General features: G+C 40.5%; 43 protein-coding genes and 2 pseudogenes (1 of these 45 cut by a window edge). 30 read left to right on the forward strand and 15 right to left on the reverse strand.

The window, feature by feature from the left end:
• The 5 genes from C2M30_RS16430 to C2M30_RS16450 all read right to left on the reverse strand — a co-directional run.
• Positions 1–1,087: the 5' portion of a sensor histidine kinase gene (locus tag C2M30_RS16430; protein ID WP_105172467.1), read on the reverse strand. It extends 179 nt beyond the left edge of the window; only the first 1,087 of its 1,266 coding nucleotides appear in the window; it begins with the start codon at positions 1,085–1,087; its stop codon lies beyond the left edge, outside the window.
• Positions 1,087–2,412: a sigma-54-dependent transcriptional regulator gene (locus tag C2M30_RS16435; protein WP_105172468.1), complete on the reverse strand. Its 1,326-nt coding sequence runs from the start codon at positions 2,410–2,412 to the stop codon at positions 1,087–1,089. The genes C2M30_RS16430 and C2M30_RS16435 overlap by 1 nt, the downstream gene beginning before the upstream one ends.
• Before the next feature lie 86 nt (positions 2,413–2,498).
• Positions 2,499–4,931, reverse strand: coding sequence for an ABC transporter permease (locus C2M30_RS16440; RefSeq protein ID WP_105172469.1), 2,433 nt, complete (start codon positions 4,929–4,931; stop codon positions 2,499–2,501).
• Positions 4,928–5,668 (reverse strand): ABC transporter ATP-binding protein, encoded by a 741-nt coding sequence (locus tag C2M30_RS16445; RefSeq protein WP_105172470.1) that lies wholly within the window; start codon positions 5,666–5,668, stop codon positions 4,928–4,930. The genes C2M30_RS16440 and C2M30_RS16445 overlap by 4 nt, the downstream gene beginning before the upstream one ends.
• Positions 5,669–5,678: 10 nt before the next feature.
• Positions 5,679–6,935 carry an efflux RND transporter periplasmic adaptor subunit gene (locus tag C2M30_RS16450; protein WP_105172471.1) on the reverse strand — a complete coding sequence of 419 codons (1,257 nt, stop codon included), beginning with the start codon at positions 6,933–6,935 and terminating at the stop codon, positions 5,679–5,681.
• Positions 6,936–7,317: 382 nt separating this feature from the next.
• Between C2M30_RS16450 and C2M30_RS16455 the strand changes: the two genes are divergently transcribed.
• Positions 7,318–7,815, forward strand: coding sequence for a hypothetical protein (locus C2M30_RS16455; RefSeq protein ID WP_105172472.1), 498 nt, complete (start codon positions 7,318–7,320; stop codon positions 7,813–7,815).
• Positions 7,816–7,919: 104 nt separating this feature from the next.
• Here C2M30_RS16455 and C2M30_RS21520 read toward each other — a convergent pair whose 3' ends face one another.
• On the reverse strand, positions 7,920–8,060 hold the full coding sequence (locus C2M30_RS21520; RefSeq protein WP_234004761.1) for a hypothetical protein: 141 nt from the start codon (positions 8,058–8,060) through the stop codon (positions 7,920–7,922).
• Between the two features lie 57 nt (positions 8,061–8,117).
• On the opposite strand from C2M30_RS21520, the gene C2M30_RS16460 reads away from it, so the two are divergent.
• The 5 genes from C2M30_RS16460 (at position 8,118) to C2M30_RS16480 (ending at position 11,985) form a co-directional block, all read left to right on the forward strand.
• The gene (locus C2M30_RS16460) at positions 8,118–8,582 is read left to right on the forward strand and encodes a hypothetical protein (protein WP_105172473.1); all 465 of its coding nucleotides are present in this window, start codon (positions 8,118–8,120) and stop codon (positions 8,580–8,582) included.
• Positions 8,575–9,042, forward strand: coding sequence for a hypothetical protein (locus C2M30_RS16465; RefSeq protein WP_105172474.1), 468 nt, complete (start codon positions 8,575–8,577; stop codon positions 9,040–9,042). The genes C2M30_RS16460 and C2M30_RS16465 overlap by 8 nt, the downstream gene beginning before the upstream one ends.
• Positions 9,008–9,412 carry a hypothetical protein gene (locus C2M30_RS16470; protein WP_105172475.1) on the forward strand — a complete coding sequence of 135 codons (405 nt, stop codon included), beginning with the start codon at positions 9,008–9,010 and terminating at the stop codon, positions 9,410–9,412. The genes C2M30_RS16465 and C2M30_RS16470 overlap by 35 nt, the downstream gene beginning before the upstream one ends.
• Before the next feature lie 79 nt (positions 9,413–9,491).
• A complete protein-coding gene (locus tag C2M30_RS16475; protein ID WP_105172476.1) occupies positions 9,492–10,232 on the forward strand; it encodes a tetratricopeptide repeat protein in 741 nt (246 codons plus the stop codon).
• Positions 10,233–10,566: 334 nt separating this feature from the next.
• A complete protein-coding gene (locus C2M30_RS16480; protein WP_158683507.1) occupies positions 10,567–11,985 on the forward strand; it encodes an FG-GAP repeat domain-containing protein in 1,419 nt (472 codons plus the stop codon).
• Positions 11,986–12,087: 102 nt separating this feature from the next.
• On the opposite strand, the gene C2M30_RS16485 is transcribed toward C2M30_RS16480, so the two are convergent.
• Positions 12,088–12,504 (reverse strand): hypothetical protein, encoded by a 417-nt coding sequence (locus tag C2M30_RS16485; protein WP_105172990.1) that lies wholly within the window; start codon positions 12,502–12,504, stop codon positions 12,088–12,090.
• Positions 12,505–12,718: 214 nt separating this feature from the next.
• On the opposite strand from C2M30_RS16485, the gene C2M30_RS16490 reads away from it, so the two are divergent.
• The 6 genes from C2M30_RS16490 to C2M30_RS16515 all read left to right on the forward strand — a co-directional run bounded on the left by C2M30_RS16490 (position 12,719) and on the right by C2M30_RS16515 (position 21,134).
• Positions 12,719–12,901 (forward strand): alternative ribosome-rescue factor A, encoded by a 183-nt coding sequence (locus C2M30_RS16490; RefSeq protein WP_010558625.1) that lies wholly within the window; start codon positions 12,719–12,721, stop codon positions 12,899–12,901.
• A gap of 355 nt (positions 12,902–13,256) precedes the next feature.
• On the forward strand, positions 13,257–14,225 hold the full coding sequence (locus tag C2M30_RS16495) for a hypothetical protein (RefSeq protein WP_105172478.1): 969 nt from the start codon (positions 13,257–13,259) through the stop codon (positions 14,223–14,225).
• A gap of 320 nt (positions 14,226–14,545) precedes the next feature.
• On the forward strand, positions 14,546–16,918 hold the full coding sequence (locus tag C2M30_RS16500; RefSeq protein ID WP_105172479.1) for a TonB-dependent receptor domain-containing protein: 2,373 nt from the start codon (positions 14,546–14,548) through the stop codon (positions 16,916–16,918).
• Between the two features lie 150 nt (positions 16,919–17,068).
• Positions 17,069–18,970: a S9 family peptidase gene (locus tag C2M30_RS16505; protein ID WP_105172480.1), complete on the forward strand. Its 1,902-nt coding sequence runs from the start codon at positions 17,069–17,071 to the stop codon at positions 18,968–18,970.
• A gap of 160 nt (positions 18,971–19,130) precedes the next feature.
• Positions 19,131–20,006 carry an AraC family transcriptional regulator gene (locus tag C2M30_RS16510; RefSeq protein ID WP_105172481.1) on the forward strand — a complete coding sequence of 292 codons (876 nt, stop codon included), beginning with the start codon at positions 19,131–19,133 and terminating at the stop codon, positions 20,004–20,006.
• A gap of 96 nt (positions 20,007–20,102) precedes the next feature.
• A complete protein-coding gene (locus C2M30_RS16515; RefSeq protein WP_234004762.1) occupies positions 20,103–21,134 on the forward strand; it encodes an alpha/beta hydrolase family protein in 1,032 nt (343 codons plus the stop codon).
• Positions 21,135–21,434: 300 nt separating this feature from the next.
• Here C2M30_RS16515 and C2M30_RS16520 read toward each other — a convergent pair whose 3' ends face one another.
• Both C2M30_RS16520 and C2M30_RS16525 read right to left on the reverse strand, forming a co-directional pair.
• Positions 21,435–21,656: a hypothetical protein gene (locus C2M30_RS16520; RefSeq protein WP_105172482.1), complete on the reverse strand. Its 222-nt coding sequence runs from the start codon at positions 21,654–21,656 to the stop codon at positions 21,435–21,437.
• 72 nt (positions 21,657–21,728) lie between these two features.
• A complete protein-coding gene (locus C2M30_RS16525) occupies positions 21,729–22,085 on the reverse strand; it encodes a MerR family transcriptional regulator (RefSeq protein WP_105172483.1) in 357 nt (118 codons plus the stop codon).
• 149 nt (positions 22,086–22,234) lie between these two features.
• Between C2M30_RS16525 and C2M30_RS16530 the strand changes: the two genes are divergently transcribed.
• Entirely contained in the window at positions 22,235–23,866 is a 1,632-nt protein-coding gene (locus tag C2M30_RS16530) for a phosphoethanolamine transferase (RefSeq protein WP_234004800.1), read from the forward strand.
• Positions 23,867–23,908: 42 nt separating this feature from the next.
• On the opposite strand, the gene C2M30_RS16535 is transcribed toward C2M30_RS16530, so the two are convergent.
• Positions 23,909–24,967, reverse strand: a complete 1,059-nt coding sequence (locus C2M30_RS16535; RefSeq protein ID WP_105172485.1) for a serine hydrolase domain-containing protein — start codon at positions 24,965–24,967, stop codon at positions 23,909–23,911.
• A gap of 275 nt (positions 24,968–25,242) precedes the next feature.
• Between C2M30_RS16535 and C2M30_RS16540 the strand changes: the two genes are divergently transcribed.
• From C2M30_RS16540 to C2M30_RS16620, 17 genes are all read left to right on the forward strand, one after another.
• The gene (locus C2M30_RS16540; RefSeq protein ID WP_105172486.1) at positions 25,243–25,710 is read left to right on the forward strand and encodes an RNA polymerase sigma factor; all 468 of its coding nucleotides are present in this window, start codon (positions 25,243–25,245) and stop codon (positions 25,708–25,710) included.
• Positions 25,711–25,726: 16 nt separating this feature from the next.
• Positions 25,727–26,713: a FecR family protein gene (locus C2M30_RS16545; RefSeq protein WP_105172487.1), complete on the forward strand. Its 987-nt coding sequence runs from the start codon at positions 25,727–25,729 to the stop codon at positions 26,711–26,713.
• Positions 26,714–26,796: 83 nt separating this feature from the next.
• Positions 26,797–29,514: a TonB-dependent receptor gene (locus C2M30_RS16550; RefSeq protein WP_105172488.1), complete on the forward strand. Its 2,718-nt coding sequence runs from the start codon at positions 26,797–26,799 to the stop codon at positions 29,512–29,514.
• 68 nt (positions 29,515–29,582) lie between these two features.
• Positions 29,583–30,173: a biliverdin-producing heme oxygenase gene (locus C2M30_RS16555; protein ID WP_105172489.1), complete on the forward strand. Its 591-nt coding sequence runs from the start codon at positions 29,583–29,585 to the stop codon at positions 30,171–30,173.
• The gene (locus tag C2M30_RS16560) at positions 30,170–30,562 is read left to right on the forward strand and encodes a YbaN family protein (RefSeq protein ID WP_105172490.1); all 393 of its coding nucleotides are present in this window, start codon (positions 30,170–30,172) and stop codon (positions 30,560–30,562) included. Before C2M30_RS16555 ends, C2M30_RS16560 begins: the two co-directional genes overlap by 4 nt.
• 155 nt (positions 30,563–30,717) lie before the next feature.
• Positions 30,718–31,386, forward strand: coding sequence for a thermostable hemolysin (locus C2M30_RS16565; protein WP_158683509.1), 669 nt, complete (start codon positions 30,718–30,720; stop codon positions 31,384–31,386).
• Positions 31,380–32,801 (forward strand): AMP-binding protein, encoded by a 1,422-nt coding sequence (locus C2M30_RS16570; protein ID WP_105172492.1) that lies wholly within the window; start codon positions 31,380–31,382, stop codon positions 32,799–32,801. Before C2M30_RS16565 ends, C2M30_RS16570 begins: the two co-directional genes overlap by 7 nt.
• A 23-nt stretch (positions 32,802–32,824) precedes the next feature.
• Positions 32,825–33,493 carry a TenA family transcriptional regulator gene (locus C2M30_RS16575; RefSeq protein WP_199775901.1) on the forward strand — a complete coding sequence of 223 codons (669 nt, stop codon included), beginning with the start codon at positions 32,825–32,827 and terminating at the stop codon, positions 33,491–33,493.
• A gap of 28 nt (positions 33,494–33,521) precedes the next feature.
• A complete protein-coding gene (locus C2M30_RS16580; protein ID WP_105172493.1) occupies positions 33,522–34,319 on the forward strand; it encodes an SDR family oxidoreductase in 798 nt (265 codons plus the stop codon).
• 2 nt (positions 34,320–34,321) lie between these two features.
• On the forward strand, positions 34,322–34,981 hold the full coding sequence (locus C2M30_RS16585; RefSeq protein WP_105172494.1) for a tetratricopeptide repeat protein: 660 nt from the start codon (positions 34,322–34,324) through the stop codon (positions 34,979–34,981).
• Positions 34,982–34,984: 3 nt separating this feature from the next.
• Positions 34,985–35,641, forward strand: coding sequence for a response regulator (locus C2M30_RS16590; protein ID WP_105172495.1), 657 nt, complete (start codon positions 34,985–34,987; stop codon positions 35,639–35,641).
• Entirely contained in the window at positions 35,628–36,986 is a 1,359-nt protein-coding gene (locus C2M30_RS16595; protein ID WP_158683511.1) for a sensor histidine kinase, read from the forward strand. The genes C2M30_RS16590 and C2M30_RS16595 overlap by 14 nt, the downstream gene beginning before the upstream one ends.
• Positions 36,983–37,318, forward strand: coding sequence for a cupredoxin domain-containing protein (locus C2M30_RS16600; RefSeq protein ID WP_105172497.1), 336 nt, complete (start codon positions 36,983–36,985; stop codon positions 37,316–37,318). The genes C2M30_RS16595 and C2M30_RS16600 overlap by 4 nt, the downstream gene beginning before the upstream one ends.
• Positions 37,308–38,078 (forward strand): hypothetical protein, encoded by a 771-nt coding sequence (locus C2M30_RS16605; protein WP_105172498.1) that lies wholly within the window; start codon positions 37,308–37,310, stop codon positions 38,076–38,078. Before C2M30_RS16600 ends, C2M30_RS16605 begins: the two co-directional genes overlap by 11 nt.
• Positions 38,071–38,763 carry a hypothetical protein gene (locus C2M30_RS16610; protein WP_105172499.1) on the forward strand — a complete coding sequence of 231 codons (693 nt, stop codon included), beginning with the start codon at positions 38,071–38,073 and terminating at the stop codon, positions 38,761–38,763. Before C2M30_RS16605 ends, C2M30_RS16610 begins: the two co-directional genes overlap by 8 nt.
• A 36-nt stretch (positions 38,764–38,799) precedes the next feature.
• Positions 38,800–39,186 carry a tautomerase family protein gene (locus C2M30_RS16615; protein ID WP_105172500.1) on the forward strand — a complete coding sequence of 129 codons (387 nt, stop codon included), beginning with the start codon at positions 38,800–38,802 and terminating at the stop codon, positions 39,184–39,186.
• Positions 39,187–39,363: 177 nt separating this feature from the next.
• On the forward strand, positions 39,364–40,029 hold the full coding sequence (locus tag C2M30_RS16620; protein WP_105172501.1) for a YoaK family protein: 666 nt from the start codon (positions 39,364–39,366) through the stop codon (positions 40,027–40,029).
• A gap of 48 nt (positions 40,030–40,077) precedes the next feature.
• On the opposite strand, the gene C2M30_RS16625 is transcribed toward C2M30_RS16620, so the two are convergent.
• The 5 genes and pseudogenes from C2M30_RS16625 to C2M30_RS21850 all read right to left on the reverse strand — a co-directional run.
• Positions 40,078–40,392 carry a hypothetical protein gene (locus tag C2M30_RS16625; RefSeq protein WP_105172502.1) on the reverse strand — a complete coding sequence of 105 codons (315 nt, stop codon included), beginning with the start codon at positions 40,390–40,392 and terminating at the stop codon, positions 40,078–40,080.
• Between the two features lie 192 nt (positions 40,393–40,584).
• Positions 40,585–42,291: a GspE/PulE family protein gene (locus C2M30_RS16630; protein ID WP_105172503.1), complete on the reverse strand. Its 1,707-nt coding sequence runs from the start codon at positions 42,289–42,291 to the stop codon at positions 40,585–40,587.
• A 2-nt stretch (positions 42,292–42,293) separates the two neighbouring features.
• Entirely contained in the window at positions 42,294–42,716 is a 423-nt protein-coding gene (locus C2M30_RS16635; protein ID WP_105172504.1) for a hypothetical protein, read from the reverse strand.
• Positions 42,717–43,564: 848 nt separating this feature from the next.
• Positions 43,565–43,703, reverse strand: a pseudogene (locus C2M30_RS21845) (type IV pilin protein); the annotation flags it as partial.
• A gap of 265 nt (positions 43,704–43,968) precedes the next feature.
• Positions 43,969–44,215, reverse strand: a pseudogene (locus C2M30_RS21850) (glucose/galactose MFS transporter); the annotation flags it as partial.

The following is a 44,215-nucleotide window of genomic DNA, read 5'->3' on the forward strand; positions in this document are numbered from 1 at the left end:
CGTTATCTTCAATGGCAATTTGCCAGTTATCGCTTTGATTAATCCGGATAGTCACGCCAGACGAGTTTGCAGTTAAATTTGCCTCATTGGCATTTTTTACCAGGTTGAGTAGCGCTTGCTCTAGCTGTTCAATATCACAGGTTATTTTGCCACTTTGTTCAATGATGATATCAACATCGGGGAAGAGTGCCTCGCAGCGTTTGGCGATTTCATTTGTGCTAACGCTATCAAGTTTTGCACTTGGGATTTGAGACAGTTTGGAGTAGCTCGCAACAAACTCCAACAAGTGTTCGGCGCGTTTTTCAATCACGTTAAGCATGGTGCTTTGCAAGTCTGATTGCGTTAGTTTTGGCAATTCTTGCAGTGATTGCGCCATCGAATAAATTGGCGTAAGTGAGTTGCGTACTTCGTGATTAAGTACTCTTACGAGTTTTTGCCACGCTTCTTTTTCGTTATGTCTTAAAGATTGTTCAATCGAAACAAATACCAATAAACGATAATGACGATTACCGCGCTTGAGTTCATGCGCAACTACCTTGTGGCGTTGATTATTTTGCTCAAGTTGCCATTTGTCAGCATCGACACTTAGCCCTAAACTTGTTAAATCATTACCCAGTAAATTAGTTTTTTGATAGTAGTTAGATGCCGCTTGGTTATGATGATAAACCTGCGATTGGCTATCAATCACGATTATGGGGAGTTCAAGTTCGTTAATAAAGTCAAAAATAAAGCTTTCGTTTTGCGCATATTCATGGCGTTTATTTTGAATGCGCTTGGCAATGGTGTGTAAATCACGCTTAAGCCCAGCTACGCGTCCTGCTGAGTATTTAGCAAGGTGCCAAACCGTAAACTCTTCATTAGCTAAGCCATCAAGCTGCACAGCAACGCTGTCGAGGGTATTAAAAAATCGGCGATACAGTGCCGTAAATACCACAATACTTGGGGCGAGTAGGGCAATAATCAGTGTTGTGCCTTCAAGAAAATCGAGCTTAAAGTGCACAATTAAAAAAATTAACAGCCCTAATAAAATTAAACAAGGTAGCGTAAAAAGTGCAATGACCGTGCGTTCTAACGAGTGCTTTTGCATTAGTTGCTCTCTTTAACGCTAATATTGAATTTTTCGATGCGGCGATAAATGGCAGATTTACTTAACCCTAAAAATTCGCCTGCAGCAATAACGTTGCCATCAAAGTGCTTGAGCGCATTATTGATCATCAGCTTTTCAGCTTGCTCTAGATTCATTAGTGGCACGCTTTCATGTTGTGTGCTGAGCTCGAGTTGCAAATGTGTTGCATCAATACTGTCGCCATCGGTCATGATCACCGCGCGCTCTAATACGTGTGATAACTCGCGCACATTGCCCGGCCAACTGTGCGCTTTAAGTTTTTCTAATGCGGCATTTGTAAGTAGTAAAGGCTCAAACCCATAGTGCTTACAGTGCTTTTCAATAAAATGATTGGCGAGTAAGGCAATTTCATCTTGGCGTTCGCGAAGCGGCGGAATTGTGAGTACTAAAGTATTAAGCCTAAACAATAAATCGCGTCTAAATTCGCCATTGCTAATGGCTTTTTCAAGGTCGGCATTAGTTGCCGAAATAATACGTGCATTGCTGGTTTGGGTTTTTGAGCTGCCGAGTATTTCAAATTCACCAGTCTCTAAAACGCGCAGCATTTTGGCTTGCAATGGCATTGGCAAAGTGCCAATTTCATCTAAAAATAAGGTACTGTCGTTTGCTAGAGAAAAGCGTCCTTCGCGGTTTTCTTTCGCATCGGTAAATGCGCCTTTTTTGTGGCCGAATAATTCACTTTCAAACAAATTATCAGGAATGGCTGCCATATTCACACTTACCATATCGTGCTTTGCCCGTGGGCTGTTATCGTGAATGTACTTTGCAAGTAGGCTTTTACCTGAGCCATTTTCGCCGGTGATCAGCACATTTGCATCAGTTTTTGCGATGCGGCTTGCGGCTTTAACGAGCGCTTTCGATTGTTCGCCTAACGCCAAAAAGCCGCTACTAAGTTGGTTATCGCTGGTATTTTCTGGCGCTAGTTGGTTTTCAATAGATTCGAGTAATTTGGCGTTTTTCCATGGCTTTTCAACAAAGTCGGATGCGCCAAGTTGCATGGCTTTAACTGCTAAGTCTACTTTTGCCCATGCGGTGATGACTATCACGGGAATTGTCAGCTCTTGGCGTTTCAGCTCTTTTAAAAATCCAAGGCCTTCTTCGCCAGAGGTGGTGTCTTTGGTGAAGTTCATATCAAGCAAAATTAAATCGATTTGCTGATTTTTTAAAAGGGCTAAGCCGACACTTGGGTGGTCGGCTTCTGTGCACGTGTAACCATGGCTTTCAAGTACAATGCGCGCCGATAAACGCACATCTATATGATCATCAATAATCAGTATTTTTTTCATAATTTTATTTTTATAGCTTTAAAGCCTTAACCAATTAAGGGCTTTCTTAACTGGCTAAGGACAGAGGTATTAACCCCAAATTTAGGTTAATTATCTCTTAGTGCTGCCATTGGTTTTGCATTTATTAGTTTGCTCATTGGGAATAATGTGGCAAACAGTGCAAATAACACAATGCTAGCTGCGGTTATAGTGAGCCATAGCCAATTGAGAAGCAACCAATTTGCTAACTCAACTTTAAACATTGTGTAACCACCTACCATCACCACCAATGCGGCAATAAAGGCAAATGCTAAAGGCAGTAAGGTGTCTGACAACAATTGCTGATACAAACGCTTGCGTTTTGCACCGAGTGCCATGCGCATACCGTATTCGTAGCGGCGTAGACCTAGGTTATAGCTAAGTACACCGTAAATACCAATACCTGCCAGAACTAGGGTAAAGAGTGCCAACACAATGCTTAAGCTTAATGTAATACGCTCCATATGAACCATTTTGGCGTATTCGTCCTCCAGAAAATCGAACTTCCAAAGGCCAATGCGGCTATCAACCGTACGCGCTGCCTGTAACAGCTGCTCTCGGTTTAAGGTTTTTCCTTGTTCCATTTGAATGATTAAGCCAAATGCATATGGCTGTGCAGCCCACCAAAAGTGTCGCCCTTGGTGTTTGTCGAAGAATTTAGGGTGGTTAAAGTTTTCAGTAATACCAACCACTTCCACAGGGTTATCAGGGTCAAAACTTAAGAACTTTTCGCCAACTAAACTGCCACCAGGTTTGAGCATATCGTTAACTGCTTTGGTGACCAAAAACTCGTGTTTTTCACCGCGAATAGCGGCTTCGCTAAAGGTGCGTCCTTCTATAATTTTAAGACCAGTAATATCAAAGTAATCAGGGCCTACCCAGGCTTGTGGAATAAAGACGGTTTCTTTACCTGACATATCTTTTACTGTGCTCGAGCGTAGTCCGTCGTTTACTGGGCTGTCGCCGTGGCCTACCTTAACAACACCATCGATGTTTGCCACTGCTGCGCGAATTTTTTGTAAGTCATTGTATTTTTGTTCGAGAGTACGTTCTCTATCGTTGATAAAGAGCATGGTGCTATAGCGATTATCTACTTCGCTGCCAAGCGGTCGTAATAGCGTTTCTAACGTTTTGTTTAATGCCATGGTGGCACCGATTACAAGGGCCGTTGCTAAAAACAGTTGCAGCGCAATTAACAACTTTACAGTGCTGCCTTTAATTTGGCTTACGCCGCCTTTGCCTGAGCTTTGAATTTGCGTTCTAAGCTGGCAAAAGTTGATTAATCGGCTGGTGATAAAAGCAAATAACCAAGCAAATACCACACAGCAAATAACGGCAGAAGAGACTACGGTAAGGTCGAGATTAATGGCGCTAACAAGTGGTAAATGACCTTCACTTAAAAACTTAAAGAGTTTGATACCCCACGCCGCAAAAAACAAACCAGAAAGTGCCGATACCACCATCAACAGGCTTGATTCCACTAAAATACTGGTGAAAATAACGCTGCGTTTTGCCCCTAAAACCGCTTGTAGCGCGAGTTGTTTGTGCTTAACTACGGCGCGAGAAATAAACAAGTTACTGACATTTAAGAGTGCAATCAACACGAGGCTTACTACGCCCACTAACATAAAAATTGCTAACGTATCGTTGCCGTTAAGCTCTTTTTCGCGAAAAGGTGTAACGATAGGCACAATGTCGTCTACTTCATCAAATACCGCTTTCCAATCACTTTTAATTTCTAAGATACGTGCATGCAAGTAAGCTTTGGTAGATTCTGGCGTTTCACCCGCTTTGAGCGTACCGATAAGTTTTAGGCTACCAAATAAGTTCCACCACGGGCTTGGGCGATCGTCATTATAAAAGCGTGAATCACCGCTAAAGTGAAACCATAAATCACTTTTACTGCGGTTAAACATAAATGGGTTTGCGTAGTCTTTAGCTACAACCCCAACAATTTTATATTGGCCATGAACGAGTTCGATCGTTTGTCCGATAGCATTTTTGCTGCCATCAAAATAGGTTTGCCAAATAGAATAGCTGATCAGTACTTCGGTACTTTTCTCATCAAGGCGCTTTTGAGGTGATAAATGTTGACCAGCAGCAAGTTGCATATTGGTAATGTCGTAATAGTCGTTGCTGGCAAAGGTCATATTTAACTTAGGTTGACCCGGCAAGTTCATGATTACGTCTTCGCCAATGTTAATTGCGGCGACTTTGTCAAAATTGTCGTGGTTGTTATACCAGTGAATAATCGACTGGAAGCTTTGAAAGCCGGGGCTGTTTTTATCGGAATAAACGTTATCTTGTTCCACCACAACAAGACGCGCTTCGTCATCGACATTAAGCGGTTTAATAAAGTAACTACTAAATAAACTCATTACCACAAAAAAGCAGGCAAGCGTGAGTGATAGAGTGAGTACAATGGCGCTGGTAAACCCTGGCGCTTGCAGTAGCGAACTGCTGGCGTGTTTGATTTGTTTGGTTAGGCGTTGGACACTCATGCATGCGCCTCCAACTGTGTTGTTACATCAACCGCTGACACGCTTTCTTTGCCAGTATTGAGCACTTTGCCATCGAGCAGTTTTACTTGTTTTTTAGCGTAGCCGGCGTAGCGCGGATCATGGGTTACCATGCAAATGGTGGTGCCTTGTTCGTTTAGTTCGGCAAGTAATGCCATTACCGCATCGCCATTTTTTGAATCGAGGTTACCCGTTGGTTCATCCACTAATAAAATACTTGGGCTACCTGCAAGGGCGCGGGCTATAGCAACACGTTGTTGTTGACCACCCGATAACTGATTTGGTTTATGTTTTGCACGATGATCAATCTCCACTTGTTTAAGTGCAGTATTCACGCGGGTATCAATATCAGCTTTACTTAAAGCGGGTTCGCGATACAACAGCGGCAGCGCTACATTGTCGTAAACACTCAGTTCATCAATTAAGTTAAACGATTGGAAAATAAAGCCAATATGCAAATTGCGTAGCTCTGCAAGGGTATCCATATTAAGGCTGCTGGTATCAACACCTTCAATTTTATAGCTGCCGCTGGTGACATCATCAAGCAACCCCATCACGCTTAATAAGGTTGATTTACCGCAGCCTGATGGGCCGCTAATGGCAATGTAATCACCTTTATGAATTTGTAAGTTGATATCGCTCAATGCGTGGGTTTCTACGTCGTCGCTAAAGTATATTTTTGACACATTGGTCAGTTCAATTACCGGTGTATTTTCCATGATTGCTTCCTTAATTATTTGTAATCGTTATTGTTTGCAAGTGTTTAAAATCAGAGCTGTCTGAAATTACAAGGGTGTCACCGGCATTTGCACCTGAATTGATAACAATGTTATCGCCGGCTAGTTTACCAAACTCAACTTGGGTTTTAACCAATTGATTGTCGGCTAGGTTTAAAATGAAAATATGGTTTTGCGTATTGCCACTTACAAAGCTAGGGCGACGCACATAAAGGGCGTGATTAAGCTCGTCGGTGACAATATCACCTTCAATGGTGAGCTGTGGGCGGGCATTGCTTGGTAAGGTGCCGGTAAGTTCAAGCTCTACAGTAATGCGACCATCGCTAACGATTGGGTTAATACGATTAACCACAGCTGAAACTGTACCTGCGAAGGTGTTTACCGTTGCTTTTTGACCGACTTCAATACGGCTTGCTTCGCGCTCTGGCACATTTAAATCAGCAAGCAGTTGATGCTCACTGCCAACTACCGCAAGTGGTGCGCCCATTTGCACTGATTGACCTTGTTCTACATTGACCGCTTGTAACATGCCATTGATGCCAGCAGTGACATTGAGTTTGTCGACATCTTGTTGTGCTGTATTGAAGCTAAGCTCAAATTCGCGCATTAATTCGCGTTCAACTTGTAATCGTTGGTTGTGTAAATCACTCGCTTGGCTGAGCTGCTGTTTGGCAAGAGAAACGCGTTTACTCAGTTGTGATACTGCTAATTGCGAGCGTTTGTAATCTAGGGTTGAAACAATGCCTTGCTCAATCAGTTTTTGCTCAGCTTCGGCGCGCAAATTGGCGTTGGCGAGTTCGCTTTCAAGCAACGTTAGGTTTGCTTCAAGGTTTAGTTTTTCACTTTTTTGGCTGAGCTTTAGTGCTTCAAAATTAGCTTTTTGACGAGCGAGCGTTAAACGAGCACGGTTTAGTTGTTGCTCAAGTGTGGGATTTGAAAGACGCAAAATCACCGTATCTTTTTCAACGCGACTACCCGGTAGATGAAATACTTGTTCTACTTGTGCTTGATAGCGCGCAGTAATAAAGCGGCTGTATTTAGAGCGCAGTTGACCAAACCCCGACACCGTTAACTTAAGTGGTCCACTACTTACGTCTGCAAGCAGTAACTCATTACGGTTTATGCTGGCATCCCCATCGCTAAAGGTGGATGCAAACCCCACGACTAAACTGAGCGATAAAATAATCGCAAGCGGCATCGGCCAACGTTTCTTTTTATTATTACTTGCAAGGCTTTGTTTAATATCCATCTGACTAACTTCATAACTTTTGATAGTTTAGCTATAGCGAACGTTGTGCCATAAATTAAAGTTAATAAAATCAGCTTCTTACTGTTTGTGGTTGAAGTTGATTTTTCCCTTGAACGGGAATGGGAATTAAAAGTGGGAACATTAGGGGGATAGCGAGTGATATGTACAAGTGTTAAGAATGTTAAGTGTATTCGCACAATTTTACTTGCTATTTTAGAGAAGGTATTCAGGGGCAAGGGTAGCTTGTAGGCAAAGGTAAGTGTTACAAAATAACCTGTTTGGAGCGTAAAAAGGTGCGCTAAAAGCGGTTGTAACTGTTAAACAAAAAATAGACTATAGGCTGTGACTATTTTGATAACAATCGACATGCTGAGCAAAATTGATGATAAAACGTAAAAAATTCACGAATCCGTATTTAGGTTTAACAAAAGAAGATTTTGCTTTTCAGCCTGGTACATACCTTGAAAAAGCAATACGCAGAATAGAAAAAGCGGACGAAGAAGGTAAGTCAGTCGCCTTCGCAAGGTTAGATGGTGACTTCTTCTATGACGGAATTTATTACTCGGCTGATGCGATTGTTCCCCATAAACACTGGTTTCGTAATAGCAAAGAGCATAATAAGAAGCTGTGGATCGCAGTTATTTATAATGTGCCTTATGGCGAAAAACTGGATGCTGACTTCGATATTAATTTGGTAGAAGATGATCAATGGGGCGCATTAAAATCCGTATTTGTAAGCGAATTGGACGAAGAACAAAAAAAACATGAAAAACAAGTTCGCATACAGGAACTGGAGATAGCTGAACAGCAAGATAAAGAAGAGCAAGAGATGAAAAATGAAGTACTACAAAGTGTATTGTCTAAAGTAACTGTACATTGAGTTAAAAATGCTTCTGCTCTAATTTATTAAACTGGAAAAATTAAGTTGATTCTAGATGAACGCTCAAGGATTAACTGCTAAGTTAGCCTTTCTTTTATCCACAATCACTCCAAAACAATCGGTGAATAACTAATACCATCAGGGCCGTTGCCTGTGGGTAGTTCAAATAAGGTTTTACCGCTTGGAATATCTATCGCGAGTAGCTTGTTTTTGCTATAAGCCGATAAAAACAGAGGAAATGACAAAGACACTCACTCTAATTTACTGTGACTGCGGCATTTCAGTACTTGTATAACTTTTGCATGTCAAATGATTGTAGTTTTGATAACGTTTCAGAAGCAGAAAATGCTGCTAAACAGATTGAAAATGAGGAGCATCGAATAAATAATATGAATTCTAGAGAATTAAAACTTATGTCCAAAAAATTGGGGTATGATATAGGTGGAATGTCACCGACAGAAATCCAAGCGATAAAGGTATCAATGTTACCCCGCTTTACATCATATCAGGCTCAAGCTATTAAAGCTGCGGGACAGGCGTCTGCAGGCATTTCTGCACCCTCCAAACTAAATATGCTTGCACAGTTTGCAGATTTCATGAAAGCAAGCTTTGGAGCTTTCGCAACATCTACAGTTGCAGTCAAAGAAAACCTAGACCCTCTTATTGAGTTTTCAACTTCTCGAGCTGGGAATGCTCAGAGTGCGACATTCTACTATAGTTGCTCAGGAAGTACATGTAATGTGCGAGGAGCTCTGTGGGATGAATAGGTTATTAGTGTTATTTTTACTATTCCCTATATGTAGTTTGGCACTTCCATGTAAAGATTTTAGTTTACCGCCAGGCTTTATCAGTGATCGTGAAAATGGTGAGTGGTATTACTACAGAAAGCCAAACGGGCAGGAAGATGGTTTTATAAAAGAGGTCGCTCCTCTAACCAAAAACAAGGACGCTATTTTTAAAACCTTCGCTTCAGTCTCTACAAAAAGTTGGGAAATCAACGTTGAAAGATCACATATGATTTTATATTTTCAAGATTTGAAGCCTCTCTCGAAAATAGGACTTACTTACTTTATTTTTCACTCTAGTATTAATGGAATGTTCGCAGCCAATATGAATAGAGAGGATTTGAAGCACCTTTTATCGTCTTGTGAAATAAACCTTGACAGAGAGGTAGATGCTCTATTTGACAAATATGAAACATATTTGTCAACCGCGTCACCTCTTTAAGATAATAAAGAAAAATAGTAAAGACACCCACTATAACTTATTTACTGACGATAAATCTCCTAAAGATTCCTGCAAGAAATATTATAAGGAAGGGCGTATTCAAACTGGCTCACGTTATAAAAGAGGTAATGTTTCTACAGAAAATGGCATAGTAACGAGAACTTTTAATACTCCTGCTACTGGGCCATTGGAAGTTTCAGTTGATTCAAATATTGGTGTAGAAGCAACGCTAGCAACAAGCTTAGATTTAAAGATAGTTGAACCTGGTGCTAAAGTCTTCATGAACAATAACGGCTTTGTTGGCACTAAAGCTAATGTTAGAATTGGCTCTTCAGAATTATATAAACTACGTATGCCCAGTAGTGCATAATATTGAGGTATGGACCACGACGGTTAATGAAATATTCTTTCAAAGCTCTAAATCACCGATTCAACATTAGGAACCATTAATGTATATCAAACATTTTGCATTTGTTTTTTTGTTAGCGTCTTTTTTTTCATTTTCTAAAGAAGACTCACTTCAACTAGAGGATGTAATTGCTGATATGAAATCCAATGAAGTATTGGAATGGGCTGAAATCGATGTGCTAATTAACAAAGGGATTGAAGATGAACAGGCTGAAGCATACTTTATAAAAGGTTATGTTCATTTTTTTGGAATTTACAACAACACTAAAGACCTTAAAACAAGTACATCCTATTTAAAAAAAGCGGTTGCTAAAAATTATCAGGAAGCTCGATTTTACCTCGGGACTGTATTGCTTGAACAAAATGAACCAGCAGCTGTAGATGTGCTTTTGGAGTTATCCAAAGAGGGCGACATAGACGCAATAATTAATCTGTATCAAGCTTACAAAAAGGGATTGTATAAAGATCAGGAGAAATTGAAGGCTTTATTAAAGTTGGCATCTGATGCTGGTGATGATGAAGCCTGCTTATTATATGGGGAAATGTTGCATGATGAAATCTTAGTGAGTAAAGATTTATCTTTAGCAAAGAATACGGTGAACTATTTACTGCGTCGTGAATACAAAGAAACAAGTTTAGGTCATATTTACTATCTTTTAGCAACGTATTATGGTGTCAAACCCTCACCAATCTATAATAGAGAAAGAGCATTACTCTATCTTAGAAAAGCATCTTCCCATGGACATGAGTTTTCAGATAAGGTTTTGGAAAACTGGAAATAAAGGAAAACTAGGGTCAGAGTAAACTTAGGAAAACGGATAACTGTCAGATCAAGTCTGAGCTAGTACAGTTTGAAGTTAGACTAAATAATAAACACATTAATAGCAAAATAACGTCTTCAAGTTTTTCAAAATTGCCTGTTGTATTTAGCTTAGGTAGAAAGAGTAGTTTTATTTCTCAGCTTCAAGCTCAATATCTCTGAAGTAACTCATTCTAAAAACCACTCTTTTATGCTTTTATCCCTTAAATCCGCCTTTTATCATTTAAAAAGGCGTGAAATGTGTAAACGTATTAGATTGCGTTGAATTGATATGAATAAGCATGAAGATGATAAAAATGAAAAAGTTACTTCCTTTAGCCTTTTTAAGTAGTGCTGTATGTGCCAGCGAGCCTTTTAATTTAGGCGAGTTTGCTAATGGTAAACTTAAATTTGGTTCTGCAAATACGGTATTTGTTGCAGGCAATGAAAAAAAGGCGGCGCTGCAAAAAATAAGTTTAACAGATAACCAAGTTACCCAACTGCAATTACCTGAAAACCCCATTATGTATTCAACGGGATATTTGGTAGCAGAGCAAAGCCCTCAGGCGTTTGTGTTAACAGAGCAAGGCATTTATCATGTAACTGATAAGGCGCAAAACTTAATTATTACAGCGTCTTCAGTATTTACTCAAAATTCAGTGGAACAGTTTGAATCATTTTCGTTTACCCTTGACGTGAATAACGATGGCCTTACTGATTTTTATTTACCCGGAATTGAAAGCCAATCACTTTATATTCAGCAAAAAGATGGGCGCTTTTTGCTTACAAGCCTACCATTAAAGGCTGAAACCACCGCAAAGTTTAATAATGGTCATTTAACCATAAGTAACCGGTTGCCTAAAATGCCGATATTGCTTGATCTAAATAATGATTCAATACGTGATCTGGTGTTTTTTGATAAAACTGCAATTACGTTTTTCTCCGTAACAATCGATGGCGTAAGCTCCAGCGTGAAAAGGTTTACTTCGTTTGATGTATTGCACAACGAAAGTAAGCAGCAACTTACTAAATTTGAAGATTTAAATGGTGATGGTTTTGCGGATATTTATACCAAAGAGAGCCTAGCAGATAATGCGCAAGGTGAAGTCGACTTTGATACTAAATTTATCCACCGTATTTATTTTGCAAAACCTGCAAACAATGAGCAATTGTTTACTACAAACCCAGATATTAAATTAACGCTGGAGGGGGCAAGTGCAATATCAAATATCAGTGATTTTAATGGCGATGGCGTTGCCGATTTAGCCTTAACCTCTATTGATATTGGCTTTACCGATATTCTTTCAATGGCGAGTGCCGCGATGAATAACGAAGAGTTTGAACTTGATACTGAAGTGGCGATTTATAAGGGAACTGGCAGCAATCAATTTGCCAAAAAAGCATCTGCGAGCAAAGACTTTGATATTGCTATAAAACTAAATGAATCAAACAGTGAAAGTGGCAAAGGCGTATTTTTAAAAGATTTTAACGGTGATGGCCAAACAGACTTAATGGTTAAAACAGATAACGATGAGTTAAGTATTTATCTTGGCGACAAAAAACGCGTACTGAGTCGCAAAGCGGTTTACATTGAACGCCCGCTACCCAAGTCAATTCAGAATATATACAGCACCGATTTTAACCAAGATGGCAAAGAAGATATCGTGCTAAAAATGAAAGATAAACAAGGCAACTACCGCATAGAAGTGCAAGAAGTTAAATCTGCCAAGTTGTAATGTGTTGTGTAGAAATAAATAAGCGTCCATTTCCAATTGAAATGGGCGCTTTTTCATTATTTTGTTAAGTGTGCTTTGCGAAAATAAATTCGCTTACAAGCATTAACCGCAATTAAATACTAAATGCAGTTGATATGGGTCACCGAGGGCATCACCGGCAATATCGCCACCAATACTAAGAGCTGCGCCCGCATCATCTACATGGCTTCTGCCAAAAATCCACATAGCAGTACCTGCAGCTTCAACGGCATCAGCGATATTGCGTTTAGTTAAATAGTCTTGTTCACTCATATTGCCAATGTAATCAACTTTTTCAGAAACCACATAAGGCTTCGACTTTGATTCGTTACAGTACGATTTTGCTTGCTTAAATGCCTGTTTTGAAACTTCTGTTTTGGTTTCGCCATACAAGTCAACGTAATGGTTGCCGTCACTGCTTGGGCGTACGTTTTGGTGGTGAGCACATGCGGTTAGTAATAGCGCTGCTGCTAGGGTTGTAGTCTTAGTTAAAAATGTCATGTTGAGCCTATAAATAAAGTAACTATAGGTGTAATTATTACGGATGATTATTGCGAAAAATGTAAGTAAGTGTTGGGTATTTGTTGGCAAGTTAAAACACTTTTTAACCGCAATAAAAATATTTAAAAAAAGTAATGTAAACACTTGTGCTTTACATATTTTTCGCTAGTATTGCGGCGAATTAATTGACTTATTTTTAATCAAGAGGACAGCAATGAGTAAAACTAAAAAAATGCATCACGATCATGGCCGTGGTGAGATAAAAGACAACGCAATTAAAGCGTTAGTGACAAGCGTGTTATTTAAAAGCAAAGTTGAAAAGGCGAAAAAAGGTAAGGGTAGCTACCAGCGTAACAACAAGCATAAAGGGCGAGAGTCTTACCTTAAAGCAGCCTAAGCTTTAAGATAAGGCTTTTGCCTTTAGGTACGTAAAATTTATACAGTAAATACTTAATAGGCGGTAACGCCGCTTAAACGTCATCGCGTTGGCGCACATTAGCTAATTCTATCAATGCCTTACAATTTTCTTGGCTTGAGCTTTTTTAAATAGCATCGATATGTTTATTTTATTGGTGCTATTTTAGAAATAACTTCCAGTTCATTGCTCAAACCTAACATTAGATTTTTACTTTGTTAAAACTTGTCTGAAATTGTACTTGCAATACTACACTTGCTCACAAAGCTAAACGCTATCTTACAAGGCAGAATGCTAAGCTTTCCGAAAATTTTTACTCAGATTTACGGATTACTATATGAAGCGTTTTATCCCTTCTGTCATTGCCGCAGCAATTATTTTATCGGGCTGTGGTGGCTCTTCTTCATCAAATTCAGTTGATAACACCTCTTTGGAAGTGCATGCGATTAAGCCCGCAGATGTAGCGAGCTACATTGAAAATTATACCCAGTTAGCAGCGCAGCTAAATGTACAAATTGATGGCCATAACTCAGCTATCGAAATGCTCGACTTTGATATGGATGAAGGGGTTATTTACATTCGCTATGATCTTGGCGTGATTGTGTTGGGATTTGATTTTGAAGGTGAAAAACCAAAGCAAGAAGTTGCAGTGATCACCAATCAAAACACCGAGCAAGCCTTGCTTGGCGAGAATTTACAGCTAAGCGAGCAGAACGAAAACTTCGTTCTAGAAGGTCAGCTTGTTGACAACACATCGGGTAATTTACACACGTTTAATATGACGTTCAACGAAAGCTTAATCTCAGGTGGCAACAGCCAACTTGTGGTAAAGGACACCGCTGCGGAGCTATCGGGTACATTGGGCAGCAAAACCTATATTCAGTTTCGTGATTTAGCGCTTGATCACCCAAGTGTAAATCGCATTATCTTTAAAAGTGTTGATGGTTCTGTGAATGATGATATCAATATGCACACAGGCAGACTAATTCATCAAGCACAATACACAACGGTAATGCCAGCCGATGGCGAAGCGTATTCTGGCGGCGTTGACTTATATGCCGCAGGCATTAAAAAAGAGTATCAAGTAGGGGGCAAATTGGGTGTACATGCCTGGTGTTGTGAAGGTGATAAAGATGCTGGCCAACTTAGCAAGTCACATAGTGCACATGGTGCTCAATTGACTTATTTCCGCGAAATATTAGGGCAGGAACTCGGCCCTGAATTTTACTTTTTTACTATTAACGCAGCACCTGCTGACGATATTTATTTGATGACGCAAGCTGAAATAAACAAATACTTTTTTTAATTTTTAGCGGTTAGCCATGCTTTTTGGTGAAACCGCAATGCGCTAAAGTGTTAAGTATTTGCTTTCATGCTTAACACTTTACTATTGCTGTACACCACACCTACACCTTCCTTTTGTTATCGCGCCTTTCTAATTAAATTGCTTATATTTCAGATTCTTATTATTAGAATTTGAATGCTTCTTTGCCGTGCAAACGATAAGACATAAATCTTCAAAATTAAATCTAAATAAAAATTATTATTGATATCATTAATTTTATCTGTATTATGCACGTCGCCCTTTCTCAATAATGCTTAAATAATCATCAAGAGATGTAACTAATGATCAATTTAATCAAACCAAGCGTAATCGCGCTGGCTGTAGCGGCGCAATTGCCAGCCGTAGCAGATGACATAATCCCAGAAAAAAACATAGAGCACATCGTAGTTACTGCGACCGGTTTTGAACAAAAAGTAGTTGAAGCACCAGCAAGTATTTCAATCATTACTAACGAAGATATTAAAGCGCATTCTTTCACATCGATTCTTGATGCTGTGCAATATTTAGAAGGTATTGATATTGGCACAACCCGTGATAAAACAGGTCAGGGCAGCGTAAGCATGCGTGGTCTTACTGGTGAATATACGCTGTTATTAATTGATGGCAAACGTCAAAACAACCACGGCGATATTTACCCAAATAATTTTGGTGGTAACGCGTTTAACCACGTGCCGCCGGTTGATGCGATTGAGCGTGTTGAAGTGATCCGTGGTCCTGCATCAACGCTGTATGGTGCAGATGCACTTGGTGGTGTAATCAATATCATCACGAAAAAACACACCGAGAATTGGAGCGGTGCGGTGTCATTTAGCCGTTCAATTCAACAAGACGATGATTTTGGCGACGACATTACAACCGATTTTAATATTATCGGCCCATTAATCAAAAATGTACTTACGCTTGGCGTACGCGGCAGCGTTTACGAACAAACTGCATCTTCACCGACCTTTGAGCCTGCAACCGATCCAAACGGTGAAGTGCATGTACGTTCATTAGGGTTTGGTAGCGGCGGCCGCACTGTAGATAACACCAATGAGCAGTTTGGTTTTACGCTAAACTACACGCCGTTTGATGATCATCACATTAGCTTTGATTACGATAATTCAAGCCAAGTGTACGACAACACTCCAAGCTACAATATTGAGTCAGGCGAAATTACCTATCCGTTAGGTACCAAAGATAATATTGAGTCAATTTGGCAAACACGTCGCGGCAAAGTAAACCCGCGTGCAGGCTATGCAGCGGATCAAAAATTTGATCGCCAATGGTGGTCACTTGGTTACGATGGTGACTTAGAGTGGGCATCGGTTAAAGCCTCAGTTTCATATGTTGATACGCAAAATAACGGTCGTACGCTGCCACTTAGTGTTGCTGAACGTTTGAAACTTCAAGAAATGTACGATGGTACCGGCGAATATGCAGGTATGGACGAACAGGCACGTAAAGATTTAGCAGAAGAGACTTTCCTACCGCGTCCTAAACGTCCACTAGAAAGTAGCCAGTTTACCTACGACTTGCGCTTTGATATTCCAATCAGTGGTGCACTTGGCGACCATAACTTTGTGGTGGGTGCTCAGCTAATTGACGGTGAGTTAAAAGACGGCGTTTTCGGTCTAGAAAGCAACGAAGCGGGCAAAGTACAAGAACAAAATATGTACTCGGTTTTTGCTGAAGATAACTGGATGATTTTAGACGACTTTACCTTAACCGGTGGTGCGCGTTACGATAATCACGACGTATTTGGCAGCCAAGTATCACCACGTTTATACGGTGTATATAACCTAAGCTCAACATGGACACTAAAAGGTGGTGTTAGCACGGGTTATAAAACGCCACAAACAACCGATTTATACGACGGTATTACGGGTTTTGGTGGCCAAGGTACAAGCCCATTTGCGGGTAACCCTGAACTTGAACCAGAAACCAGCGTAAACTCTGAAATTGCAGTTTACTGGAATTCAGAAGACGCGGCACACAACTTTAACGTTACCTACTACAACACTAAGTTTGAAGACAAGATTGCCCGCGGTGATACTATTTTAAGCTGTGAGCAAACTAACAATGTGCGCCCATGTGTTAACTTAGGTCAGTACGATCAGCTGGGTTATCAAAGCTACAGCCAAAAAATTAATATTGATGAAGTTGATTTGCAAGGTGTTGAAATTGCAGGCCAATACACGCTTTCAAACACGATTTCGTTAACCGGTAACTACACGTGGACCGACAGTGAACAGCAAAGCGGCCCAGAACAAGGTCAACCGCTAACGAATACAGCTGAGCACATGGCTAACCTTACACTAAACTGGGAAGCAACTGATTTTATGGTTGTATATCTACAAGGTGTATACCGTTCAGATCGCTACCGTGGTTGGGATAATGTTCACGATAAAGCCTTGTATTACAAAGACTATAACCTATTTAACTTAGGTGCGCAGTTTTACGTAAACGAATACGTGCAAATTAACGCACGTGTTAACAACTTATTGGATGAAGACTTTACATCGTATAGCACTAGCTACACAGACCTAAATGGTGACGGCGAGTACGAGTACTTAACCGGTCGTGGTGTGGTGAGTGAAGTTACATTTACCGATGATTACAATGTAAAAGATAAAGGCCGTAACTTCTGGATTGGTGTTACTGCGTTCTTCTAAACATTAGATTTAGCAAGATTAGTCAATATGACTTTACAAGGAGCAGCCTAGGTTGCTCCTTTTTATTTTGTTTTTTAGTCGCATAGCGCTTTTCAAGCCATAGGGTAATTCTGTAGTCTTAGCAGGTCTATTCTTTAAAGGAGTTTCGCGATGTTGCGAACTATTTTATCTGTAAGCTTGGGGGTTGCTCTAAGCGCGGGTGCTTACGCCAATGAGGTAATGACACCTGAAAAACTTTGGCAATTAAAGCGTGTAAGCGCGCTTGGTTTAAACAAAGAAAAAACCCACGTTATTTATAAAGTAACAACACCAAGCGTTGAGAAAAACGATTTCAGCAGCAAGGTGTACCAAGTATCGCTTAAAGGCGGTGAGTCACAGCTGCTAGAGGCCTACCAAGGCGTGGTGATTGATAAAAGTATCTCACCAGATGGCAGCAAAAAGTTGTTCCATGAAAAAGTACAACTAGAAGATATTTTAGCGACCGACCGCCATAAAGAACTTGGCAAAGCAAATGCCTATGTATTTGATGACTTAAACTACCGTCATTGGGATACTTGGAAAGACGGCAACTTTAAGCATGTATTCTATCAAGATTTAAAAACCGAAGAAAAAGTCGACATCATGCAGGGCATGCCATTTGAAAGCCCAACCGCACCATTTGGTGGCACGTCGGATTACACTTGGGGTCCAAAAGGTGAAAACATTTACTACGTGAGCAAAAAGCTAACGGGTACTGAATATGTTCAAAGCACCAATACCGATATTTATCGTTACAACCTAGTAAGCAAAAAAACCACTAATCTGACTGAGAAAAACTTAGGTTATGATAAGTACCCAGCGTTTTCACCAAAAGGCCACTTAGCATGGTTACAAATGGACGAAGCGGGTAACGAAGCCGATAAACAAGACATTATTGTACGTGTTAACGACCGCGACTATAACTTAACAGCGCATTGGGATGGCACCGTAAACAGCTTCAAATGGAGTGTTGATGGTAAAACCATTTATTTTGTAGCACCAGTGGGTGGTACTGTGCAGTTATTCCAAGTGTCGGTAAACACTAAAACCAAAGCACAGCCAAAAATTAAACAGCTTACCAACGGCCAATATGATGTAAACGGCATTGTAGCGGTATTAAAAGATAAGCTTGTTGTTACACGTAACAGCATGAACGCCGCGCGTGAAATTTACCGTTTTGATCTTGGTAGCAAAAAGCTTACAGCACTTACCAAAGAAAACGACGCGTTTTACGCTGAGCTTGATTTACCAAATGTTGAAAAGCGCATGGTAAAAACAACTGACGGTAAAGACATGGTGACTTGGGTAATTTACCCACCTAACTTTGATAAGAGCAAAAAGTACCCAACGCTACTTTATTTACAAGGTGGTCCACAGTCTGCGCTTTCTCAGTTCTACTCATTCCGTTGGAACTTCCAAGTAATGGCGTCACAGGGTTACATTGTGGTAGCACCTAACCGCCGTGGTATGCCAGGTCATGGTGAACAATGGAACAAAGATATTAGCAATGATTGGGGCGGTCAGGTAATGGAAGATTACCTTGCAGCGATTGATGATGTAGCAAAAGAGTCTTACGTAGATAACTCACGTATCGGTGCAATTGGTGCAAGTTACGGTGGTTATTCAGCGTTTTATTTAGCGGGCAACCACGAAGGTCGTTTTAAAACCTTTATTGCACACTGTGGTATTTTCGATTTACGCAGCATGTACGGCACAACCGAAGAGCTGTTTTTCGTAAATAACGAACTCGGCGGCGCATATTGGCAAGACAATGCAGCAACGAAGAAAGCATATGGTCAATTCAACCCAATTAACCACATTGAAAAGTGGGATGCACCTATGTTTGTGATCCACGGTGGTAAAGATTACCGCGTTCCACTTGAGCAAGGCATTGCCGCGTTTCAAGCTGCTAAACTACGTGGTTTAAAGAGCCGCTTTATGCTATTCCCTGAAGAAAATCACTGGGTACTTACGCCGCAAAACGGCATTGTTTGGCAGCGTGAATTCTTCAAGTGGTTAGAAGAAACACTGTAAGTTAATTTGCCTTACTCAATTTTGAGTTAGGTAAACTTACAAAAAAGGCCTTATTGAAGAACATCAATAAGGCCTTTTTTATGCCTTTTAAAATTCACTCGACTCACTGATTAACATTCGCTATCTTGCTAATATAATTATAAAAATATTCTATTAATGTATGGCAAGCAGTCCCACGCAGTTTAATGCCGCGATTATCAGTAAAGTGGCACAATATGTTTATGATCATAGTGATAAAGCAATCAATGTTGAAGCGCTTGCCGATTATGCTGGTTTTTCAAAATATCATTTCAATCGCATGTTTTTTGCCGCAACGGGGTTTCAGCTCGGTGAGTTTATAAAAAGGCAAAAGCTTGAAAAAGCGATGTTTTTATTAAAAAGCGGAAAAGAGAACATATTAGAAGTCGCAATGTGTGTTGGCTATGATTCGCCGTCATCCTTTACCCGTGCGTTTAAAAACAATTTTGCGTGCACCCCAACTGATATTCAAAATGGTAAATCACCGCTAAATGAACGCGCTGGCACTTTACCACCAAAAAAATTAGCTGAAGCGTTTAAACTTGAACCAATATGGCGCGAATTACCAGAAACCACCGTGCTTGGTTTTTACGGTACTGGCTTTAATGAGCAATCGTTTTCAAAGGTGGCAGGGCAGCTGTATAAGCGCTTAAGCGAACTTGCCGCACCGCTTGATTTTAGTGAGCTTCAACCTATTGGTGTAGCAATTGATAACCCTTGGGTAGGCGAGCAAACACAAAGCCAATTTTTTGCAGGACTTTTAAAAGGGTTAGCTCAACAGCAGCAATTAGAGCATTACACGCTGCAAGGTGGGCGCTACGCTTGTTTTAGCCATCAAGGGCCGCACAATACAATGTGGCAAACCATATCTCAGGTATATGCTCATTGGGTGTTGCCTAATCAAATCCGATTGAAAGATCAGCATATTGTGCAGCGCTATTTAAACAACCCAGCAGATACAGATGCTGAAAAACTGATTACTGAGCTTTATTTTGCGGTGGAAAGCGATGCTATTTAAAGTGAGATTACATTTGCAAATCGCACTTTCTGCACAGACACGCGACAACCTCATTGGTTAAAGTAAAATCATCTTAGCTTAATGGAACAACCTTAAATGAAGCCAATCCGATTTTTGTTACTTGTTATCGTGTTAATTTTCACAAATAACGCAATGAGCGCGCAAGGAAATGAAGTAGTCGCCCAAAATACTTTGCAATCGAACGATCTCGATTTTTTTAATAAACAAACTAATCAGCCTGTAAAGGTGAAGCTGTGGTACTTGGCAGGCGATGCTAACTGTGGCGCAACAGTGTGTTTAACGGGTTCGCAAAATAAGCGAAAAGTTGCGTTAATTTCCCACGGTGCATTTGGCTCACCCATTGAAATGAATTGGTTAGGTTATGCCTTAGCATCACAAGGCTGGCTGGTGGTAGGCGTTGCTCACTATGGAGAATCTTGGGTGTACGGTAAAGAAACAATCGACCCAAGTGTACTTGCACGTTTTTGGCAGCGCCCAGAAGAAGTTAGCTTTGCCCTTGAGCAATTAACCAATAAAGGGTTATTTAATCTAAATATCGATACAAATAATGTTTTAATGCTAGGTCACTCCGCCGGAGGCTTTACGGCATTGGCGCTTGCGGGGGCAAAGTTAGAAGCCGGAAAGTCAGAGCGTTACTGCGCTTTAGCTGGGGCTAAAAACGATAAAAGCTGTGCTTATAACAAGCAAAAAGCAACGCCATACACAAACGATAAAATAAACAAAATCAGTGAAGTGCAATCACATATGCTGGATAAGCGCATTAAAGCCGTTATTTCACTTGATCCTGCCCTTGGCCACGCTGTAAATGAAAGCAGTTTAATGGATGTTAAAGTACCGACCTTGGTGATTGGCTCAGTTGAAAATGATTTTTTGCCGTTCAAGCAACATGCACAATATTATGCTGAGCATATTAAAAATGCGGAGCTAGTTGGTATTAAACAAGGCGCAGGGCACTTTATTTACATTAACCAATGCGAACATAACTTTAAGGCGCAAGGTGTGTTGTTATGTAAAGACCGAGAAGGCGTTGACCGTAAAGCGCTTCAACAACAATTGCTTGGCCACGTGTTTTCATTTATTAATCGACATGGCTTAAATGTGTTATAAAGATTAGTGCCCTCCCTAATCCGGACTTAAGTGAGTCGAATTTGAAGCGTATATTTTTCTAAGCCTGATAAGCAGTAGCGCTTTACCAATGCGCTACTTTGCTTAACTCAAATGGAGTTTATGTATCTTGTTTTTTTAACTGGTAATAACCCACATTTTGCACGACCGCAAAAAATAGCTCTGGAATTAAAAAAAGCAAAATAAGCGGGCTTGCGCCAAGGGTCATTGCATAAATATAAAAGATACTGAAAAGTACTCTCGCAAAACCATCATATAAGCCAAGCAATGGACTGGTATGTTTTATTCTAAACAGTGACCATCAATCACAACTGAGCCCAGTAAATGGGCAAACAGTAAATGCTGTATTTGAAAAGCGGGAAATTCTCCTTGAAAGCCAAGTGTTTGGTGCAAACTGGCAAACAAACTGATTACCCAACTGGCAACACCGGGAATGGCAAACGGTGTCGTGATAATTAAATCGTAGTAGGCGCTTCGTGCAACCCATTTATTGTAGTTTTGCATTGTATTTGTGCTCCATATTAAACATCGAGCACAAGTGTACGCTTTGTCCTATAGGGCAAAGTCAACGGTTAATTAACCGCAGCTAGAATTTTCGAGTAGGAGATTAAAGCTTTTTATGTCGTTGAGCTGTTGTTGGCACTTGGCGATTTGTGTTTTTAGCTGCGCTTCACGCTCGCTTAGCGCGGTTAATAATACGTGTTTTGGCAAACCGTAATTAATATTTGCGCCTTGGCATAATTGTTTTATTTGATTAAGTGAAAAACCAAGGGATTGCGCCAAGCGAATTTGCTTTACAGTTTCAATATAGCGTTCGTCATAAACGCGATAACGGCCTTGGCGTTTTGCTTCGGGTAATAACCCTATTGCTTCATAATGACGAATGGTTTTGGTGGTAGTGCCAACCCGTTTGCTAAATTCTCCAATAAACATGCTATCCCTTTTATTACAGCTGCTATCCAAGTATTAAGGCATATTTATACGCTGATTTAAATGAATAAAAAATTAACTTAAGTTTTTCTTAAGCTAGCAGGATTACTCTCAAGCGCGTTGTGTTATTAATGTATTGAGTTGATTAAATGATGCGTAGTGCGTTTTTCTTTGAACAGCGATTAAATTCGCATTTTTCATTTGGCAAACTAAATGGACTCTTTGCCAGCAAAAGTTTTGTTAGATTTGCGGTAGTGCTGTGGTTAACCTTTGCTTGTAATAATGTATTTTTTCAGCAGCTTGGCTCATCTGTGTTGATACCTTCGGTATTTTTATTAATGTTAGTTAACAGCTTAATAGTTTTACTTTTAAGCCCTGGGTACTTGTTTAAACCAATGTTAACTATATTGATTTTCGCAAGTGTCAGCGCTAATTACTTTTCGCACCATTTTGGCACTATGATTGATGCCCACATGCTTCAAAATATGTTTGAAACCAATGTATCTGAAGCGAACGATCTGATTACTTGGCCGTTTGTTCGTCACTTGCTGCTATTTGCTATTTTGCCAAGTCTGCTTGTGTTACTTAATAAGCCTCGTTTACAGCCCATTTTCAAGCGAACACTTCAATACAGCGCGGCATTAACCAGTATTATGATACTGCTTGGCGGATTTGCACTTTTGCAGTATCAATCTTTGTCGGGATATTTTCGCATGCATAAAGAGTTAAGGTATTACGCGACACCATTAAATGTGGTGTCTGCGACAAAACGCTTTGTAAAAGACCGACTTCCTAAAGGCGATGAATCGTTTGTTACTATTGCAAGTGATGTCGAATTTAATGCGTTTTCTAAAAAACCGACAGTATTTATTGTGGTACTAGGTGAAACGGTGCGAGCCGATCATTTAGCGTTAAATGGTTATAGCCGTAATACCAATCCAAAGTTAAGCGCCTTGCCTATTGTTAATTTTAGTCAGATGACAAGTTGCGGAACTGCAACGGCCCACTCAGTGCCATGTATGTTTTCTTGGATGAATAAACAAAATTATGACGAATTTGCGGCAAAACACAGTGAAAACGTGGTCGACATTGTTGCTCGTGCTGGCTTTGATGTGATGTGGCGCGAAAATGACGGCGGCTGCAAAGATGTATGTAATCGGGTCAAGACATTCGATGTAACTAGAAGCGAGCAATGTGAGGATGGCTGCCCTGACAAATTACTTTTTTCATCGCTTAACGAACTTGGTGTTAAGCCACAAAACACTCTTATTGTGCTGCATCAACAAGGCAGCCATGGACCTGCGTATTTTCGCCGAAGTGAAAAAGCAAATAAGCAGTTTTTACCTGAGTGCAAAGACGAGACATTTGCAAACTGCACACCTCAAGAAATCATTAATGCCTACGACAATAGTTTGCTTGAAACAGATTCATTATTAGCCGATTTGATTAACAAATTAAGTTCTCTTAACAATGTTAATGCAGGGCTGTTATATGTTTCGGATCACGGTGAATCACTAGGTGAAAATGGTGTATTTTTGCATGGTTTACCTTATGCGTTTGCGCCAAAAGCACAAACTGAGGTGCCGATGCTGGTTTGGCTTTCTGACTCTTATCAGCAAGAGGCAAAATTTGATTTTAACTGCCTTTCAAATGAGGCTACCAAACCCTCGTCTCATGATGCGTTGTTTGGTAGTTTACTTGGTTTACTTTCTATAAATATACAAACAGAAAAGCCACTGATTGATTTAGTATCAAAGTGTCGTAGCCAACATGTGATGGGGTAAATTGGGATGTTGCGCCGCATCTTTAAAATGCGGCGCAAAAGCTTAGTCTTTATCCACTAAACTCATAATATTATTAGCTAAGTTTCCTGATGGGAACTCTTCTTCATTGGCAAGCACGGCAACAAAGTAACTACTGTCTTCTGAGCGCAAAATATAGCTTACAAAGCCATCAATACCGCCACCATGTTGATAGAACTTTTCATTGTGACGGTTAGTACTTACATTCCAGCCAAGGGCATAACCATTTAACCCTACAGTGTACATTTTTTGCGTTGATTCTTCTGAAATGAGTGCGCGGTTGGTAACACCTTGATGCCATTTATATAAATCTTCCACTGTTGATACTAATGCGCCTGCGGCATAAGGCACCGTCATTGAAATACCGCCAACAGGCTTATTGTTGCTGTAGCCTTGTGCAAATTTATCGTAGCCAATTTTGTCTTTGCCATAACTACTATTAGTCATACCAAGCTTTTGAAAAATCTCTTGTTCAATAAACGCTGCATACGACAGACCACTCACTTGTTCAATTATATAACCTGCAATCACGTAGTTTGAGTTAGAGTATTTAAACTTGCTACCCGGTGTAAATTCGAGCGGTGTATCTTTAAATTTTTCAATTAATTGAAGCGGGGTTAGCGAGGTATTTTTGTAAGATGAAAAGTTTCCCATCTCGGTATAGTTTTTAATGCCGCTGGTCATATTGAGCAGATGTGTCAGTGTAATCTTCTCACCATCTGGATAGTCATTTAGGTACATGGCAACAGTATCAGTCAGCGCTAGCTGGCCACGTTCTTCTAATATCAACATTGCCATTGCGGTAAATTGTTTTGTAACTGAGCCAATACGAAAAACTGTATCGAAACTGTTTTCAATTTTGTTTGAGCGCTCGGCGTAATCGTAGCCGCGGCTCAGCAAAATTTGTCCATCTTTTGCTACTAACACTGCGCCAGAAAAGTCTTGGCTTGCAACGTATTCAGCGATAGTTTGCCCATCGCTAGGTTTCGAAACTTCGATTTCTTTATCGCTTGAACAGGCAACAAGGGTAAGCGACACAACAGTAAATATTAGAGTTTTAAAAAGCGGTTTGGTGGTTAACATCCTAGTTTACTCAATTTGTAATAATTGCATTTAGCGTAACAGTGATTTTTACTCAGAGCTTTGAGGGATTTGTTTGAAAATGTTGGTAAGAATTAACAATTAGACATTATTTGTAGTGAAATGAACGTTACATCGGTTTAATAATACAAAGGCTTTGAATTGAGCTTAGTTTTTAAGCGAACGATCATTATAAGTTGCAAATCGAACTAAGAATCGTTTTCAATTGCGCTGTTGCGTGCTAGCATACGCACCTTTTAAATTCTGTCGAGCATATTGTGGAACGGTATTATTCAGAGGTTTTGGGCTATATTGCGCGTTCTGTTGGCTGTAAAGATAAAGCGCAAAACATAGTGCAAGAAGCGTATACCCGTCTATTAAGTCATAATCAAAACTATCCTCAACAAGATAAAACACATGCGCGCGCGTTATTTTTTAGAGCCGCGAAAAACATTGTGATAGACCAATATCGCAACAGTAAAAGTGTTGCGCAGCCAGATGAGGTTGAGCTTGTCGCCCCCGCTAATTTTGAGCCTGAAACTGTGGTAACAGCGCAGCAACAGCTTGCAGTACTACAGCGCTGCATCGATGCTTTACCGCTTAAAACAAAACAAGCTTTTGTTTTATATAAATTTAAAAACTTAACGCAGCCACAAATTGCTGAGCAGATGGAAATTTCTGTAAGCATGGTGGAAAAACACCTAGCAACTGCCATGTTAGCGTGTCGTGATGCACTAAAAAAATAATAAGAGAAACTGCAGAATGAACCGTCAAACACTCGCAATACAAGCGCAAGCTAACAAATACATTGAACTCGAAAAATTGGGTTTTAATGCAGACCAGCGTGCAGAATTTAAAGATTGGCTTAATGCATGTGAAGCGCATCAAACCGTTTATCAAGAAAGCAAACACGTTGATGCGCTGCTAGCGCAATTTAACGAAAGTGAGCTTACGACTGAAAGCACAGTACCAACACTGTTAAAGCCACAAAGCGAAAATACACGTACTACTGAAAGCACCGTTTGGCTCAAAAACTACCGTGCCATTGCCGCGTGTTGTGCGCTTTTTATGATAAGCGTACTGAGTTATCACTTTGTGGCAAATATGTTTTCGCAGCAACCCTTTGTTGCCGAATATCAATCAACACGCGGTGAATTGCTCGAATACACCTTGCCTGATAATTCACATATCACCTTAGATGCAAAAACACAGTTGTCGCTGGCGTTTAATGACAAGCAGAGACTTTCACAGCTAACCTCTGGGCGGGTGCTATTCGATGTTGAAAGTGATAAAGCACGGCCGTTTGTTGTTAATGCGGGCAATACTAAAGTAACCGTACTCGGTACGCGTTTCTCGGTCGATAAAAAAGCAAATCAGGTTCATGTTGCGGTGGCACAAGGCAAAGTGGCAGTGCAAATGGGGGAACATAATGTGGTGCTTAGTCAGGGCGAAGTTGCACTCATTAATGACAACACCATAAAGCGTGACACTATGGCACATGCCAATGTTGGGGCGTGGCAACAAGGACGTTTGGTGTTTAATAATGAGCCTTTGGTAAATGCCTTACACACATTTAAGCGTTATCACAATCGCGACGTTATTTTTACTGATGCACACGCTGAGCAGTTACGTTTATCTGGCATTTTTTCAGCATCTGAGCTGGACGGCTTTGTTAATATGCTGCCACACGCCTTAGCAGTTGAGGCTAAAATTATTAATAATCAAATAGTTATTAGCTCTAAAAAATAAATGCAAAAAAACAGTATTTTTTATTGAGGGATTCTCATTCTCATTCGTTTTAATAACTAAGAAAATTAAATACGGATGACACAATGAGTACTTACTCGCCAATCAAAACTAAACTGACGCCGCTTGCATTTGCACTTGGGATTAGCATTTCGTTGCCAACCATGGCAAGTAGCAGCGCGTCAGTTTACCAATTTAACCTTGCTGAGCAGCCACTTGTTTACACCCTTACCACTTTGGCTGAAAAAGCGAATATGAATTTGATTGCCGACGCTAAGTTGCTTAAGGGATTAACAGCGCCAGCGCTTGCTGGCGAACTGAGCTTGCTTAACGCACTTGAAATTACTTTGGCACAAAGCCAGTTAAGCGCACATATTGTGAATAACAATATTGTGATTAAAACAACTGCTGATACTTTACAACCTAAAAGCGATCTAAAAAGTCAAAAAGCAAAGGCCGAACCAAGCAAAGCCAATATGGAAGTGATCACGGTAACGGGCAATAAGCTGCAAATGCACCGCAGTGAAATTGAGCGCTCAAGTGGTCTGTCTAACTCAGATATTTTCTCAACTTTCTCAGGCATTGAAGCGAATAACATTCGTAACGAAGCGGGCGCGTTAGATATTGGTATTCGCGGTGTTCACGGCGAAGGGCGCGTACCAATTTTTATTGATGGCAGCTTGCAATCAACCCATACCAACCGTGGTTATATGGGCTCAGCTGATCGCAGTTATATCGATTCAGATTTAATCAGCACTATAGATATTGAAAAAGGATCGTCAAGTAAAGCATCACCATATAGCTCAGGTGCCATTGGCGGTACAGTGAATATTCGCACTTTAGGTGTGCATGATATTTTAAAAAGTGGCGAAACATTTGGCGCGTTAGTTAAGTTAAAAACTCACAACAACAATAAAACGCCTAAAGTGCCAGAGAGCTTTGGCTTGCAAAACTATTACGAAGTAACCAATGGCATTGATACGCTCGATTTTAACGGCGGTGGTGTATCACTTTCCGGTGCATTTAAAGGCGATAAATTACAAGCCGTCGTAGCTTATAGCAAAAAGGAAGTTGGCAACTACTTTGCGGGTAAAAACGGCTTTGAAGAATTTGTAGAAGTAAAAGAATACATTCGCTGGGTGCCATCAAAAGAAGACCCGACAAAATATGTTGATGAGCCTTATGATTTCTTTATTCCGCCTCCGGTTAATAAAAATGGTGAAGTGGTTAATACCAGCTTTGAAAGCGACTCTTATTTAGCAAAGTTTACGTATGATTTTACCAAAGAGCACTCACTGGAAGTTAATACGCGTTTGCATCAGCAAGTGGCAGGCGAAATGCTTGCATCGTATTGGTATAAGCAGCGCGCAGGCGATACCAAATTCTGGAAAGAAGTTGACGAACATGGTCAAGAGCAGTGGATGTCTGAAGAAATCCCTGAGGGTGTTGAAACCATGCCACAATGGCAACCAGGTACAGCCAAAGTAAATAGTGCCAGTGCTTTGTACCATTATTTACCGAGCGATAATACGTATTTGGATGTCACGGTAAACGTATGGCGCACCAGTGCGAATCTTCAGCAGTACAACGCACTTGGCAGTAATTTAGGGCAAAATGCAGGGCAGTATTTTCACCGTTACAACAATACCCGGATTGGTGCAAGCGTACTTAACGCCTCATACATTACAGTTGCTAACAAGCCAATTGTGCTCACTTATGGTTTGTCGTGGCAAGAAGAGAAGTTGGCGCCCCATAAAGATTGGTTAGATAACTTCAAAAAAGACTGGCTACCGGAAGATCATAAGTACAAGGCAACATCGCGCCACGGCAAGCAAGTTAAGCGCGCGCTATTTACCAATGCGCAAATCGACTTAGCACCTGTTGAGCTTACTTTAAATATTAACCATCACGATTCAATTAATGATGATTATCAAACGGGCGAAACCCTAACGTTCGATGCAAAAACCGATACAACGCTGCAGGCGCGGGTCAATGTGTTTAGTAACACAAGCGTAAAAGCTAAATACAGTAATGCGTACCGTATGCCAAATCTTTATGAGTCAACGGTATCAAACGAGGTGTTTTCCTACTCGCCAGATTACCCAATTAAAGCTGAAAACACCCAATCTTATGATCTTGGTATCGAAAGCGAATTTAGCGATGTGCTGTTTAAAGGCGATCAGTTAGTGCTTTCAGCCGAGTATTTTTACACTAACATCAAAGACATGTTAGCAACGGGCTTTTTACCGAGCAAAAAACCAGATGCGCAGTCGTGGGATCAAACTTTTTCATTCACCAACTACGACTCATTTGAATTACCGGGTACCGAGCTTGGCTTTAACTACCAAAGTGATTGGCTTTACGGCAAGTTTAGCTACACCAAATACGCCAATGTTGAAATGTGCTCAAGCCTAATTGCTAACGCAGAAGGGGTTGATAAATGCAACGATACTGGGTTTTCGGGCAGTTTAACACCGCTCAGAATTCCTGCCGATAAAAACTATATTGCGAATGTCGGCACCAGCTTGTTAGACGATACTCTTGATTTAGGGTTTACCTATAAAAAGCATTCTGACAAACACCATCCAGGAGGCTTTTTAGCAGGGTCTGCGGTAAATACATTGGAATATATTCCATCAGGTTACCAGCTCGATTTCTACCTAAGCTATGCAATTAGCGACAGCATAAAAAGCAATTTATCCGTTACCAACTTAACGGATCAATACAAGGTATCAACGGGTTCAATTGTGGCTATGCCAGAACCTGGGCAAACCATCACCATTAGCTTAGAAGCAAAGTTATAAACACCTTTTATGCCCAATAGCGCATTGCTGCGCTATTGGATACTTATATTTACTTTTTCGGAGCAGTTATGACCACCGTCACTTCGTCATTTTCGCGTGCACAAAATTTAAAAGCCGCCACCGCAGATGTGCATGATAATGTTGATAAAAGCATTATGGCACACGACCCGTTTGCCAATAATCAAAGCTATTTAGCGTTTTTATCTTTGCAGTATTATTTCTTAAAAGATGTAAGCGCATTGTACGAGCATAGGGAGCTTAGCGAGCTTATTAGCGATTTACCTTCTCGCCGTCGTTTAACCATGCTAGAGCAAGACTTTGCTGATTTGGCAGCTGAGCTGCCACGCGCATTTTTAGCACCTGAAATCAGTGATTCAACTGACTTTGCCACAGCATTAGGCTGGTTATATGTAGTGGAAGGCTCAAAAGTGGGCGCTGCTATGCTGGGTAAACAAGCACAGGCAAAATTACCCGTGAGTGCTGACAATGGTGCGCGTTATTTAGCGGGGCCAGGTGCAGGGCGTGGCAGTGCATGGCGCGAACTGGTAAATGTAATTGATACGATTGAGCTCAATGACGCGCAAGAAAGTGCGCTAATTAATGGCGCACGCCAAGCTTTTAGCCGCTTTCAAACTTTTCAGGCGCACGTTTACTCATGACTTTAAAAGCCGCTTTAGTGACGTATAAAAATAGCCTGTTATTTGTATTGGGATACGTGTTTGTCGCCCTTGGTGTGATTGGCATGGCACTGCCTGTTATGCCAACAACGGTATTTTTTATTCTCGCTTTGGCGTGCTTTACCAGAGCCTCTCCTAAGCTTGCACACAAGCTGCTGCACCATCCGCGTTTTGGTCATACGCTGCAATTATGGCAGCAATATCGTGTTATCCCGTTCAAAGCGAAAATTATGGCATTGCTTGGTATGGCAGTTAGCTTTTGTGTTTTGTTGATACTTTCGCCTGCAACTTGGGTCGCCTGTGTGGTGGGCAGCATCAAGTTGTTGGTGGGCTCGTATATTTTAGCTAAACCATCAAAAGTATTGCTTTAACTAAGCAGTACTTTTGCACTTTTTATAAACGCAAAATTACAAATAAAAATTTAATATCAGTAGGTTAATTTAATTTTTCACGAAAATTCATTTCTTAAGTTTGATTTAAGGTTTGTCTCATAAAGTTACTCTATCGCAAGATGGAGAGCAGTTTTATGTTAAAGCCTAAAGATAATTTCCTCAGTTTTACAGCGTCGTTATTACCTCGCTTTGAGTTAGCGCCACTGGCGCAAGCGTCGCATATTGCACGTTTTATTGAACAAGGCTATGCAGACCGTTACCAAGCAGAAATTAGTGTCACCATGCCACTGCTACTGCAATTACGTTTTGCTGGAAAAACAGCTGCAATCGGTATTCGACGTGCGACAGAGCCACTATTTTTAGAACATTACCTAGATGCACCAATTGAATCTTATGCAAGAGCACATATTGGTGAAATCAATCGTGAGCAAATCGTGGAATACGGTAGCTTATTTAGTAATGGTCGTAATTTATCAACACCACTTTTCATGCTTTCAACCTTGGCGTTAGTGCATCAGAACGTAAAAGCTTTGGCTTTTTGCGCAACGCACAAGGTTGCGAGCATTCTTGAACGCTACGGTTTAAAGCTAATTAAACTGGTAAAAGCAGAGGCAAAACGTCTGCCAAATCAAGGAGAGAACTGGGGGAGTTACTACCGTACAAACCCACATGTGTATTTACTGTCGTTAGAACAGCTAAATCAGGTTATCCGTAATCGCACTAAATATTTGCAGCTTTACCGTTTTTTATCGCCTGCAATTGGCCGTTTAGCAAACAAATTTGAGGCGCGTTTCACATGTTAAATGTTCTTAAAAACCATAATCAAAACAACATTGCAGTGATAACCGATGAGCATTCATTTGATTATTTAACACTCAATGAAAAAATCGAAGTGGTGTGTGATTTTTTGCAAATGGAAGGGGTAGAGCGCATCGCACTGTGTGCTTCAAATTCGCTTGATTGGCTAGTGGTGGACTTGGCGGCAATGAGCAGCAATTTACTGATTGTGCCAGTACCTGATTTTTTTAGTGAAGAGCAAAAGCAGCATGTTATTTACAGCTGCAAAGTGAGCCATGTAATTTCTGAAAAGCCAACAGCAGATAGCAAACCACTAGTAGGAACTGGTTTCTTTATCAATGAAGTCGGTTATCACGGTGATGTTGCCTTACCTGAAGGTACGCAAAAAGTTACTTTTACTTCAGGCTCAACGGGCACTCCTAAAGGCGTGTGTTTAAGCCGCGATAATCAATTAACCGTTGCCAAAAGCTTAATTGATGTAATTGGTCTAAGTAATCCAAAACACTTGAGTTTACTGCCATTTAGCACCTTGTTAGAGAACATAGCTGGGATTTATGCGCCACTGCTTTGTGGTGGTACGGTCAAAATCATCAGTGATAGTAAGCGCGGTTTTTCAGGCAGTCGCTTGGTGGATATGCAAGCATTGCTAACCACAATAGCGCAAAGCGATGCGCATACGCTTAATTTAGTCCCTGAATTATTGAAGGTGTTAGTTGTTGCCTGCAAACAAGGTTGGCAACCACCACAAAGCCTTAAATTTGTCGCGGTTGGCGGTGGCAAAGTAGATAAAGCCTTAATTGCTGCTGCGCGTGAATGTGGTTTACCAGTATGCCAAGGTTACGGGCTTTCAGAAGCAAGTTCTGTGGTTGCATTAAATACCCTTGAAGATAACAGCGATAGTAGTGTGGGTAAGTTATTACCACATGTTTCTGGCACCATTGAAAATGGCGAGTTGGTACTAAAAGGAAATGCTTTTTTAGGCTACTTAGGTGAGCCAAAAAGCTGGTATCAAGACACCGTTCACACAGGCGACCTTGCTGAATTTAAAGGCGATAAACTCTATTTGAATGGGCGCGCTAAAAATCTAATTATCAATAGTTTAGGGCGCAATATTTCACCAGAGTGGCCTGAGTCGTTACTTGATGCTACAGGGCTTTTTTCGCAAGCCGTAGTAATTGGTGACGGTCTATCACAACTCGTTGCACTTTTAATGCCATTGAAAGGGGTTGCGAATGAGCAAATTGCGGCAAGCCTTGCACACATCAACCAAGCATTACCTGATTACGCCAAACTAAATCACTTTATTTTACTTGATGCCCCACTTAGCTATGAGCAAGGCATGCTAACTGAAAATGGCCGTTTTAAACGCCCAGCCATTAACCAAACATTTTTACGACAAGCATCATCGCTTGTTGCTTAAAGCAATTTTAGAAGGAATTGATTATGACCTTTTTCGAGAAATTAATTAGCGAAACAGAAGCCGAAAAAAACTATTTATTATCGGCGCCAATTATTAAGCGTTGTTTTGAAGGCGAAATTGCCCTTGATGATTATGTGGCGTTTTTAGGCCAAGCATTTCACCACGTAAAACACACCGTGCCTTTATTGATGAATTTAGGTGCCAAATTGCCTCATTCACAAGAATGGTTACGCGACGCGGTTGCAGAATATATTGAAGAAGAGCTTGGCCACCAAGAATGGATTTTAAATGACATTGCAGCATGTGGTTTTGATAAAGAAGCGGTGCGTAATAGCACGCCATTGTTTGAAACCGAGCTGATGGTGTCTTACGCCTACGACACCATTAACCGCATTGAACCAGTGGCTTTTTTTGGCATGGTACATGTGCTTGAAGGCACCAGCGTCGCAATTGCAGATTTAGCTGCAGCCACCATTAAAGATAAATTGTCACTGCCAAATAATGCATTTAGCTATTTACGTTCGCACGGATCACTAGACCAAGAACATGTGAAGTTTTTTGAAACGCTTATGAACCGCATTGATGATGAAAAGCAGCAAGATGCCATTATTCATGCAGCAAAACGTTTTTATGTGCTTTATGGCAATATTTTCCGCGCTCTTGATCAAGCTCGCTTGCAACAAGTTGCCTAATTAACCAACACCGCTCGGAGTGTATCTTATGAGTCAGATTAAAAAATTATGTTTACTAACAGGTGCAAGCGGTGGCATTGGTGAAGCAATTGCCAAAACCCTAGCAGCCCGAGGTTACACGTTAGTGATCAGTGGCCGTGATTTAACCAAATTAAATCACCTTAAAAATGCACTGCCGGGCGAGCACTTTTACCAGTTGGCAGATTTAAGCGATAGCGCCAGCCGTTCAAACTTAATGGCATTTGTTAAATCACTTGGCAAACTCGATTTACTGATTAATTGCGCTGGCTTATCGCTGTTTAAACCTTTCACTGACACCCAGCTTGATGAAATTGAGCGTTTATTAAAATTAAACGTCACTGCGGCAATGGCACTTAGCCAAGAAGCGTTAATTGAAGCGGGCGAACACCCACTGACCATTATTAATGTTGGCTCAGCACTTGGTGCAATAGGCCACCCTGGTTACGTTGCTTATTGCACTAGTAAATTCGCCCTTCGTGGCTTTAGCGAAGCGCTTGGCCGTGAATACGCAAACTCTAATAAGCAAATTAAGTACCTTGCGCCACGGGCGACTAATACCGCTATTAATTCAAATGAAGTAGTGCAAATGAACAAGCTACTTGGTAACCAAATGGATGAACCTGAAGTAGTGGCAAGTGCGCTTATCGCATTATTAGACAGCTCAGCAAAACGCAAAACTTTGGGTTGGCCTGAAAAACTGTTTGTGCGCTTAAACGGTGCATTCCCTGAACTGGTTGACAATGCGTTAGCGCGCAAGGTCAAAAAAATTAAATCCTTTTTTACGCAATCTTTGAAGGAAGCTTAATTATGAAAACATCTACTTTACTTGTTGCGGCAACATTTGCGTTTGCAAGTCACTTTTCAGTGGCACAGGCAAGCCAGCCATTTACGACTGAACTACTCAACATTCAGCATAATTGGGCAAACACCAACTATAAGTTGCAAGAAGAGTCGCAGATAAAAGCCTATGAAAACCTCATTAAAGAAACCGAAAACTTAAAAGCAGCTTACTCAGACTCTGCAGAGTCGTGGATTTGGTATGGCATTGTGCAATCGAGCTATGCTGGCGCAAAAGGCGGGTTAGGTGCGTTAACACATGCAAAAAATGCCAAAGCGGCATTTGAAAAAGCGCTCACCATTGATGAGCAAGCATTGAGTGGCTCAGCCTATACCAGTTTGGGTATTTTGTATCATAAAGTACCGGGTTGGCCGATTGCCTTTGGCAGTGATAAAAAAGCCCAATCTCTGCTCGAAACGGCACTTAAAATTAATCCAGAAGGTATTGATCCCAATTACTTTTATGGTGAGTTTATGTATGATGAGAAAGAATACGCAAAAGCGAAAGTTTTTCTCGAAAAAGCATTAAATGCCCCAGCGCGAAGTGAACGCCCTCTGGCGGATGAAGGTCGCAAAGAAGAGATAAATGCGCTATTGGTTAAAGTGAATAAAAAACTGTCAAAAAGATAATAAATGAGATTGTTATTAGTTGAAGATGACGGGCCTCTTGCCAGAGGCCTTAAAACATCGCTGCAAAATGCAGGGTACGCAGTGGACTGGGTGGCACTTGGTGAGCTTGCGGTCAAGTCATTCCAAGGGGCGGAATATCAATTAGTGATCCTCGATTTAGGCTTGCCTGATATTGATGGCCTGCTGGTGCTATCTCAACTAAAAGCGATTAATGCCACGGTGCCTGTGCTTATTTTAACGGCGCGCAGCGATATTGACAGTAAAGTCACAGGGCTTGATCAGGGCGCCGATGATTACTTGGCAAAGCCTTTTGATGTTGCCGAATTAATGGCGCGCATTCGTGTACTAGAACGCCGTGCAGGCACTAACCATGCGGCGCTTATTCAAATTCGCAACGTCACATTAAATACTGAAAATAATCAGTTGTTGGTTGATAATCAAGCGGTTGATTTATCTCGAAAAGAGTACATGGTGCTGCGTGCGCTGATGGAAAACACCAACCGCATTCAATCTAAATTAAGCTTGGAAGAAAAACTCTACGATTGGGGTGAAGAAATTAGCTCTAACACCATTGAAGTGCACATTAGTAACTTACGAAAACGTTTACCAACGCAGTTTATTGCTACGGTGCGAGGTGTTGGCTATCTTGTCAAAGAATAATGCTAAGTCGATGCAAGGCCAGCTGATAAGCTTAATTTTGGCAAGCGTGGTACTGGCAACCTTTTTTGCTGCGCTGCACAGTTATCGCAGCAGTTCTAAGCAGTTAATGCAGCTGTTTGATGCGCAATTACAAGAATTTGCAGAAATAGCGTTGGCACTTAATAACAGTGAAACACTAACAAGCAGCGCACATCGTTTATTTCAAATCACCAATCAACACGGCCTTGTTAGGCAAAGCCAGCAATTAGAAATTGACTTTAAAACCTTACCACGTGCGTTCCAGCAACATTTAGCAAATGAACTACCAAGCGGTTTTTTTGAAGCAGGTTTTGGTGGCCAGCGCTGGCGTTTATATCGTTTTGAACGTGCGCCTTTTTCGGTGCTGGTGGCAGAGCCTTTGAGCAAACGCCAATTGGCTTCTGAAAATTTACTGATGGTAAGCATTTCACCTGTGGTGATGGTGGTACCTATTATTGGTTTGATAGTGTTTTATTTGGTGCGTAAAAATATCAGGCCGTTAAGAGCGCTTGGTAATGCCCTTCGTAAAAAAGACCATACCGACTTAACGCCTGTGGCAAGCCAAGGCATGGTTACTGAGCTTTTGCCGGTGACGGACAAAATTAATGATTTGTTGGCGCGCTTGGCATTGGCGTTTGATCGCGAAAAACGTCTAACCGCCAATATTGCCCATGAGCTGCGTACGCCAATTAGTGTGTTATCCATCACCGCACATAATTTAAGTTATCAGCTTAACCAAAAAGACATTACACAAGACGATTTAGCCGATTTAAAGCAACAGGTTGAGCGTTTAGCACAAGTGGTTGAGCAAATTATTGCGCTATCGCGCTACACCCCTGAAAACTTTAATGAAACACTTAAACCCATTGATATTGAATCATTAATACAAGAATTAATTGCTGCGCGTTATGATGAGATTATTTCGCAGCAACAAGAAATTGAACTGCAAATGTCACATGCAGTGGTGATTGGCGAAGAATTTGCTTTGAAAACCTTGTTTGATAATTTGCTACGCAATGCCATTAAATATGCTGGCAAAAAACAGCGTATTTTAATTCGTCAAATCCCTGCGACAACAAATATGATGGGCATCGAAGTTGCTGATTCTGGCAGCGGAGTAGATATCACCATAATGCAAGATTTACTAACGCCATTTTACCGTGAAGAATCTAAGCAAACTAAGGTAAAAGGATCGGGCTTGGGGCTTGCCATTGTTAATCATATTGTGGATTTGCTAAATGGTAAAATGACACTTGAAAACGGGGAGTTAGGTGGTTTGTCGGTGAACGTTTACCTACCAATAACAGAGCATAAGGAGGTGCAGTGAAGCGCCTAATTGTATGTTTGTTATTTTGCTCGTTTTCACTTTTTGCCGAGCGTGAGGTATTTCATTTAACACTTAAGGATCATGTGTTTTACCCTGAGCTGCTAGAAATTCCTGCTAATAAAAAAATAAAATTGGTGATCACTAACTTAGATGACTCTGACGAAGAGTTTGATAGTTTTGATATGAACCGAGAAAAAGTCATTTTTGCGAAGCGCAAAGCAACGATTTTTGTTGGCCCACTGTCTCCTGGTGAATACGAGTTTTTTGGTGAATTTCACCCAGATACCGCTCGCGGTAAGGTGATTGCGAAGGAGCCAAAAAATGCTGATTAATACGGTCATAATCTTTTTGCGCGACATTTTACCTTTATGTGTATTGCTTTGTTATCTCAAAGTGTTGTTTAACCATATCAGTTATTCGCTACGCTCGCTTTTTATAGCATTACTGGCCATTGTGTGCTGTGTAATCGCACTATTAAAAGGTGCACCAAGCATTAGCTCGCTGTTCGATGGAGCTGGGGTGGAAGTGGTGAGCTCAAGTTTATTGATGCTTTTTGCGGTAGGGTTATTTATTTCACTAATCAGTGGGCAAACCACCATCATTAAATATTCGGTGATAGTTGCTGTGATATCACTTACAAGTTTAAAGCTGGCTGGGTTTTTCCACTATTTAACAGTAAGTGTTAACTCTGTTGGTTCGCTACAGCAGTTTTTATTGGCGTGCTTTTTAGGCTTCGGCATTACGTTAAGTTTTGCGGTGCTTTGGTTATTTGTATTAAACGAATTAAAGGCCAAAGGCTACCGTGTATTATTGGCATTGCTATTTGCCAGCTTTGTGGCAGGACATTTAGCTGAGGTGTCTGATTTATTATCTCAAGTAGATTTAATCGATGCCGGTAGTACCGCATTTGTGCTTGAAAATTGGCTGTCAGATAAATCGGAATATGGCCGCGTATTAAGCGCCATTATGGGGTACGAATCATCGCCCACTTTCGCCTTTGTTATCACCTATACCGTGTCTTTGGTAATTATGTTAATTGCGTTTTTTAAATCAAATTTAGCGCTTCGCTCAAGTGAGGATAGTAATGACTAAATCAGTTGCTTGTTTACTATTATTGGTGAGTGCCAGCTGTTTGGCTGACAATATGACGGTAGATAAAATTTACCACCCTTATGTATTGGCGAACGAACGCGAAGTGGAATGGCGATTAATGTCGAGTAACACCGATGCTGGCAATTTACTGGCGCAGCGTTTAGGTTACGGGCAGGCGTTTACAGAGAATAAATCCATCGAGTTTTATGTGATTGGCGAGCGTGATAGCGATGATAACTTTACTGTTTCGGGCTATGAAATTGAAACCCGCTGGATGCTCACCGAGCAAGGCGAATACAGCTCAGACTGGGGCGCATTTTTTGAAATTGAAAAGCAAGATAGCGAAGCCAATTATGAGTTTTCTAGCGGCCTGATTGTTGAAAAAGAGTTTGGCAAAGTGAGTGCCACACTAAATGGTATTTTATCGTACGAATGGGGCGATACGGCCGAAAATGAACTTGAAATAGCAATGCGTGGCAAAGTGCGTTACCGTTATTTAAGTGCCTTTCAACCCTCCGTTGAGTTTCATGTGGGCGAGCGTTTTGCTGCCATTGGCCCAGGCTTTATGGGCACCTACCGTTTTGATGGGCAAAAGCAATTAAAGTGGGAAGCAAGCTTTGTAACTGAAGTATCACAACCGGGTAAACACCATACTTTGCGCTTTGGCATTGAGTATGAATTTTAGCTAAGCAATCTATGGTTAAATTTTTAAGGAAGAAAAATGGTTGTAATTTATGGAATTAACGAGCTGCTAAACCCAATTAAAGCGCAGTTATCTGAAGTTATTCAGACTTCTATGACTGACGTGTTGGGCCTTCCAGAAAGTAAACGTGCCCATCGTATTGTGCCTCTTGATAGATCAAATTTTTATTATCCAGATGGCCGCACAGATGCTTACACTGTAATTGAAATCAATATGATGCAAGGTAGAACACCTGCAACTATAAAAACCTTAATAATGGCGCTTTTTCAGAATATTGAATCATCACTTGGCATTTCACCAACAGATATAGAAATCACTATCAAAGAGCAACCAAAGCATTGTTGGGGATTTCGTGGCATGACTGGCGATGACGTGAAAGATTTAACATACCAAGTCAATGTATAGTAAAAACAATCGATAAATCTTGATAGTAAAAACAATCGATAAATCTTGATAGTAAAAACAATCGATAAATCTTGATAGTAAAAACAATCGATAAATCTTGATAGTAACAACAATAACTATTTAACGTTTTAGTTATCATTTATTTCAAACGAGTGTGTTTTCAGGGGATTAAATGTTGTGATTTCCAAATTACCTAAATGGGTAGAATTCGGCGCTCTAATTTTATCTTTGATAGCGGGCTTTGTTAATGCTGTGGGTGTGCTTGGCTTTGACCATCAATCTATATCTCATTTATCTGGCACAGCCACGTTGCTTGGTACTGAAATTTTTAGTGGTTCATTGCAAAAAGCATTTCAGTTTTTAGGCATCTTACTTTCATTTTTACTTGGGGCTTCTATCGCCGGATTTTTATTACATGGCTCCACATTAAAATTAGGAAGGCACTACGATACGGCGCTATTTATTGAATTTATTTTATTACTTATCTCATCGTGGTTTTTAACCAGTGGCTCACACAATGGTTACTATTTTGCGTCAGCCGCGTGTGGCTTACAAAATGCGCTCGCAACAACCTACAGCGGCGCTATTATACGAACGACACATGTAACAGGTATTTTTACTGATTTGGGTATTATGCTTGGTGCCATCTTTAGGGGAGACAGGCTTGATAAGCGAAAAGTGAAACTTTTCGTTTTTATTATTTTTGGCTTTATCTCTGGTGGGGTGTTAGGCGCTTTATGCTTTTCTCGCTATCAATTTATGGCGTTACTGTTACCTGCTTTTTTATGTTTATTGCTCTCAGTTGCGTACCGCACATATTTAAACAGAACATCAAATAGATAGTGACCTTTAAATCACTATCTACAGCTAAAATACACTAATTTCCTTTCGCTAATGCACTGTAATGGCCTGATCGTTTACCACTAGCGACTGACCATTTTCTTGAGCGCGAATAAAGCTCGAAATCAACACGTTATTTGATAACGAGTTAATATCTTCAACTTCTTCAACTGTACAAAACATGATGGAATCCCAACCCAGCCCTTTTATAAAGCTTTTAAGCTTTTTGATGTTTTTTTGATAATTTTTATCGGTTGTTAATAGGCCGATAGAGTGTTTATTACCAAGTTTGTACTTATCATTGTTTGAAGTTGCGCACTTTGCGTAGCCGCTCAATACATACACTATATTTGCTTGTTTGTTCATGGTGATAATTTTTTAAATTTGTTAAATGCATACAGGTTTTGTATGCATTTTCTAAACCAAATCACACAAGAACGTTAAAATCATATTGTATGCCATTAATAGCGACTAAATGAAATTATTTTTATGTGGACTCAGTAGGAAATCTGTCCATAAATCGTCAATTTTTTGTTGTGATTTAAAATGCAATTGCAGTTATGGCTTTTCACTGCATGCTTTCCAAAAGGATTCTCCCAATACTCTATTAATTTCTTCAGCGGAAGTGTGCCCATTAGAAATAGCCTCAATAGCAACTTGGTAGAGGCTTCTGGCACCGTTTTTAGATGCTATTTCTCTAAGAGCACTTGAGCTTTCGCCAGCTCTGACTGCATCAGCTAAGTTTTGGTCCATCGTGATGATTTCAAACAAAGGCATACGGCCTTTATAGCCAGTTTGATTACATTTATCGCAACCAACAGGAGCCATAATATTAAGTTTTGGAAAAATGCTTTTAAGGCGTTTTCCATGTTCATTTTCGCTGCTTTCTTTACTACAGCAAGAACAAAGCCTTCTTACCAGTCTCTGCGCCGCTACACCTTTTAATGAATCAGCTAGAATAGGTCGGGAGACTCCTAATCCAATCAGCCTTGGGATTGTTGTGATGGCATCGCTGGTATGCAAGGTAGTCATAACAAAATGCCCGGTTATAGCTGCTCTAAACGTAATTTCTGCTGTCTCTTCATCACGCACTTCGCCCATTAAAATGACATCTGGGTCCTGCCTTAAAATGCTTCTAAGTGCACTCGAAAAAGTAAGATTTTGGCTTGGGTTGATATTAACTTGGGCAATACCCTCAATCTCGTATTCGACGGGGTCTTCAACGGTGACAAGGCATTTTTCTGGGGCATTTATTTCTTTAAGAGCAGAATAAAGAGTGCTGGTTTTACCAGAGCCTGTTGGGCCTGTTATGACAAAAATTCCCTCGCTGCTATGAAGTAAGTTTTTAAACGTTTCGAGTTCTTTGTCTTGAAGGCCAATCATATCTAGTTGATTTACCGCTGATTTAATCAGAAGGCGAATGACGACTTTTTCACCGCCTCGAACCGGTAATGTAGATACACGCAAATCAACATCTTGACCTTTTAATTCCAAACTTACACTACCATCTTGAGGAACCATTTTCTTAGCCAAATTTAGACGGGCAATTGCTTTAATACGCTGGATAATCGGAATGAATACTTGAGATGGTAACTCTGAAATAACCCGCAACATACCATCAATGCGATAACGAACTACGCCACCTCCCTGAAAAGGTTCGATGTGTATGTCGCTCGCTTTTAGAATAAATGCTTCCAATAGCATCTCAGAAACAATTTTAACTATGGCTGAGTTTTCAGAAATAGGTTCTGACTGTGAGAATGAAGTATTTGCTTGATTGGATTTGATAACAATATCGTTCTGAGACAACGCATTGTCTTCATAAAATAACTCGGTCCACTTTGCAATAACACTAGGATGAGCCAATTGAGATGTGACATGAAGACTTGTTAAAAATTCAACCATTGATTCCATATCTGAATCAAATGGGTGGGGTGAAGCTACTATGAGTTGACCATCAGTTAAACTTAGCGGAAAAATACCATATTCTTTGGCTACTTTTAGAGGCACGAAATGCAACAACTCTTCAGTTATATTTTGTGGACTATCGGCGACATCCAGCTCAAAATGCTTGGCTACCATTCTTGTTAATGTGTTCGCATCGACTTGAAGAATTGATTCTGCATTTTTCCATACTTTGAGAGCACAATTGCTTTCAAAGAGCTCATCAAGATTAAGTTCTTTATTTTTTATATGCTCAAGGCAAAAACGATGAAGCCACTGAAATGTTTGATTACTTCTATGTATTTCATTATTTTCAGTCATAGTTAGTCCATGTAAATTTTATCGTCTTTGGCATCAAATGTAATCGTTGAATCGCCATGAGGCATAGTTAGGCGAAAATGATCTTTGCTAATTTTCTCATAAGAAACATCGATCACTGCGGCAATCGGACTAGGTAATTCGTCGGGAAGCTTGCCATAGTTTGTTTTATAGTGCTCTACGTCTTCCGCTACCATTAATAAAGCAACAGAACTGCCGGTTTGGAAATCCCTGTCATAGTTTGTATGGTGTGTTTTTACGCCAGTAACAGCTGTTTTAGCAATTAAAAATCCGAATACAATGCACACAGCGTATGTTATCCAGCTTGGTAACATAATTGTTGTGCGACTATTCGTTGACTGATTCTTTTGAGTTTCATTCATCGCCTCTGCAATATTCTCTTGCCAGCGTTTATTTGTAGAATCCATTTTTAGCACTCCAATTTATTAATGATGACCATGATGTTGACCCTGATGTTTATCAGGGTGCATTACCCAACCAGGTGGCCAATTTAAGTGAGAACCCGCATTACTTTGACTGCCTGTATTTGATTGACTGTTAGCACTACTAGATGAGCTAGAACTGCCAGTATTGGTTTGGCTGTTGGAGCTACTTGATGAACTTGATTGGCTTCCTGAGTTGCTCGCGCTATTACCATTATTTGCTGTCATTGAGTTTGTTTGGCCTGAAAAAGTACTTTGGCCGTTATTACTACTTCCGCCATTGTTATTTGCATTACTTGGTGGAGGTGATGAATGACACGTTCCATATTGTTGACCAGGCTCGGGTGGCCAAAGATAAAACCCAGTATTACAAGGAGAGTTATGTGGTTTTTGTGTTGTTAGTGGGTTGGGCTGTGGTTGACTCGTTGTGGCTACTAAAGCTTGTCCACTTGTTTGGTGTGTTTCAAATGGAGTTGCTAATGCAATAATCATTATATTTGGCGTAACAAAAGAGTGTTGTAACTTAGTGACATGATCTAGCGCATTAAGCACATTTATTCCATTTTGGTCATTTGCCTTTAAAAATAAAACGGGGAAAGCCTCATGGCCGGTATACTTGAAATAGCCAGAGTGATTAACCAACTGTGCGGAAAATTCAATATTAAACTCTTCTGTGAACTGACTCGCTAAGCCTGGTAAGTAGGCTGGAGGCACACCAAATTTCTCACTGGATAACTCATCCGGTTTGGCTAATGCATCTGGAGCTGTAGCAATAACGTCTTGATAGGCAAGGCCTATAGAGTGAACTCGATATAAAAGAGAAGCGGCTTTTGATTCATTTACATAGCCTTGGTAATTGGGCAGTGCAATCATTGCTAAAATACCGATAATCGATACAACCAACATAATTTCGATTAACGTAAAGCCCTGATAGTTTTTTATTAGGGGCTTATTTAAAAAGTTTAACTTCATTAATACTGTCCATTTTAGAAACAAATTATTCCTTAAAGTTTAGACAACATTAGCGAACTTTCTTCTTTGTGGCTGATTTTTAGTGAAAAAATACCTAAATGTTGGAAATAGACCATAAGTCTGATTTACAGCAAAGTTAGAAAACTAATTTGGTGGTGTTTAGACAGAGAGTCTTATTGATTAATAAAACAGTCTTAGTGTTAACCGAGACCTATGTAAAAAAGGCCACATTATGTGGCCTTTAAAGTACTGGATTTTGGAACGCTTAAGCGTCTGTTTTATGCCCTTTCATACCGTAGAATACGATAAACACGTAACATACAGCAGGAATAATAAAAGAGAGCGTCAGGCCAATCGTATCAGCGGCCATACCTTGGAAAACAGGAATAATTGCACCGCCCACGATAGCCAAACATAAAATGCCTGAACCTTGTGAGGTGTGCTCTTTTAAGTTGTTAATCGCAAGACTAAAAATAGTTGGGAACATAATTGAGTTACATAAACCCACAGCG

Source organism: Pseudoalteromonas sp. T1lg24 (assembly GCF_002964745.1).
Taxonomy (GTDB): domain Bacteria; phylum Pseudomonadota; class Gammaproteobacteria; order Enterobacterales; family Alteromonadaceae; genus Pseudoalteromonas; species Pseudoalteromonas spongiae.

Excerpts from the sequence above, each read along its gene's own strand:
- C2M30_RS16585 (WP_105172494.1), top strand. The coding sequence starts at position 34,322 with ATGAAAACATCTACTTTACTTGTTGCGGCAACATTTGCGTTTGCAAGT.
- C2M30_RS16445 (WP_105172470.1), bottom strand. The coding sequence starts at position 5,668 with ATGGAAAATACACCGGTAATTGAACTGACCAATGTGTCAAAAATATAC.
- C2M30_RS16605 (WP_105172498.1), top strand. The coding sequence starts at position 37,308 with ATGCTGATTAATACGGTCATAATCTTTTTGCGCGACATTTTACCTTTA.
- C2M30_RS16525 (WP_105172483.1), bottom strand. The coding sequence starts at position 22,085 with ATGTTTATTGGAGAATTTAGCAAACGGGTTGGCACTACCACCAAAACC.
- C2M30_RS16610 (WP_105172499.1), top strand. The coding sequence starts at position 38,071 with ATGACTAAATCAGTTGCTTGTTTACTATTATTGGTGAGTGCCAGCTGT.
- C2M30_RS16625 (WP_105172502.1), bottom strand. The coding sequence starts at position 40,392 with ATGAACAAACAAGCAAATATAGTGTATGTATTGAGCGGCTACGCAAAG.
- C2M30_RS16555 (WP_105172489.1), top strand. The coding sequence starts at position 29,583 with ATGACCACCGTCACTTCGTCATTTTCGCGTGCACAAAATTTAAAAGCC.
- C2M30_RS16545 (WP_105172487.1), top strand. The coding sequence starts at position 25,727 with ATGAACCGTCAAACACTCGCAATACAAGCGCAAGCTAACAAATACATT.
- C2M30_RS16565 (WP_158683509.1), top strand. The coding sequence starts at position 30,718 with ATGTTAAAGCCTAAAGATAATTTCCTCAGTTTTACAGCGTCGTTATTA.
- C2M30_RS16560 (WP_105172490.1), top strand. The coding sequence starts at position 30,170 with ATGACTTTAAAAGCCGCTTTAGTGACGTATAAAAATAGCCTGTTATTT.
- C2M30_RS16570 (WP_105172492.1), top strand. The coding sequence starts at position 31,380 with ATGTTAAATGTTCTTAAAAACCATAATCAAAACAACATTGCAGTGATA.
- C2M30_RS16435 (WP_105172468.1), bottom strand. The coding sequence starts at position 2,412 with ATGAAAAAAATACTGATTATTGATGATCATATAGATGTGCGTTTATCG.
- C2M30_RS16480 (WP_158683507.1), top strand. The coding sequence starts at position 10,567 with ATGAAAAAGTTACTTCCTTTAGCCTTTTTAAGTAGTGCTGTATGTGCC.
- C2M30_RS16450 (WP_105172471.1), bottom strand. The coding sequence starts at position 6,935 with ATGGATATTAAACAAAGCCTTGCAAGTAATAATAAAAAGAAACGTTGG.
- C2M30_RS16500 (WP_105172479.1), top strand. The coding sequence starts at position 14,546 with ATGATCAATTTAATCAAACCAAGCGTAATCGCGCTGGCTGTAGCGGCG.
- C2M30_RS16465 (WP_105172474.1), top strand. The coding sequence starts at position 8,575 with ATGAATAGGTTATTAGTGTTATTTTTACTATTCCCTATATGTAGTTTG.
- C2M30_RS16580 (WP_105172493.1), top strand. The coding sequence starts at position 33,522 with ATGAGTCAGATTAAAAAATTATGTTTACTAACAGGTGCAAGCGGTGGC.
- C2M30_RS16460 (WP_105172473.1), top strand. The coding sequence starts at position 8,118 with ATGTCAAATGATTGTAGTTTTGATAACGTTTCAGAAGCAGAAAATGCT.
- C2M30_RS16590 (WP_105172495.1), top strand. The coding sequence starts at position 34,985 with ATGAGATTGTTATTAGTTGAAGATGACGGGCCTCTTGCCAGAGGCCTT.
- C2M30_RS16615 (WP_105172500.1), top strand. The coding sequence starts at position 38,800 with ATGGTTGTAATTTATGGAATTAACGAGCTGCTAAACCCAATTAAAGCG.
- C2M30_RS16470 (WP_105172475.1), top strand. The coding sequence starts at position 9,008 with ATGAAACATATTTGTCAACCGCGTCACCTCTTTAAGATAATAAAGAAA.
- C2M30_RS16535 (WP_105172485.1), bottom strand. The coding sequence starts at position 24,967 with ATGTTAACCACCAAACCGCTTTTTAAAACTCTAATATTTACTGTTGTG.
- C2M30_RS16515 (WP_234004762.1), top strand. The coding sequence starts at position 20,103 with ATGAAGCCAATCCGATTTTTGTTACTTGTTATCGTGTTAATTTTCACA.
- C2M30_RS16475 (WP_105172476.1), top strand. The coding sequence starts at position 9,492 with ATGTATATCAAACATTTTGCATTTGTTTTTTTGTTAGCGTCTTTTTTT.
- C2M30_RS16510 (WP_105172481.1), top strand. The coding sequence starts at position 19,131 with ATGGCAAGCAGTCCCACGCAGTTTAATGCCGCGATTATCAGTAAAGTG.
- C2M30_RS16635 (WP_105172504.1), bottom strand. The coding sequence starts at position 42,716 with ATGGATTCTACAAATAAACGCTGGCAAGAGAATATTGCAGAGGCGATG.
- C2M30_RS16630 (WP_105172503.1), bottom strand. The coding sequence starts at position 42,291 with ATGACTGAAAATAATGAAATACATAGAAGTAATCAAACATTTCAGTGG.
- C2M30_RS16455 (WP_105172472.1), top strand. The coding sequence starts at position 7,318 with ATGATAAAACGTAAAAAATTCACGAATCCGTATTTAGGTTTAACAAAA.
- C2M30_RS16495 (WP_105172478.1), top strand. The coding sequence starts at position 13,257 with ATGAAGCGTTTTATCCCTTCTGTCATTGCCGCAGCAATTATTTTATCG.
- C2M30_RS16440 (WP_105172469.1), bottom strand. The coding sequence starts at position 4,931 with ATGAGTGTCCAACGCCTAACCAAACAAATCAAACACGCCAGCAGTTCG.
- C2M30_RS16530 (WP_234004800.1), top strand. The coding sequence starts at position 22,235 with ATGCGTAGTGCGTTTTTCTTTGAACAGCGATTAAATTCGCATTTTTCA.
- C2M30_RS16575 (WP_199775901.1), top strand. The coding sequence starts at position 32,825 with ATGACCTTTTTCGAGAAATTAATTAGCGAAACAGAAGCCGAAAAAAAC.
- C2M30_RS16505 (WP_105172480.1), top strand. The coding sequence starts at position 17,069 with ATGTTGCGAACTATTTTATCTGTAAGCTTGGGGGTTGCTCTAAGCGCG.
- C2M30_RS16520 (WP_105172482.1), bottom strand. The coding sequence starts at position 21,656 with ATGCAAAACTACAATAAATGGGTTGCACGAAGCGCCTACTACGATTTA.
- C2M30_RS16485 (WP_105172990.1), bottom strand. The coding sequence starts at position 12,504 with ATGACATTTTTAACTAAGACTACAACCCTAGCAGCAGCGCTATTACTA.
- C2M30_RS16550 (WP_105172488.1), top strand. The coding sequence starts at position 26,797 with ATGAGTACTTACTCGCCAATCAAAACTAAACTGACGCCGCTTGCATTT.
- C2M30_RS16490 (WP_010558625.1), top strand. The coding sequence starts at position 12,719 with ATGAGTAAAACTAAAAAAATGCATCACGATCATGGCCGTGGTGAGATA.